This is a genomic window from Flagellimonas sp. 389, assembly GCF_018449435.1.
Classification (GTDB): Bacteria; Bacteroidota; Bacteroidia; order Flavobacteriales; family Flavobacteriaceae; genus Flagellimonas.
In genome coordinates this window covers 1-57,671 of record NZ_JAHCMU010000022.1, presented here as the reverse complement: position 1 = coordinate 57,671, position 57,671 = coordinate 1, and the positions used below count along the sequence as shown (strand labels likewise).

Sequence of the window (57,671 nt, the reverse complement as noted above, 5' to 3'; positions counted from 1 at the left end):
CGAGATTGCCTATACTGAGACTTCTGCTTTTGCACCTACGATTTCTGAAATAAAGACTAAAAGGAATTTTAACCCCAATACACTTGAAGTACTCAAGGGGCCTGAGTTTTCTATATTATCTAAAAATCAATTGGACACTTTGTTCAAAAAAGGCTTCACGATTTCCAAGGAAAATAATAGAATGGCCTATCAATTAAAAGAACTTATAGAAAAACATGGGTATTCCATGTTAACCTCTGGGACATTACCTGGTACCGTTCAGCTCACACCAGCGGGTAGACTCATAATTTTAATGAAAGATGGTCAGACCACTGGTGGATATCCGAGAGTGTTGCAACTTTCAGAAGCTTCTATCTCCATACTTGCCCAAAAAAAATACGGTGATACGATTTCTTTTAAACTGCTATAGCCTTACATCTTTTTGTAAATATCATTAAACGGTACTCTAAATCTAGGCCCATAAACCCCTTTTTCATCCCGTACCCCACAACCTATTACCATATTAATTTCAGCACCGCTTGGCAATCCAAGAATACGCTTTACCATCAAAGTATCGCTACCTTCCATGGGACAAGTATCATAACCAAGGGCGGCCATACTTATCATAAAATTTTGAGCAGCTAACCCGGCACTTTTTTGTGCGACGATGCGCATGTCTGATTGCCGAACTTGACGATAGGTAGGCCTAAAAATCCCGATAATTTGAAATATCAAGTATTTTAACCATCCAAATATTCCCAAAAAGTCAAAATAAACAGAAGGTATCAATTTTTTATAATAGTTCAACGCAAATTTCTCTCTCCCTGAATATTCTTCTTCTGGTTTGTTACCATAGACTGATTTTAAGAAATCCAGATTGGCTTTCGCTCTTTTACGCCATAAATCCTTTCTTGCAACCACAACGACCATTTGTTTTGCAGTTTTTGCCGCATTTTGATCTAAACAGGCTTTGGTCATCTGTTTTAGGTTATCCCTATCAGCTATATGATAAAACTCCCATAATTGTAGATTACTGCTAGTGGGTGCTAAAACTGCATTTTCGATACATTGTTTTACAATAGTGGAATCCAATTCAACATCACTTTTAAAGATGCGTACGGAACGACGATAGTGAATAGCTTCGGTTACTGTTTTTTCCATGTCGTTAAAGATACCGAAACGAACTTTCACAAAATATTTTTGTATCATTGGAATATGAAAACAAAAAATCTGATTAATAGCGTCGTCATTAGCATTCCATATTTGGAGTGATACAGCTACGGCATTAATTTAAAAAAGCCTGTATCAAAAACTGATACAGGCTTTTTTTATACATCCAATAAAATAAGTGGATATAGGATTTTAAATCAAAGTAAATATCTGAAAAACAATAAATTATGTGTTTTTTATTTTAGATGGATTTAGAACACCTTAAACTGTTAAAATTATTGGGTTTTTGAAACATCTATCTTTGATTATAGGAGTAAATTCAATAAAAATCCAGATTTGAAAGAAATACGTTAATGGAATTGAACAAGTACAGTAAAAATGTAACCCAAGACCCAACCCAACCTGCCGCACAAGCGATGCTGTATGCCATTGGATTGACAGAGGATGATTTAAAAAAGCCGCTTATAGGCATTGGTAGTACCGGGTATGAAGGCAATCCCTGTAATATGCACCTAAATGAGCTTTCTACCTATGTAAAAGAAGGTACACAGCAAGGAGATTTAGTAGGATTGATTTTTAATACCATTGGTGTAAGTGATGGAATATCCATGGGTACTTACGGAATGCGTTATTCACTTCCTTCACGCGATATCATCGCAGATTCTATGGAAACTGTAGTTCAGGCAATGAATTATGATGGATTGGCCACGGTAGTGGGTTGCGATAAAAATATGCCTGGGGCCCTAATGGCGATGATACGATTGGATAGACCTTCGATTCTGGTATATGGTGGTACAATAGCTTCTGGGTGTTTAAAAGATAAAAAATTGGATGTGGTTTCCGCCTTTGAGGCTTGGGGCCAAAAAGTTGCAGGTTCCATAGATGAAGCAGAATACAAAAGTGTAATCCAGAATGCTTGCCCTGGAGCGGGAGCATGTGGAGGAATGTATACAGCAAATACAATGGCTTCTGCTATTGAAGCACTTGGAATGGCTTTACCCTATAATTCTTCAAACCCAGCTACGGGAGATAAAAAAAAGCAGGATTGCATTGATTCCGGAAAAGCATTAAAACATTTATTGGAAAATGATATCAAACCGAGCGATATCATTTCAAAAAAATCTTTAGAAAATGCTGTGCGATTGATAACCATTTTAGGCGGCTCCACAAATGCCGTACTTCATTTCTTGGCAATCGCAAAAGCTGCTGAAATTGATTTCAGACTAGAAGATTTTCAACGTATAAGCGATACCACCCCGTTCTTGGCGGACCTAAAGCCAAGTGGAAAATATCTAATGGAAGATTTACACCGGGTTGGTGGTGTTCCAGCTGTAATGAAGTTTATGCTAGAGCACGGTATGTTACATGGAGATTGTCTTACTGTAACAGGTAAAACGATTGCCGAAAATTTGGCAAATGTACCGGACTTGACCGAAGGGCAGCAAGTCATGAAAGATTTGGACAACCCTATCAAAGAAACGGGGCATCTTAGAATTCTTCATGGAAATCTAGCAATAGAAGGAGCAGTTGCCAAGATTACCGGAAAAGAAGGATTACATTTTTCAGGGCCTGCGAAGGTTTTTGAGGGGGAATTTAAAGCTAATGATGGTATCCGGGATGGATTGGTCAAAAAAGGAGATGTTGTCGTAATCCGATATGAAGGACCCAAAGGAGGGCCTGGAATGCCAGAAATGTTGAAACCTACGGCTGCCATTATGGGCGTGGGATTGGGTAAGGATGTAGCATTGATAACTGATGGTAGATTTTCTGGAGGTACTCATGGTTTTGTTGTAGGGCATATAGCTCCAGAAGCGCAAGATGGTGGTGCAATTGCCTTGGTAGAAGATGGGGACATCATTACCATTGATGCGGAAAAGAACAGTATTTCAGTAGATATTCCAGATGAAGTACTGGCCGCTAGAAAGGAAAATTGGATACAACCTCCCCTAAAAGTGAAAAAGGGTAGTTTGTACAAGTACGCAAGAACGGTTTCGTCTGCCTCGAAAGGCTGTGTAACTGATGAAATATAGAATTAATATTAAAATAAATCCGACAAACTCTCCTTTCATTTAGTAGGGAATCGGTGGTGAGGCCTATGGAAACACTAAAAGCACAAAAAAAAGACGTGAAGAATCAGAAACCTATGAGGATTGCAGGGGCAGAGGCTATAATCCATTGTTTATTGGCAGAAGGTGTGGACTTGATCTATGGATATCCTGGTGGAGCGATTATGCCAGTTTATGACGAACTTTACAAGTTTCAAGATAAGCTTACGCATGTTTTGACCAGACACGAGCAAGGAGCTACACATGCCGCACAGGGCTATGCAAGGGTAAGCGGTAAAGTTGGTGTGGCCATGGCTACGTCCGGACCTGGGGCTACAAACTTGGTCACTGGACTGGCCGATGCGCAAATAGACTCCACTCCAATAGTTTGTATCACTGGACAGGTGCCAAGACATTTATTGGGCTCAGACGCTTTTCAGGAAACCGATATTGTCGGAATTTCAACACCTGTTACCAAATGGAATTATCAAATTACCAAAGCAAGTGAGATTCCAGAAATCATGGCAAAGGCCTTTTACCTTGCAAAATCAGGTAGGCCAGGGCCCGTTTTGGTAGATATCACCAAGAATGCCCAGTTTGATGAATTGGACTTTGTTTACGAAAAATGTACTGGTGTACGTAGCTATAAACCATTTCCAAAACCAGATTTAAAATCGGTTGAAGCTGCTGCTGAGCTTATCAATAACGCTAAAAAGCCATATATCGTTTGGGGTCAGGGTGTTATTTTAGGTGAAGCTGAAGAAGAGTTGACAAGATTAATTGAAAAAGCTGGAATTCCCGCTGCATGGACCATTATGGGGGAATCTGCGATACCTACGGACCATCCATTAAATGTGGGCATGGTAGGCATGCACGGAAATTATGGGCCCAATGTATTGACGAATGAGTGTGACGTTCTAATCGCGATTGGAATGCGTTTTGACGATAGAGTCACGGGCAGTTTGGATACGTACGCCAAACAAGCAAAAGTCATTCATTTTGAAATTGACCCAGCGGAAATCAATAAAAACGTAAAAGCAGATGTAGCCGTTTTAGGAAACGCTAAACAGACATTGGGGCTATTACTGCCTTTGGTGAATAAAAATGAACACAAAGATTGGAAAACCGAGTTCGATAAAAAATATCAGATAGAATATGATACTGTTATCAAAAATGATTTAAAGTCTTCAAAAGAGGGGTTGACTATGGGAGAGGTTATTGAACAGATCAATATTGCCTCAGAAAACCAAGCGGTCATCGTTACCGATGTAGGACAGCATCAAATGGTAGCATGTAGGTATGCAAAATTTAAGCAGTCCAAGAGCAATATTACATCTGGAGGATTGGGAACCATGGGATTTGCTTTACCGGCAGCAATTGGAGCTAAAATGGGGGCAATGGAGCGTGAAGTCGTTGCTATAATTGGTGATGGTGGTTATCAAATGACGATTCAGGAGCTTGGCGTGATCTTCCAGCATAATGTACCTGTAAAAATAGTAGTGTTGAACAATGACCATTTAGGTATGGTACGTCAATGGCAAGAACTTTTCTTTGAAAGTAGGTACGCTTCCACGGTGATGGTCAATCCAGACTTTGTGAAAATAGCGGAAGGCTATCATATAAAATCCAAAAGGGTATCGGCCCGTTCAGAATTGAAGAATGCGATAACAGAGATGATAGCATCTAAAGACCCTTATTTTTTAGAAGTGAAAGTGGAGAAAGAGGACAATGTATTCCCGATGATTCCTTCTGGCGCTTCCGTTTCAGACATTAGATTAAAATAAGATGGACCAGACTACGATTTTAGATACACCGCAAGTATATCCTGGTTTACTTGCCAAATCGGAAGAGATAGGATTTACGATGCCTTCGGATATCTATATCGGGACATTGCTAAAAACACTGATAGCTTCAAAACCAAACGGTATTTTTTTGGAACTGGGAACAGGAATAGGGCTGTCTATGGCTTGGATGTTAGAGGGAATGGACAAGAATTCTAAACTTATCAGTATTGATAATGATGGCGAACTTATTCAAATAGCAAATGAATTTTTTGGCGAAGAGGAACAGCTTCAATTGATACATGCTGATGCAGTCGTTTGGTTGTCCGAATATAATGAGAAGGAAAAGTTTGATTTAATCTTTGCCGATGCATGGCCTGGAAAATATAGCTTCTTGAAGGAAACATTGGAATTAATTAAAATCGGAGGATTTTATGTAATTGATGATATGCAGAAACAAGCCAATTGGCCAGAAGGTCATAAGGAAAACGCATATTCACTAATTGAAACGTTGGAAGCAAGAAAAGATTTTTCAATTACAAAAATGGACTGGTCAACGGGTGTAATCGTTGCCGTGAAAATAAAATAAGAATGGAAAAACAGTGGTATACCATTTCGGTTTATTCAGAAAATAACGTCGGACTTTTAAACAGAATATCTGGAATATTTTTAAAGCGACACATTAATATAGAAGGTTTAAATGTTTCAAAATCAGAGATTGAAGGAGTTTCAAAATTTACGATAGTAATTTTTACGACTGAAGATTGGACACGAAAGATAGTCGGCCAAATAGAAAAACAGGTCGAGGTAATCAAAGCCTACTATCACACCGATGAAGAAACAATTTATCAGGAATCCGCCTTATTTAAAATAGCTTCTGATTTACTGTTCGATGAACGACAGATTCAAAATATTATAAAGGAAAGCAATTCTCAAATCGTGACGGTAGCCAGAGATTTCTTTGTAATCGCTAAAACAGGTCGTAGGCACGAAATAGATGAAATGCACGATGCATTGGAGCCTTATGGCATTATGCAATTTGTGCGCTCTGGAAGAATTGCGGTAAGCAAAGCTAAAATGCCCATTACCGATATTTTACTCGAATTTCAAAATCAATAAATAGACTAAATACAGAATTAAAATGGCAAATTATTTCAATACACTTTCATTGCGTGATCAATTAACACAGTTGGGAAAATGTAGATTTATGGACTCGTCCGAGTTTTCAGATGGTGTAACGGCACTAAAAGGAAAGAAAATTGTAATTGTAGGTTGCGGGGCTCAAGGGCTTAATCAGGGTTTGAACATGCGAGATTCCGGATTGGATATTTCATATGCGTTACGGGAAGCAGCTATAAAGGAAGAACGACAATCCTTTAAAAATGCCAAGGAAAATAATTTTACTGCTGGCACTTATGAAGAATTGATTCCAAGTGCAGATTTGGTCATTAACCTAACTCCGGACAAACAGCACACAAATGTAGTAAGTGCGGTGATGCCGCTTATGAAAAAAGGCGCTACATTATCCTACTCCCATGGGTTCAATATCGTTGAAGAAGGAATGCAGGTAAGAGAAGACCTGACCGTAATCATGGTAGCCCCTAAGAGTCCAGGTTCTGAGGTTAGGGAAGAGTACAAAAGAGGCTTTGGTGTCCCTACCTTGATAGCCGTGCATCCAGAAAATGACCCAGAAGGAAAAGGTTTGGCCCAAGCCAAGGCATATGCTGCGGGTACTGGTGGTCATAAAGCAGGTGTACTGGAATCTTCTTTTGTCGCTGAGGTGAAATCTGATTTAATGGGAGAGCAGACCATTCTTTGCGGCTTGTTGCAAACAGGTTCCATACTTTCTTTTGATAAAATGTTGGAAAAAGGAGTTGATGCAGGATATGCCTCTAAATTGATTCAATATGGATGGGAAACCATTACAGAAGGCCTAAAGCAAGGTGGAATTACCAATATGATGGATAGATTGTCTAATCCTGCCAAAATAAAGGCATTTGATTTGGCCGAAGAATTAAAGGAAATTATGAGACCCCTTTTCCAAAAACATATGGACGATATCATGAGTGGCCATTTTTCCAAAACCATGATGGAAGATTGGGCAAACGATGATAAAAATTTATTGACATGGAGGGCAGAGACAGGAGAAACTGCTTTTGAAAAGATACCCGCAGGCGACGACACCATTTCGGAGCAAGAATACTACGATAATGGCGTATTGATGGTTGCCTTTGTGAAATCTGGGGTTGAATTGGCTTTTGAGACAATGACGGAATCTGGAATCATTGATGAATCTGCCTATTATGAGTCTTTGCACGAGACCCCGTTAATAGCTAATACCATTGCCAGAAAGAAGCTTTTTGAGATGAACCGAGTCATATCCGATACCGCTGAATACGGTTGCTATCTGTTCGACCATGCCTGTAAACCTCTTTTGGAAGGCTTTATGAAAGATATTGATACCGATGTTGTTGGCAAGCACTATGGCGAAGGAAAAGATACTGGTGTAGATAATCAGCGGCTTATTGCTGTTAATAAAGCCTTGAGGGAACATCCTGTAGAAATTGTTGGTGCTAGATTAAGAGAATCCATGACTGCCATGAAACCAATTGCATAGGGTTGCCAGAAGTTGAAGGATTAAATGAAGAAAACAGCGACCACATATTTTCCAAAAGTAGCGGATGTACGGAAAGCTGCTGAGACCATAAAGCAAGTGGCAGAAGTGACACCGTTAATGGAAAGCATTCGGTATTCTACAGAATTTGATGCTTCGATTCTTTTAAAAAGGGAAGATTTGCATAGGGTACGCAGTTATAAAATTCGCGGTGCTTTCAATAAAATAAATTCACTTTCCAAAGAACAGTTAGAAAGGGGAGTGGTCTGTGCCAGTGCCGGAAACCATGCTCAAGGGGTGGCTTTTGCCTGTAACCACCTTGGGGTGAAAGGTACCATTTATATGCCTGCGGTTACACCCAAGCAAAAAATCGAACAGACTAAAATGTTCGGTAAAAAATGGATTGAAGTGATTCTGGAAGGTGATACGTTCGACGATGCGTTCAAAATGGCGATGGACAAGTGCGGTGCGGACGGAAAAACGTTTGTGCACCCTTTTGATGACCCTAAAACAATAGAAGGGCAAGCTACCGTTGGATTGGAATTGATTGATCAATCTGAAAGCCAAATCGATTATATTTTTGTGGCAGTTGGCGGTGGTGGATTGGCTTCGGGCCTTTGTGGAATTTTTAAGGCATTGTCACCACAAACAAAAATTGTTGGTGTGGAGCCAGCTGGTGCCCCTTCCATGAAAAAGTCTTTAGAAAAGGGAGCTGTAGTAAAATTGGATACCATCGATAAATTTATTGATGGTGCAGCGGTTCAAAAAGTTGGCCAGGATACCTTCGAAATTTGTAAAAATCATTTGTATAAAATGGTAACCGTACCAGAGGGCAAAGTTTGCCAAACCATTCTGGATTTATATAACAGGGATGCCATTGTGGTAGAGCCTGCAGCTGCATTGACGGTTGCGGCGCTATATGACTTCCGTGAGGAGATAAAAGGTAAAAATGTAGTTTGTGTCATTGGCGGTAGTAACAACGACATCACTCGGACAGCGGAAATAAAAGAGAGGGCATTGTTGTATGGAAACCTCAAACATTATTTTATTATTCGATTTCCACAACGACCGGGAGCACTTAAAGAATTTGTTGCCGATATTTTAGGACCTAATGATGATATTACCCATTTTGAGTATTCTAAGAAGTCGAGCAGGGAAAATGCGCCAGCAGTTGTTGGAATTGAACTGAAGTCTTCAGAAGATTTGAAGCCGTTGATCGAGCGAATGAAAGCAAATAATTTTTTTGGAGACTATTTGAACAATAAACCAGACCTTTTTCAATATCTGGTCTAAGTTTAATAACAAATTTCAGTTAATTTTTGATAAAGTCCAGATTAAAACGTTTTCGTTTTCAGACTATTCTAAATATGGGATTTTTAATGTTAGCTTTATATAGAATAAAATTTCATACACCAGAACACAAACTTAAAGCATAGAGTTATGCAAGCTAAAGCAGTGATACCGTCAGCATTTCAAATAAACGAACAAACCCATCAAAGGCATTACTTGGTCGACGGGGAGTTAAAGGAGTGGGGTGGAAGTACCACCGAGGTAATCTCCACAATTTCCTCTACAGAAGAATATAAACACACTGTCCTGGGCAGTATTCCAGATATGGGTGAAGCGGAAGCAGCAGAAGCCTTGGATGCGGCTTTAAGTGCTTACGGAAAAGGTCAAGGTGTTTGGCCAACGATGAAGGTAAAAGACCGTATTGAGTGTATGGAGACCTTCGTTAAAAAGATGGAGCAAAAACGGGAAGAGGTGGTCAAGCTCTTGATGTGGGAGATTGGAAAATCCAAACCTGATTCCTACAAGGAATTCGATCGTACCGTTGAGTATATTTATGATACTATCGAGGATTATAAGAAACTGGACCGTGATTCGGCCAAGTTTCAAAAACATGATGGTGTTTACGCGCACATACGAAGGGGGCCTTTAGGAGTTGTGTTGTGTTTAGGGCCCTATAACTACCCATTGAACGAGACCTTTGCACTTTTGATTCCCGCTATTATTATGGGCAACACGACTATCTTTAAACCTGCCAAATTTGGGGTTTTATTGATTACACCGCTTTTAGAAGCTTTTCAAAGTAGTTTTCCCAAAGGCGTGGTCAACATTCTTTTTGGTAGAGGTAGGGCAGTAGCGGCACCTATTATGAAAACGGGCAAAATAGATGTCTTGGCACTAATTGGTAACAGCAAATCTGCAAATGCGTTACAGGACCAACACCCAAAAAGTAATAGATTACGGTTGGTATTGGGTCTGGAAGCTAAAAATCCGGCCATTATTCTTCCAGATGCTGATTTAGACCTTACCATTGATGAATGTATTGCCGGAACACTTTCTTTTAATGGCCAACGATGTACGGCATTGAAGGTGATTTATGTCCATGAAGATATAAAAGAGGAATTTTTAAAACGATTTTCATCAAAAGTAGATTCCCTAAAATTTGGCAACCCATGGGACGATGGTGCAAAGTTGACACCATTGCCCGAGCCTGACAAGCCTGCATACATTCAGGAATTGCTGGATGACGCCAAGGCAAAGGGTGCAAAAATCAAAAACAAGAAAGGTGGAAAACAGTCTGAGAATTACATTTGGCCTGCCGTTTTGTATCCCGTCTCAAAGGATATGCGAGTTTATGAAGAGGAACAATTTGGTCCAATCATACCCGTAGTATCGTTCAAAGACATAGAGGAACCCTTGGATGATATGGCAGCATCCAATTATGGACAACAAGTGAGTCTGTTTGGTAAAGATGTTTATACGCTTTCACCCTTGATCGATACATTGGCCAATTTGGTCTGTCGAGTGAACTTGAACAGTTCCTGTCAAAGAGGTCCAGATGTATACCCTTTTACGGGCAGGAAGGATTCAGCACAATCGACCCTTAGTGTTCATGATGCGTTGCGTTCGTTCTCCATACGTACGTTCGTTGCGTTCAAGGATAATGAGCTCAACAATCAAACCATTGAACAGCTCTTGGAAGCCAAGGTGAGTAACTTCTTGAGCACGGATTATATTTTATAGAATCAAATTGTGGCTGATCGATTTAATTTGATATGACTTTTATTTTCATTTCGATAGCGTTCAGAATGTCATTTAGTTTAATCAGAGAGTCTTTTTCAATAAAATCAGTGTAAATTGTAAGTATTTTATCGGAAGTTTTTAAAATACATATGGTATTTCCAATTCTTTTGATTTCTACTATTTCGTTCAGAAGTATACTTTTTGCAAAGAGCGAGTTCTTTTTTATGGTTCTGTTTTTAATTGTTAAGTACTGCATTCTCCGTTGATAGAAGTAAAACATTAAATAGATTACGGATAATGCAATAGACATAAAAAAGAAATATCCCATTTTGTTACTGACCTTATAAATAAAAATACTTAGAACAATCCATGAAATTGCGAAGTATATATTGACCAGCATTCGCTTTTTACTGAATTTTATTTTTACCATATGAAACTCTATGTTTATTGATTTCAATCCATTATCTTTTGGATAAAACTATATTTTTAGGCTTAAGGTTGTATTGGCCAATTGATGTAGAGGGCATTTGAATTGATAAATACGTCCATAAAGAGTTAAATCACAACAAAATCATGCTAGATTGAAGCTTTTGAATAGAGGTACTTATGCCATTTACTGTTCAAAAAATCATCCATCGATAAGTGTACGGTTGTGTTTTTATGTTTACGGCAATAAAATGGCGTAGTAGCTAGTTACTACTATAAGCACTTTCTATTTTGAATAAGAATGCAGAATAAATCAATTAAAACCTGTGGGCAGAATTAAAGTTTTAGGCATTAGTGCGCTGGTAGTTATTATGCTGTTTGTCATTGGCGCGGGAAATAAAGCGGAAGAAACCGTTTACAATGGATATACAAACGATAACGATACACTAGAGCATAGAACAGTTACTGAAAAGGAAAAGCAATTATATTATTTGCAACAGCAAAAACTAAAAATTGCTTTGCAAGATTATTTTAAGAGAGCAATAGCCTCTGGGGATGTTGTGGGAACTGGAATAAGTATCGTACATGGTGATTCTATTTTGTTTTCAGGCGGATTCGGAAAACGAAGTATTGAAGGAAAAGCCAGAATCGATGAAAAAACCATATTCAGGCTTGGTTCCTTATCTAAAGGATTTGCAGGGGTACTGGCTTCCAGTTTACAAGCTGAAGGAAAATTGGATTGGAATGACAAAGTAGTAGATTATATTCCCGAATTCCAGTTTGGTGATAGTAGCAATACCCAAAAAGTAAGACTCTGCCATATTTTGTCGCATACTTCGGGAACTCCCTATCATAGTTACACCAATTTGGTGGAAGCGGGATTGCCTGTTGCAAACATTGCAAAGCGTTTTAATGAAGTAACGCCCATAAGCGAACCTGGAACTATGTACAGCTATCAAAACGCTATGTTTTCACTCAGTCAAGAAATAATGCGAAAGGTGACCGGTAAGGATATTCAAGCGTTGTTGCAAAACCGTTTTTTTAAACCTTTGGGAATGGCTACCATCTCTATGGATCATAATACATTGCTCAGTACCAAAAATGTCGCATTTCCCCATGCAAAAAGAAAGAATGGGTGGAAAAGTTTACCCTTAAAAGACAGGTACTACAATGCCATAGTTGCGGGAGGAATCAATGCCAGTGCTACGGATATGGGCAAATGGATGCATTTTTTGCTTGGCCATAATCCCGAAGTATTAAGTTCAGAATCCATCCAGGCCGCTTTTAGGCCTTTTATAAAAATTGGAAACAATAATAAGTATTACCAGCGTTGGCCAAACCATGCAGCGTCACATTATGGATTTGGTTGGCGTGTGCATACGTTGAACGAAGTTGGTTCTTCAAAGACCAAGACCGTTTGGCACCATGGCGGTAGCGTTAATGACTACAGAAATGAAATTGCATTATACCCTGACAATGATTTAGGCATTTGCGTACTGTTCAATGGTAATTCAAAACTGGCGCGAACGGTAATACCCGACTTGTACAAGATTGTTGAAACCGTTTATGCAGAAACGGAGCATAGCGAACAATCCAGCATGTAACATAGTAAATTTTTGCTATGTTATAAAGCAAAAGCGAGACTTATAAGCATTCGTCATCACAATCTTCTGCACTATCAAAATCTATATCTGTTATTTGAAAAAGAAATCTATCATCACCTATTGAACTGTAATCTGTGTCTCTGAGTGGATTTCTTGCCGCTGGATTAAAAGTTGGACCCGATTGCATAAACTAAATGGTATAGGTTGCTTTTTTTTCATTGTTGAAAACAATTACTACAGAGTCTGTCTCAAATGATGTAGAAGGTAATCTCAAATTATTGCTTTGAGACAAACTTTCCCAAGAACCACCACTTCTTGAAAGAATCGAGCCTTCCAATTGCTGCGACATTGAAAGCGCTGTTGCGTTAAATAGACTGGGTTGTCCATCTCTATAAAATTCTAAAAAAATTGGATGAGAAGAACTGTTTAGGATGATGTATTGCCTTTCAAACATGGGAGCCTCAGGACCACATGCAACAATGAACAACAAAAAGTTTGTTAGAGCTATATTTTTCATGATGTAAGGTTTAATTCTGCCAATTATTGAACAATTCATCAAGATATTTTTCTGTTGGATTGTTGAACCTAGATTTAATATTCCTTATCATGACCCTATCTAAAGTTTGCTCAAATATCTCTATAACTTTTTCACTTTCTAAAACCATTGGTTTCTAGATGAAATTGTATTTGCACAAATTCATGTCCATGACAATTGACTCCTCTCCAGAATGAAGATACATTTTTGATTTCATTGTTTTTTTGGTTTATGAAAATAGGAGTTAGAGAAAAAAGCCCTGAAAAATCCCAGGGCCCGTTTTATGCATGTTCGTGTTTAGTCTTCAACGTGGGGGCTAAGTTCACATAAGTAATGGCCAAAGTAAACGCCATGGTCTGGAATTCTGGAAACGCCCCATAGCTCGATGGTTTTATTATCAGGATCCAATGTACACCATCCGTAAGCATCCTGAGGGTCCACAGTAATATTATGGGTCGCATAGCTTCCATAATCCGCCCTTTCCCAATGGATATCACCCATGTACGGTTCAGACGGATAGTACCCTATAGCGATATCTTCATTCCAAGTTGCTTTTTGGGTACATGGATCTACACTAATGGTAAGGGTGCTTTCGGGATACGCCGGATTCCAAAAACCAATGAGTTTGAGGGAGTTTGGCTGTCCCTCTACGATTTCGATCATACATTCAAAGTTTAGAAAAGAAATGACACCATCTCCATCGTAATACGTTCTTTTAACATCGAAAGTACCAACCCAATCCGCAGCAACAAATAATGGTCCCGCTATTAGGTCATTACAATCGGTGTTGTCCTTTACATACCCCTCTGGTACGGAGGTGCAACCGGCAACAGTCTGTGAAACTTCTGGGTTGCCTAGGCCGTCGTTGTCATTGTCCTGGTATACCATATATTGGGAGCCCGGGTAGTTATCGCCATCGGTGTCATCACAATCGGTGTTGTCCAATACGTTGCCCATGAAATCATCACAGGTCTCTGCAATTATTGGAAAATCCGGGTCTCCATAACCGTCCCCATCGGTATCTGCATAAAGGGTGGCCCCAATAATCGTTTTGCCGGGATCTTCGTCGTTGCAATCTGTATTGTCCCCAACATAGCCCACCGGGATGTCCACTCCAGAGCATTGGGTAATGGAATTGTTCGGGTCCCCATAGCCATCTTCGTCCTGATCCGCATAATAGGTCATTTGTTCGCAATTGGAGGTAATATTCGCATTGGTATCGTCTGGATCACCGCCAACATCAATATAATCATTTGGCTTATCGCAGGAAAGTAGGGTAACCTTATCATTTCCTTCTGAATCTCCGTCCAGATTTTGATACCATTTTTTTTCGGTACAAGTGTCATCCTTGCCACAAGAGTTGAAAGTGAATAGAGATAAAACCAAAAGCAAAAAGAAATAGGTCAATGGACGGATAACTTTGTGAGGGTCGGTAAAAGATTTTGGAACAAGAGTTTTCATGATTATATGTTTTATTCCCCGGATAAGGGTTTGTTATTATCTTTTAAAAGATAGAAAGGGGAGGTTTTTTAGCGGGGAGGCAATTGACGAATGCCTGTTTTGAATTGACGGATAAGCTTTTTGAATTGAGATTTGAAGGATTTAGTGATAGATGTTGGACCTATTCTTGTATTTGAACTTGACCTTAGTTTATTGGGATAAAGGGTGGAAAGTGAAATCAGGAACTCGTCTTGAGTTTTCAAATTCAAGCGAAAATCCAAGATTTTGTGCCCAGATGATGACTTTTTTGAGCTGCATAGCAGGGCTACGGGGCGAAAAAAAGACGAAATATGGGTGCAAAAGATGAATTTACAGCGAATATTGTAAACTCAAGATGAGTTCCAGATGTTAGATATAACAAACTGTTCAATGAAATAGGATTTTGAATTGAGAATAAAAAAGCCCTGGAAAACTCCAAGGCTCGGTATTGATCAGTATAAGGGTAGGTTATACATTGGCGGCCAACCAATCCCCAACTTCACTGGTTTTATACGCTTTTCCACCATCAGCTAAATCTTCTGTAACAATTCCTTCGGACAATGATTTATTGACAACATCGCGAATAGCTTTTGCCTCATCGGTCAAATCAAAATCCTCGAACATCATGGCTGCGGATAGAATTGTTGCCAACGGATTGGCAATATCTTTTCCGGCGGCTTGTGGATAAGAGCCGTGAATCGGTTCATACAACTTTGCCTTTTCACCAACAGAAGCAGATGGCATTAATCCCATAGACCCAGAGATTACCGAAGCTTCATCGGTCAAAATATCCCCAAAAAGATTTTCTGTAATCAATACATCATAAGCATTGGGCCATTGTACGAGTCGCATTGCGACGGCATCAACAAATTCATAGGAGACCGCTACCTCAGGATAATCTTTTTCCATGGCTTGAACGGTTTCACGCCATAATCGCGAAGTTTCTAAAACATTTGCTTTATCTACGCAGCATAACTTTTTAGAGCGTTTCATAGCGAGTTCAAAGCCTTTTTTTGCCAATCGTTTTACTTCGTTTCTATGGTAGGTACACGTGTCGAATGCGGTCTCGTTAGCATTCAATCGGCCTCTTTCCCCAAAATAAATACCACCGGTAAGCTCGCGAAGAAAAATTAAATCCGTTCCCTCGATGCGTTCACGTTTTAAAGGGGACTTGTCGATTAAGGACGGAAATGTAAACGTTGGACGAACATTGGCAAATAATTCCAATTTCTGTCGCATTTTAAGCAACCCTTGTTCTGGTCTTACCTTTGCAGATGGGTCATTATCAAACCTTGGATGTCCTATAGCACCAAACAAGACGGCATCTGCTGCTTCGCAAATCGCATGGGTTTCATCAGGATATGGCTCGCCAACGGCATCAATAGCGGCAGCACCTGTTAATGCTGGTGTCCAGTTGATTTCATGATTGAATTTTGAAGCGATTGCATTAGATACTTTCACGGCTTGTTCAATTACTTCCGGACCTATTCCGTCACCTGCTAAAAGGGCTATGTTTAGTTTCATTATATTTCGTTGTTCGTTGTTCGTTGTTCGTTGTTCGTTGTTTGCTTCGACTTCGCTCAGCACGAGCGTTGTTGGTTTTCAGAAATCAGATGTCTGACTTCTATTTTCTTAAATCAAATTGAGCATTTTCTCGGTGGCCTTTATGGCCGAAACCGTTTGGTCCGAATCCAATCCTCTTGTTATAAATTCATTTTCTTTGGTTTGCCATGTGATGATAGTCTCGCAAAGTGCATCTGATGTACTACCAGGAGGAATCCGCACTGCATAGTCCACAAGCTTTGGCAAAGCCCTTTTTTCTTTTTGATACACTTTTTGGAGTGCATTGATAAAAGCATCGAATTGTCCATCCCCCTGAGCATTTTCCTCATACGATTTCCCATCAATCTCTATGGAAAGGGTAGTGGAGGGCTTTAATCCTTTTGAGTGGGTCAGCACATAGGATTTTACAAATACGCTTTGTTTGTACAATCCGCTATTTAGAACATCGGAAATGATATAGGGAAGGTCATCTTTGGTGACTCGTTCCTTTTTGTCGCCAAGCTCAATAATGCGTTCGGTTACTTTTTTAAGCTCCTCTTCATTTAACGTTAGGCCAAGTTCCTGAAGATTCTTCTGTATGTTCGCTTTTCCGGATGTTTTTCCTAAGGCATACTTACGTTTTCTGCCAAAACGTTCTGGTAATAAATCATTAAAGTAAAGATTCTTTTTACTATCTCCATCCGCATGTATTCCAGCTGTTTGTGTAAAAACATTGTCGCCAACAATTGGTTTGTTGTCGGGTATTCCAAAACCTGTAAACGCGGAAACCAGTTTGCTCACTTTGTACAATGAAGATTCTTTTACCCTAATAGAAACTTCGGGAACAAAATCATTGATTACGGCAATTACGCTGGCGAGCGGCGCATTACCTGCACGTTCTCCCATACCGTTAACGGTCAAGTGTAGTCCATGGCAACCTGCTTTGAGTGCTTCCATGACATTGGCAACACTTAAGTCGTAATCGTTATGGCCATGGAAATCAAAATGGGTATCGGGATATTTAACTATGATCTGTTTTAGAAAATCAGCTGTTTCTTGATAGGTTAGAATGCCTAGAGTATCAGGGAGCAAAATACGTTTTACCGGTTGTGTGGTTAGGAAATCCAAAAATTGAAATACATATTCAGGAGAATTGTGCATTCCATTGCTCCAATCTTCCAAATACACGTTGGTTGTAATACCTAAAGCCTTTGCTTTGGATAGTACTTCTTCAATGTCCTTAAAATGTTGTTCAGGCGTTTTCTTTAGTTGATGGGTAAGATGGTTCAAGGAACCTTTTGTCAACAGATTTTGGACTTTGGCACCCGACTGTACCATCCAATCAAGGGAAACCCCCTTATCCACGAAGGTCAACACTTCAACCTTAGAAAGTAAACCTTCCAATTCTGCCCATTTCGTAATACTTTTTACGGCATTGAACTCCCCTTCAGATACTCTGGCAGAGGCAACTTCTATACGGTCGACTTGTAGTTCTTCCAACAAAAGTTTGGCAAGTGTGAGTTTTTCCGAAGAAGAAAAAGATACTCCAGAGGTCTGTTCACCGTCCCTAAGGGTGGTATCCATTATTTCAACTGTCCGTTTGTGCATTTTTGGATTGAATAGCTAGTTTAGGACACTTTTAAAGTGGTGTATTTGCCGCAAATGCTTCAATATCTTTTTTAATGTTCAACAGATAGTCGATATCATCAAAACCATTGAGCATATTTTCTTTTTTGTATGCGTTGATAACGAAGTTTTCGTTTTCCTCGGTATCTACAATAGTAATTTTCTGAAGCGATAGGTCAACTTCCAATTCTGTATTTGGTTTTTTTTCAATGGCTTTAAATATGCTATCCAAGAATTCTGGACTAACCTGCACTGGAAGGACTCCCACATTCAAACAATTATTTCTGAAGATATCAGCAAAAAAGCTTGATATGACGCATCGAAATCCATAATCGTAAACGGCCCAAGCTGCATGTTCCCTTGAAGAACCTGAACCAAAATTTTTACCACCTACCAAGATTTTGCCTTTGTAAATAGGGTTGTTCAGCACAAATTGCTCTTTTGGTGTATCATCCTGGTTATAGCGCCAATCCCTAAAGAGATTATCCCCAAATCCCTTACGTTCGGTTGCTTTTAAAAACCGTGCGGGTATGATTTGATCTGTGTCCACATTTTCGATAGGAAGTGGTACAGCAGAACTTTTAAGTATATTGAATTTATCGTATGCCATTTGTATAGATTCTAGAAATTAGATTTTAGAAGTTAGACTGCCTCAACTTGCATTAACTCCCTTGGATCGGTAACTTTTCCTGTTATGGCCGCCGCCGCCGCTACTAAAGGACTGGCCAATAGTGTACGAGAGCCTGGTCCTTGCCTTCCCTCAAAATTTCTGTTGGAGGTACTAACGGCGTATTTTCCAGCAGGTATTTTGTCATCGTTCATTGCCAAACAAGCAGAACAACCGGGTTCCCTTAGTTCAAAACCAGCTTCTTGTAGTATATCCAGGATACCTTCTTCTTGAATGGATTCTTCGACACGGTGTGATCCGGGTACGAGCCATGCCGTAACATTATCAGCTTTTTTTCTGCCTTTTACAATTGAGGCAAAAGCCCTAAAATCCTCTATTCTTCCGTTAGTGCAACTTCCTAGGAAAACAAAATCGATAGGTTTCCCGATCATAGCTTCCCCTTCATTAAAAGCCATGTAGGCCAGTGATTTTTTATAGGTCGCGTTTCCACCTTCTACAGTTTCCGCTTGTGGAATACCATTCTTGATTCCGATACCCATTCCTGGATTGGTACCATATGTAATCATTGGTTCTATTTCACTAGCGTTGAAGAAGAGTTCACTATCAAAAATGGCATCTTTATCGGAGTATAGTGTTTTCCAATATGCCATTGCCTTATCCCATTCCGCTCCTTTTGGTGTATATTCTCGTCCTTTTATGTACTCAAAGGTTTTTTCATCTGGTGCTATCATACCGCCCCGTGCTCCCATCTCTATGCTTAGATTACAGACCGTCATCCTACCTTCCATGGACATATCCCTAAATACTTTACCAGAATATTCAACAAAATACCCAGTTGCTCCAGAAGTTGTTAATTTTGAAATGATATATAGAGCAACATCTTTTGGCGTAACACCTATATTCAAGTCCCCATCGATGTTTATTCGCATACTTTTTGCCTTGGGTTGCATAATACATTGCGTTGAAAGTACCATTTCAACTTCACTGGTACCAATACCAAAAGCAATGGCGCCAAATGCTCCATGCGTAGAGGTATGAGAGTCTCCGCATACTATGGTGGCACCTGGGAGTGTAATCCCGTTTTCTGGTCCGATTACATGGACAATTCCATTTTTCTCATGCCCAAGACCCCAATATGGTATATTATGCGCCTTGGAATTTTCTTCCAAAGCTTTTAGCTGATTTGCAGAGAGTTTATCCTTTACCGGTAAATGTTGATTTCTGGTCGGAGTGTTGTGATCGGCTGTGGCAAAGGTGTGTTCTGGATACATTACCTTAATATTCCTATTCTTCAACCCTAAAAACGCTACTGGACTGGTAACCTCATGTACCAAGTGCCTGTCTATAAATAGAACGTCAGGACCCTTTTCAATATGCTTTACCACATGTGAATCCCAGACTTTATCAAATAGTGTTTTACTCATGATAATTTCAATAATTTATAAGCTGTTAAAAATAAATTAAGGAAAAAAAAAGAGGTGCGTTTTGTTTAGAAAATTACGATGTCCAATACGTCTTTTACAAGATTTTGTAAATGGATTTGAATGCTTTCTATCCATGTTAATAGAAGATTTTATTACGGCACCATCTAGTTTTAAGTCCTTTAAAATCATCAAAAACCATTGTATTTTGAATAAGAAAGGAAAGCCCGATAAGGGTTTACTTTCTATTTCACTATCCATTGATCGTTTGTAATCTGATTTAGAATGGATTAATTGTAACTATCTGAATTTTAACAAGTTTCATTTCATTTTAACATTGTTGTAACGTAAAGGAAACCATGAGCTTTATACTTTAGCACAACAACCTAGAAGTTTATTCATCAATAAATCAAAAACAAACACATGAAAAAAAATTACATGGCTTTTTTAGCCACAGTTCTTATTACGGTATTCCTTATTCCCAGTAGTACGTATGCACAACTAGATTTTTTGCCTAGGGGCAGTCAAATGGCCAAAATTTCGCAACGAATTGGGAACACCGATGTTACAATAGTGTATTCGAGACCTAGCGTTAATGATCGGGAAATATGGGGCAGTCTAGTTCCATATGGGATGAACAATTTAGGATTTGGTACGGCAACGGAATCTCCATGGAGAGCGGGAGCAAATGAAAATACTATATTCAAGACTTCCCATGACCTTCTTATTGGCGGTGAAAGTTTACCAGCTGGAAAGTATGGTTTGCACATGATAGTTAATGAAGATGACTCAGCGACCATTATCTTTTCAAAGAATCATAAAGCGTGGGGGAGTTACTTTTATAAACCGGAAGAAGATGTACTTAGGATTGATGTTACGACCAATGAAGTAACACACGTAGAGCAACTCACCTACATGTTTAATGAAGTGGATGCGACATCGGCCATTGTTTCCTTGAATTGGGAGAAAAAGCAAATACCGTTTAAAGTTACTGTCAATGTTACGGATAACGTGTTAACTGAAATACGCCAACAACTGCAAACTTCTCCGGGATTTAGCCGTCAAAGTTGGGAACAAGCTGCAAATTTTGCCCTAAATAATGACGGTAACTTGGACGAGGCGATGGCTTGGGTGGATGCGGCCATCGCTGGACAGTTTTTTAGTCAGAAAACATTCAATAACCTGAATATAAAGTCCCAGATTTTGGCCAAGCAGGGGAAAACAACTGAAGCCAAGTTACTAATGGAAGAGGCAATGCCATTGGGCACGGTCTTTCAGGTTCACGGATATGGTAGGCAGCTCATTGGGCAGGGGCAACTTGACGCTGCTTTGGAGGTGTTCAAATGGAATGAGAAAAACCACAAGGGTACTTGGCCGGTACATTATGGATTGGCAAGAGCTTATTCTGCGATGGGTGACAACAAGGCCACTTTAAAACATCTAAAAATTGCACTAGACAATGCCCCGGCACAGGCAAATAAAGACCGTGTGACAGCAAATATTGTAAAAGCTGAAAATGGTGAAACAATCAATTAAACTTTTTGTTAGTAAGTTTAATTAGCGAAGATGCCCAGTTTTTTACTGGGCATTTTAACTTATGTAGTTCCAAATTGACGATTGCTTCGTCATTTTGGTATATGCTTTTAAAATCATTTGATTTTCTTCTTTTTTCAGATTTGGATCGTCTTTTAAAAGCTGAATGGCATGATATCGGGCAGCCTTTAAGATTTGGTTGTCCTTAACAATGTCCGCAATTTTTAAGTTCAGAAGACCACTTTGTTGCGTACCCATCAAATCACCAGGGCCGCGCAGTTTTAAATCAACTTCGGCAATATCAAAACCATCATTGGTGCGCACCATGGTCTGTAATCGTGTTTTGGAATCTTCCGAAAGCTTGTTGCCCGTCATTAAAATACAAAAACTTTGCTCGGCGCCTCGACCCACACGTCCACGTAACTGATGTAATTGTGATAATCCAAAACGTTCCGCACTTTCAATAATCATTACAGATGCATTGGGAACGTTAACGCCAACTTCGATGACCGTTGTTGCTACCATAATTTGGGTTTCACCTTTTACAAAGCGTTCCATTTCGTAATCTTTATCCTTTGACTTCATTTTGCCATGAACTATGGATATCTGATACTCAGTAGGGGGGAAGTCTCTCTCAATACTTTCATAACCGTCCATCAAATCCTTATAATCCAATGCTTCGGATTCTTGAATCAAGGGATATACGATATAGATTTGCCTTCCTTTTTTAATTTCATCTTTTATAAATTGAAAGACCTTAAGCCTGTTATTATCGAACCTATGCACTGTTTTGATAGGTTTACGTCCCGGTGGAAGTTCATCGATAATTGAAATATCCAGATCCCCGTACAGACTCATTGCCAATGTTCTCGGTATTGGGGTAGCGGTCATGACCAGAATGTGCGGTGGGATTTCATTTTTATGCCATAACTTGGAACGTTGTGCCACGCCAAATCGATGTTGTTCATCGATAACGGCCAACCCAAGGTTATGAAATTGGACCTTATCCTCTAAAACGGCATGGGTACCTACCAAAATATGCAGTTCTCCATTTTCCAATTGCTCATGGATTACAGTGCGCTCGGATTTTTTGGTGGAACCGGTCAATAGAGAAATATTCACATTCATTCCCCCTAATAAGTCTTTTAGACCATTGTAATGTTGGTTTGCTAAAATTTCGGTTGGAGCCATCAAGCAGGACTGGAAACCATTATCTATGGCCAATAACATACACATTAGCGCAACGATGGTCTTACCTGATCCTACATCACCTTGTAATAAACGATTCATCTGGGCATTACTGCCCATGTCGCTTCTAATCTCTTTAATGACTCTTTTTTGCGCATTGGTAAGCTCAAATGGGAGGTGTTCTGTGAAAAAAGTATTGAAATGCTCTCCAACAGTTTCAAAAGGTAATCCCTTTATTTTATGTTTTCTGATGAGTTTTTTGGAAATAAGTTGCAGTTGTACATAAAAAAGCTCTTCAAACTTTAATCGAAACTGTGCTTTTGCCAACAACTCTTGACTTTTTGGGAAATGAATATTAAAGAGTGCCTGACTTTTTGAAACTAATTTTAATTCGTCACGTATTTCCGATGAAAGTGACTCTGGAAACTTTCCCCCAGATTCCAGGAATAACTGCTGCATCATTTTACCAATTACACGGTTCGTGATACCTTTTGCGCTTAACTTTTCGGTTGAGGGATAAATGGGTTGCATGGCAACTTTTAGATTTTTCTCATGCTCGGATAATAGCTCCATTTCTGGATGTGGCATAGAAAAGGTACTTCCATATTTTGTGGTTCGCCCAAAAACTACATAGGGTTCATTAAGTTTCAGATTCTCCCTGATCCATTTATGCCCACGAAACCAAACGAGCTCCATTTGTCCGGTTTCATCAATAAAACTGGCGACTAAACGTTTTCCACGTTTTTGTTCTACAGTTTTTATATGAACGATTTTACCAATTAACTGCACATCGGCTCCACTGGATTGTAACTGATTTATTTTATAGTAGCTCGTTTTATCCAAATACCTATTCGGAAACAGATGCAGAAGGTCCAAATAGGTATGTATGTCCAATTCTGACCCAAGTGTATCTGCCCTGTTTGGGCCAACACCTTTTAAATAAGGAATAGGAGTTTGTAGAAAATTGGGATTCATAAAACTAAAATATGTAATTTGGATTGACTTTTGCTATTTACAAAACATGAAGCTCGGCCCCGCAGCAGTTTTTTTCTTCTTTGTACAGATTCTAAGTTCTCAAACTCAGGATGGTGTAGATTTTTTAAGTGCTAAGGTTTTTGTTGAACCCATTCCACAACAAAAACAGATAAAAGGGCAAGTGACCTATAAGTTTGAAGTTTTAAAAAATATTGATTCAATTTTTCTGGATGCTATCAATATTGATTTTTCTTCCGTTTTACTTGATTCGGAAAGAGTGAATTACACTAACAATCAAAAATCAATCACGTTAAAAAAGAAGTTTAGAAAAGGAGCTATTCATTCAATTTCATTAACATATCTGGCAAACCCTAAGCAGACTGTTTATTTTTTGGGATGGGACGATAATAATCCAGATAACAATCAGGTTTGGACACAGGGACAGGGAAAGTACACGAGTCATTGGTTGCCCAGTTTTGATGATATGAACGAAAAGGTCGAGTTTGACCTCAATTTAATCACAGATCCAGGCTATGCTGTTATTTCAAATGGTAAGCTTATTGGAAAAGAAGAGATTTTAAATGCTAAAGCCCTTTCTTGGCAATTTGATATGGAGCAACCTATGAGTAGTTATCTTGTAGGGTTTGTTATTGGAAAGTTTGATAAGAAAACGATTCGATCTGGATCTGGAATACCGATAGAATTATACTATGAACCCAAGGATAGTTTGAAGGTTGAACCTACCTATCGTTATACTCAATTTATATTTGATTTTTTAGAAAAGGAAATCAATGTACCCTATCCTTGGCAGAACTATAAACAAATACCGGTTCAGGATTTTTTATATGCCGGGATGGAAAATACAGGCGCAACCATTTTCTCCAATACGTTTATGATTGATTCTACAGCCTTTTCTGACAAGAACTATGTAAATGTTAATGCTCACGAGCTGGCACACCAATGGTTTGGTAATCTGGTTACTGAGCAAAGCGGCGAACACCACTGGTTGCATGAAGGTTTTGCGACCTATTATGCATATTTAGCCGAAAAGGAAATTTTTGGTGAAGATTATTTTTATTGGCGATTGTTGGATACTGCCAAGTCGCTTATCAATTTTTCAGGTGACGGAAATGGAGAAGCATTGACAAACTCCAGTGCGGGTAGTCTTACGTTTTACGAGAAAGGAGCTTGGGCCTTGATTATACTGAGGCAAAGGGTAGGGGACTTAAATTTTCGTCAGGGAATACAGAACTATCTAACAAAATATGCCTATCAAAATGTCACGATTTCAGATTTTATGTGGGAAATGGAAAAGGCATCTGGGATGAAACTTGCCGATTTTAAAAGTGTATGGCTACAAGAGTCGGAATTCCCATTTGAAATTGCTAAATCTTTTTTGATCGCTCAAAACAGCTCCATCAAAAAATACTTTGAAATCAAAAATACTATTGGAAACAATTTTGATAAAGCCGAAACTATTCTCTCTAGCGAATGGAATTCATTAAAGTCGGATGATGTCAAATATCGTTTGGTGTCAGATTACGCTACAAACCTATCAGCAAAATTTTTGGGAAGTATTCTTAGAAATGAAAGCTCTAAAGTAAGACAAGCAGTAGCTTTTTCTGTAGAAAAGCTGCCTGCACAAGTTCGTCTGGATTTTGAAAGTTTGTTGATGGATGGAAGCTATAAAACTATAGAATCCGCTCTTTATAGATTATGGACCGACTTTCCAGATGACCAAATTGCTTATTTGGAGAAAACGAAAGATATCATTGGATTGCCAAACAAGAATGTTCGCCTGCTTTGGCTGACCTTGGCATTGGTAAGTCCAATCTATCATACTGATTTAAAACCAGATTTTTTTAAAGAACTAAATAGTTATACAAGTTCTGAACATCATTTTGAAGTACGGTTGCTAGCTTTTCAATATTTGAAAAGTATAGGGACATTCGATGATGATACTTTGAAAAATTTAGTGGATGCTTGTAGCCATCATGTCTGGTATTTTAAAAAATCTTCACGAAAAATATTAAAAGAGTTCTTGAAAGGAGATGGCAATATAGCTCGACTTAGGGCCATATACCCATCCTTAAATCAAGAGCAGCAGCATTATTTGGATAAAACTTTGGGTAAATGAGGGCATTGGTCATATCTGGTGGCGGTAGTAAGGGAGCGTTTGCAGGTGGAGTTGCACAATTTTTAATACAAGAAGCAAGCCATAAGTACGATTTGTTTGTTGGAACCTCAACTGGAAGTTTGCTTATTTCCCACTTGGCATTGAACAAATTGGATAAAATAAAGGATATCTACTCTTCAGTAAATCAAAAAAGCATATTCAATAATTGTCCTTTTGTAGTAAAGAAAAAACACGGTATTGATATTATCGCCATCAATCATTGGAATGTAGTCAAAAACTTTATGCGCGGTAAAAAGACTTTTGGTGAGAGCGAGAACCTTCGGCATCTTATTCGTGAATCTATAACTCCCGAGGAATTTGAGGAATTAAAGCAAAGTACCACAGATGTAGTGGTGACGGTATCCAATCTATCTTTAAATCAAGTGGAGTATAAGTCCATTAACGATTGTACCTACGATGAATTTTGTGATTGGATATGGATATCATCCAATTATGCACCGTTCATGAGCTTGGTAAAACGGAATGGTTGTGAATATGCAGATGGTGGTTTGGGAAGTTTGGTTCCCATAGAAGAAGCGTTGAAACGGGGCGCGACCGAAGTTGATGTTGTTGTGCTTCACACAGAGGTAAATTATCTCAACCGCTTGCCCGTTAAGAATCCTTTTGAGTTAATGACCACTATTTTTGCTTTTATGTTGGATAGAATCGAGAATCAAAACATCCGAATAGGAAAATTTGTGGCCAATCAAAAAGATGCGATTATCAATTTTTATTACACGCCTACGGTTTTAACCACGAACTCGTTAATTTTTGATAAAGAACGTATGACCTTGTGGTGGAAAAAAGGATATTTATATGCTAAAAACAAGAATGAAGAAACAAGTCCTATAGACCCTGAACATCAGGAATGACAATTACCATAGTTCCCCCACTTCTTTCTTTACAAAGCTAAGTGCCGTTGAAGAAGGGGATTGTTTTTCCATGGTTTGATTTAGGATATCTTCCCTTAATTTATCTGGAGAATCCGTAGCGCTCATACCTGCAGAACGTATAATTTGAATTGTAGCGTTTTTTGCAGCTTTGATAATGTTCCAACATTCTTCGGACATGTATATTTGTTGGGAAAGATTATGTTCAAATTCGGTTTCTACTTGTTTTATGAGTAGGTTCTCATAGGCACCTTTATCTTTTCCATTTGGCCCTACGCGAACTACCAAACTATTTATGGCAATTCTTTCTAAAAAGAGAACCATACGTTCATAGGCCTGCAAGCGTATGGGCAACGTATCTTTCTGGGAATCCTTATGCAATAGAAAACGTCTTCGGCCTTCTTCATTTTTAGTATGTAGCCTAAAAAAATAAAAGGCAATCGCTCCGGTTACTACCGCTGGTAATAGGTATGCAAAAAGTTGAAAGATATCGTCTCCGCTCATGGATTAGTTGGTTTTTGGTTTTATAAAAACTAGAACGAACTAAAGCCACAAAAAGTATGGCCCGGAGCAATGAAAATATTACTTGTTCTTTGCGTTCTGTTTTACACTATCGTAAAAGCTTTTATAGTCGGGTTGTAGCTTTATGTTTATTCCTTCTTTAAAGTTGCCATCTTTGACCGATATGTTTACACGCTCACTTGAAACTTCAAAAGTTTCGACCAATTCTTTTGAAATTGTGGTAGCCTGATCAAAGGTGGCACCAAATTCTCCAGTGATGTTCAAACCTTCAACTTCAATCTTTTGTGTGGGGTTGGTCTTGATTACTTTGGAAACTTTTTCCAGCCACGCTTTGCCTTCTTCGGTTATTTCTGAAGCGTTATCAGCTCCAAATAAGGTATTCAGACTGTTTGATATTACGATTTCACCTTCCACAAAGTTAGCTTTTGCATCGCTTCCCATGGATTGTTTTATTTTGGATAACAATACAATGGCAACGGAATCATTGGAAGCGATCATTGAGGTCATATTGCTAAGCTGTTTTTCTTTTCGTCCAAGTGCAGCCAGTGTAGTGTTCACGTTTTGACTGTTCTTTTTAGAAAGTTCGGAGAAACTGCTCAAATTTTGCAATAGTGTTTGGTTGGCATCACGTAGCGCTACATTTTCATTTGCCAGGGTTTCTGCCTTTGCTTCACTTGATGAAATTTTTCTTTTGGTACTGGCAAGTTCCTGTTGAACAGTGCTGATCTCCGTCTTTAATTCATCTATTTGTGCTATCAATTCGCTCTTTTTTTGAGAGAATCCTAACGTTGAAAGTAAAAGGCATGGTAGGATAAGTAACTGTTTTTTCATGGGTAACTCTATTTAATGCATCATATTTTATGAAAGCTAAATTAGAATGTTTTCGGAGAATGCACAAAAAACCGTCGCTTTACTACATAAATCGAAATATAACCAAAGTGCTGATCCAAGCCAAATATTCTATTACCGCATAGTAACGGTTGCTATAAACTTGTATTAGGATGCTTCAATTGCCATTTTTCCACCAAGATATTCGCAATCAATAAGTTTTTGCATGCTGTCAAACGGTACCTTCGATTTTTTATAACCATATACTTTTTCCAAATCGGCACTTAAATAATCGTCATCCACATTAACCTGAATATCGGACATTTTAAACTGACAAGGATGCTCATAGCCTGATGCATGCGTAATCTCTAGAAATTCTTTTCTAAAAGTTTTAAAGTACTGTGCCAGTCTATCAGACTTTAAGGGAACATCAATTCCATTTTGAAGCCATTTGCTTTGTGTCGCTACTCCAGCTGGACATCTATTGGTATGACAAACCTGCGCTTGAATACATCCGATACTCATCATAGCTTCGCGTGCTACATTGATGCAATCCACTCCCATTGCAAATGCCATGGCCGCTTTTGCTGGAAAACCAAGTTTACCACTACCTATGAAAACGATTCTTTCCGTAAGGTTTCTATCCTTGAATAGTTTGTAAATAGAGGCAAATCCATATACCCAAGGTAAAGATACGTGGTCGGCAAAGCTTGGTGGGGCAGCACCCGTGCCACCTTCACCACCATCAATCGTAATGAAATCTGGTCCTTTGCCCGTCGTCTTCATTAAATCTGCCAAATCTTCCCATTGATTTAGTTTTCCTATTGCGGCTTTGATTCCCACAGGCAATCCGGTCTGTTCTGCTATGTCTTCTATGAGGTTCAAAAGTTCAGGAATAGAACTAAATGCTTTGTGAGTAGCAGGGGAGAGCACGTCTTTTCCAACTTCCACACCACGAATTTCAGCTATTTCCGGTGTAATTTTAGCACCCGGCAGCACACCACCTTTTCCTGGTTTGGCACCTTGTGATAATTTTATTTCAATAGCTTTTATACAAGGATTTTCATCTACCAAGATTTTCATTTTTTCCATGGAAAAATTCCCGTTTTTGGAACGAACGCCAAAATATCCGGTTCCAAAATGAAAGACAACATCACCTCCTTGTTTATGATATGGTGATAATCCACCTTCGCCAGTATTATGATATGCATGACATTTTTCTACCCCTTTGTTCATGGCTTCTACGGCAGCTGCTGACAAAGAGCCAAAGCTCATCGCAGAAATATTGATGACCGAACTTGGCCGATAGGGTTTTCTTCTTTTATTATAAGCCCCTATGACCTTGGCACAAGGTAAAAAATATGGATTCTCTTTATTGGGATGATTTTCTGCAATCTGATACCCCATTAGGGCATTTTTTATGAAAATATGCTGATGGGAATAAATATCCCTATCTGTCCCAAAACCTTCGTAGTTGTTCTCTTTTTTCGCAGAGGCATAAATCCAACCACGTTCTATTCTATTAAAAGGTAGCTCTTCTCGGTTATTTGCCACGAAATATTGCCGCATTTCAGGACCAATACTTTCAAGCCAATACCGCAGGTGACCAACAACAGGATAATTATGACTTATAGTATGTGATTTCTGAAAAAAGATATCACGTAGTGCCACCAAAAAAAGGAATATCAATACCCATAGCCACCATTGAATACCTGCTAAAAAATCAAGAATAACCTCCATTTATAAATTTAGGTAGTCCAATGCTAACTGTGTCATTGTCTTTACGCCCAAAAGCAATCCGCTATCATCAATCTTAAAATCTGGAGTATGGTGCGGATAGGATTCCGTGGTTCCAGGTGTCATACCTCCAAGGAAAAAATAAAACCCCGGAACTTTTTCCTGAAAATAACTAAAATCTTCAGCCCCTGTAATCGCTTTATGAATAGAAACGTTTGCCTTGCCAGCAATTTTTTCAAGGGTAGGGGCCATTTTGGCCGTCAAATCCAAATCATTATAAGTAATAGCAGTTGAAGTTTGAATATCGATTGTTGCTTCGCCACCATAAACTTTCGCGATGGCAGGAACCATTTCTTCCATGCGTTTATTGATGAACTTTTGCATATCGTAATCCAATGTTCGTATAGTTCCGATCATTTCGGCACTTTCAGGAATGATATTGGAACGCACACCACTAGTAATTTTGCCCACAGAAATAACCGCGGCCTCATTGATTAATTCCGTTTCTCTACTGATGATGGTCTGTAACCCATCAATGATTTTAGCACTGATCAAGATTGGGTCAACTCCACCCCATGGTTGCGAGCCGTGAGTCTGTTTTCCTTTTACATTGATTACAAAGCGTTGGGCGGATGCCATGCTTCCCCCTGGTTTGTATTTTACGGTACCAACTGGGGTTTGGGAGTTGATATGAAGTCCAAAAATTGCATCAACATTGGGATTTGTAAGTACGCCTTCTTTCACCATCAACAGTGCCCCGCCTTCTTCTCCTGGTGGCGGACCTTCTTCTGCGGGTTGAAAGATGAGCTTTACCGTACCTTTTATTTTGTCCTTGTTTTTGGAGAGTATTTCGGCAACACCCATTAAAATGGCAACATGTGTATCATGCCCACAGGCATGCATAACTCCAACACTTTTTCCCAAAAATTCGGATTTTACGGTTGATTTGTAGGGCAAGTCGTTTCGCTCGGTAACCGGTAATGCATCAATATCTGCTCTTAATGCAACGACTTTTCCATCTTGGTCGCCTTTTAACAACCCAACCACTCCGGTCTTTGCAACACCTGTTTGGACCTCAATTCCCAATGACTTTAAATGTTTTGCAATCTTTTCTGCTGTTTTAAACTCGCGATTGCTCAATTCGGGGTTTTGATGTATGTCCCGTCTCCATTCGATGACCTTGTCTTCAATGGCGGCATAGTCCTTTTCAAGATTTGGGCCTTGTGCCCAAATTGAGATGCTGGTAAGCAGCAATACGAGAGTGAAAATTTTGTTCATGTATAGTCAATTTAAAATTTTATAAGTTGATATCCATTGTTTTGCAATTGAATTAGTGCTGTCATGGCAGATAGTGCGATTTTAACATCGGGTATCAGTTCTTCTTTGGGAAAGTTACGGGATTTTGAAGACTGCCCGCAATAGATTATCTCCACTCCTGCATCCATCAAACTTTTGACCATGTTATAATTTGGATTGTCGACTCCATATTTTGCGTTATAGGCTTCATTGTGGGTAATGTCCTTAGATGCCTTATTGTGAACCACCAAGGCTACTTTTAATTGTTCTACGTGTACTCCTCCTTGGGCGTGCATGTTCAGAAACCGAGCTGCAGTTTCAATGGTCCTATTAATTTCTGAATGGGATTCAGGACTGTTCATGATATCAAAAACGACCTTAAATTCCTGATTGACATCGGTCTTAAAATCAGGATTTTTGATTTCCCAGACCTTCCCATAATTCTCAATCACAGGACCTGCCTTTTTTTCTTGTGAAATTGCATATGTGGAAATTATAATAAAGAGCATGGCGGGTATCAATTTTAAATTCATGGATGTGAGGTGTTTTAGTTCTTAAATATATTCAAATTCGATTTAAAAAAATATTTTCGTGTTTATAAGTATTGAAAGTATGTTTTTAGGATAAAACCATTATTGGCTAATTTCACAGTTACTTTTAAAATTTTGCTGTTTGAGTACTTTTTTGGATGAATTGAACGATGCGCAACGCGCCCCTGTATTGCACAAGGATGGTCCTTTAATGGTCATTGCAGGTGCAGGCTCGGGAAAAACTCGGGTCTTAACCTACAGGATTGCCCATTTGATGGAGCAAGGTGTAGATTCCTTCAATATTCTGGCCTTGACCTTTACGAACAAGGCCGCCAAAGAAATGAAAAAACGGATTGCCACTATTGTTGGAAACTCCGAAGCAAAAAACCTTTGGATGGGAACTTTCCATTCTGTTTTTGCAAAACTGCTCCGTTTTGATGGCGATAAACTTGGCTTTCCCAGCAATTTTACCATCTACGACACCCAAGATTCACAGCGATTGATTGCCTCCATCATCAAGGAAATGGGGCTGGATAAGGATATTTACAAATACAAACAGATACAGAACAGAATATCGTCGTACAAGAATAGCTTGATTACGGTAAAAGCTTATTTTCAGAATCCAGAATTGGTAGAAGCGGATGCTATGGCCAAAAGACCCAGGCTAGGGGAGATTTATCAAAACTATGTAGAACGTTGTTTTAAGGCCGGCGCCATGGATTTTGATGATTTATTATTGCGTACCAACGAATTACTGACCCGTTTTCCGGAGGTATTGATGAAATACCAAGACCGGTTCAGGTATATTTTAGTTGATGAGTACCAAGATACCAACCATTCCCAGTACTTAATAGTTAAAGCACTTTCTGATCGTTATCAAAACATATGTGTGGTTGGGGACGATGCGCAGAGTATTTACTCGTTTAGGGGAGCCAACATCAGTAACATCCTTAATTTTCAAAGGGATTATGATGATGTTGCCGTCTACAGGTTGGAACAAAACTATAGATCTACGAAGAACATTGTAAATGCTGCAAATTCCATTATTGCCAAGAACAAGAATCAATTGGAAAAGGTGGTCTGGACCTCTAATGATGAGGGCAACCAGATAAAGATTCATCGAAGTCCTACAGATGCTGAAGAGGGTAGGTATGTTGCTGCTTCTATTTTTGAAAGCAAGATGCAGCAACAGATGCAAAATGGGGAATTTGCGGTTTTGTACAGAACCAACTCACAGTCCAGGGCCATTGAAGATGCCCTCCGTAAACGAGACATTCCCTATAGAATTTACGGCGGACTTTCTTTTTATCAACGCAAAGAGATTAAGGATGTTCTTGCCTATTTACGTATCATAATCAATCCCAAGGATGAGGAAGCGCTAAAGCGTATCATCAACTTTCCTGCAAGGGGTATTGGTCAAACGACTATTGATAAACTTCAGGTCGCCGCAAATCATTATGGGCGTTCTATTTTTGAAGTAATGGAACATTTGGAAAAACTCAATTTAAACATCAATAGTGGAACCAAACGAAAACTAGGTGACTTTGTAACCATGGTCAAAAGTTTTCAGATTATGAACGAGGGAGCTGATGCGTTTACCCTTGCGGAACATGTCGCCAAGAAAACCGGATTGCTATTAGAGTTTAAAAAAGACGGTACTCCCGAAGGTATTGCCAAAATGGAGAACATTGAAGAGCTTTTAAACGGGATCAAAGATTTTGTTGAAGGTCAAAAAGAATTGGTAGATGCCACAGGTGGTTTGTCCGAGTTTTTAGAGGATGTTGCCCTTGCTACCGATATGGACAAGGATGTTGGTGATGATGACCGTGTTGCCCTTATGACCATTCACTTAGCGAAAGGATTGGAGTTCCCCTACGTGTACATTGTTGGAATGGAAGAGGATTTGTTTCCATCTGCAATGAGCATGAATACCAGGAGTGAACTTGAGGAGGAACGGCGTTTATTTTATGTGGCTTTGACACGGGCCGAAAAACAAGCTTTTCTTACATATACGCAAAACAGATACCGTTGGGGAAAGCTCATTGATGCGGAACCGAGCCGTTTTTTGGAAGAGATAGATGAGCAATATGTGGAAAACCTAGTACCAGTGAACGATGGATATCGCTACAGATCAATGATCGATTCCAATATATTTGGTGAAGTGGACAAAAGCAAGCTTCGGCAACTAAAGCCTAAGAATGGAACACCGCCAAGTGTCCAAAAACCGAATGAAAACCAATTACGAAAGCTTAGGAAACTAAAACCAGAGCTGTCATCGCCAGCAAATAACACCAATAGTATAGATGTTAACCTAGCAGAGGGTTCTATGGTAAACCATACGCGTTTTGGTAGGGGAAAAGTCCTAAAGATTGAAGGTGTTGGAAATGATAGAAAAGCGGAAATTAAGTTTGAGAAGGGGGACGTTAAAAAACTTTTGCTCAGGTTTGCCAAGCTTGAAATAATCAAATAACACTAAAAAGCTAAGACACCCTAAGGATACTTTCTCTTGTGAGTTTTGTTGGTACTGTAAACGAAAACATACTTCCAGAATTGATTTTGGATTTTATTTGTACGGTTCCGTTGTTTCTTTTTATAAAATCCTTACAGATAGCAAAGCCAAGTCCCGTACCTTCTTCATTGTCAGTTCCTTTGGTAGTCGAGTTTTCTTTGGTAGAATTAAGTAAGGCTTCTTTTTGTTCTTCCGTCATGCCAATGCCAGTATCATTAACCTGAATTTCCAAATGATCTCCATGCTCTAATGCAGCTATTGTTATGGTGTCCCCACTTTTAGTAAACTTTAATGCATTGGAGAGGAGATTTCTTATAACGAAGTCTATCATGTTTTTATCGGCATACACGTTGGACAGCTCTGTTGCCGTGTAATCAATTCTAATATTTTTTCTATGGGCGTTCTCTTTGAACAAGGTCACGTTCTTTTCGATAACAGGATTGATATCGAACATCCTTTTAGAGATTTGGTGATCGTTCATCTGTGTTTTTGCCCAATTCAATAAGTTGTCCAATAAAAGTTGAAGGTTCTGGGAAGCATCAGATAAATATTTTACGAACATTTCTTTTTCTTGGTCGTTCATTTCACCTTTATCTTCATTAAGAATATTGGCTAGGGAAAGCACGTTTCCGGTATGTCCCCTTAAATCGTGAGAAATGATGGAGAAAAATTTATCTTTTATTCTTGACGCTTCTTTGAGTTCGTTTTCAGATTCTACCAATTTAACGTTCAAACTACTTAAGGATTTGTTTTTTTCGCTTAGGCTCAGAATTTGTTGGCGTATTTTGTTTACGAGGCCATTATAGGTACCTGTTAGTTTATCGATTTCATCGATTTTAATGCTCCTGTTTTTGTGTATTTGCCCCTCAAAATTGTTTTGGACAATGGAGTCCATATCCGATATGAGGTTTTTTATAGGATTGGCAATATGACCTGAGAAAATAAATGCTGAGAGAATAGCAAACAACACTGTAATTGAAAAGAACAGTACCAGATATGATTTGATAGTGTCTATCATGACTTCTGAGTCTGAGTCAACGATACTGTACAAAGTACTCACCTTGTCATTGAGTTGGGAATGAATTGTTTGAATTTCTTTTATAAGTCCTGTATTGATATCACCTATCTCTTTTTCAAAAGCGACTACTTGGTTAAAGTTTTTTTGGTAGCCTTTTAATGAAGTAATGGTTTCCAAATCTGCTTTAGCATTGGATTCTAAACGATTCAAAATTGTATTGATAAATGAATTAAGCTCTTTGGCGTATACATAGTCCTTTCTTAAGAAAAAATCTTTTTCTCTTCTACGCATTTGAAGGATTTCCGCTAAAGTAATTCCTTTTGTACCTGTTTCCAGTTTATGGATATGCTGGCGCATTTTCCCAATAACACCAAAGTTTTTGAATCCTCTTTTTTTGATCAGTGTTATTGCCTCAATAATCTTAGAATCTAGGTTATCGATATCTTCCGAGATTCGACCCAATCTTTTATCGACTATGATATTTGAATTGCTTTTGGCTATCTGGATATCGTTCAGGGCTTTTTTAGCGTTGGTTATGTAATGATGGTACTGTTCTGTAGATTGTGTGGATTTTTCAATGTAGAACGAATCCTGTTTTGCATCAAAATCTAGAATATGAAAAAATTCATTATCTGCTTTGAGCCGATTGCCATCAAAAAGTGCAATACTTTCCCTGAAAGATTTTGCATTGTCAATTTTCTTTAGACTGTTGAATGCAAAAAGCAGAAAAGGACCTATGAGGATGAAAAGCATAAAAAATGCTATTAGTACTCTGCCTCTAATGGTGTTCATTGTCAATTTTTAGAAAAACATCCTATGAACTCTTAAACGAAGATTTTAATGGGATAGTATTTGAAAAGCGCTACTATGACATTCAATCAACCGTTGATAATCCGTAACATGTTGAGGTATGTTATTGTTCATATCCGCATAATATCAAGTCCATGGATTCCACTACTGGATTTAGGTTAGTATATTGAAATCCATACACTCTATATAACATAGCATATTCCCCATATTCCTTAACGCAGTCGACAGTTTCATTGTGATTTTTTATTCTATTCGGCACCAATTCTTTGAAAATCAGTTTATTTTCTTTGATAATCGCTGCTGATATATACTTGGTAAGTATTGTTCTTTCACTCAAATCATAAATATGTATGGGCCAGTTTTCAACTACCCCGGCACCTTCAAAAAATAGATAGTTTCCTTTTTTTCCAATAAGCGATATTGCTGGATCATTGATAGTGATGCGAATAGTGTCTGCTTCGTACATACTCACGCTAATACCTGAAAAAGTGTTATTTATAACCTGTTCGATTGAAACTTTAAGTTCATTTTCAAAAGTAAAGGTTGTAGTATGTCCTACCTTGTCATTTACCAGTGGAAACTCTGACCCATTGATAAAATTAAAGGTATTGGAACGTTCAAAACTGTCGTTGGTGTAGGTGACATTTGCTTTATTGCCTAAATGTTTTCGCTCAAAATCAGTATCGTTGAATTCCAAAGGATGGTACACCACTTTTTCTCCCCAGATTTCTGGTTGTAAGATTAGGGAACCATCTTTTTCTATGCTGAAGTCCATTTGTGCTTCAAAATCTAAATTTTCAAGCTGATAATGAGAAGTTAAGGAACTCTTGTTATCTGGAAATAAAGATTCTGGTTGAAAAATACCTTCTTCATTCGAAAAGGCATCAATCTGATAGTAGTACTCGTAATCTGATGATTTTCCCCAACCATGAAAAAGATATACGGGCTTCTGCTGATTAATTTTTATGTTATAGATTTCATTGTAGGTAATTGAGTTTTCATTAAGATAAGTATGTACGACACTATCATTTTTTATATGTAGCACTATACTCTTAAAATCACCCATAGAATCTCCCAATCTCGTATTCCATGAGAAGACCCCTATTTTCTTATCATCGGACAATGCAAAGACATAACTATGTTTTTTTAGATAGTTGAATCTATTGATTTCTTCAAGAAAGGATTGTGTTGTGATTTTTTTAATCGTAGTACTAATATCCTTATTGATAGAAGCAGCCAAATCATTAAAGTCCGAGGCTTTTTGATCAATATTCCATAAGTCTTCAAACTGTTGATCAAGAATATAGATGATATCTTTTCCTCGCTCAGGAACGGAAGTTAGACTATAAAGCTTGTCAGACTTGCCATATTCTTTACAATTGGTCAAAACCAGTAATAAGAGGAGAGGTATTATTTTGGTGAATTTATTAAATGCCATAATTGATGTCCATTATCTTAGAAATTGTAGTAAAAATGAAACTTTTGGAGAAAGTGTCTTAGGCAAAATGGACCGATGCCCTATATCATTTGATAGATGAGCGGATTGAAGGCATAAGATTCGTTTACAACCAACATTTGAAGGTTTACTGTACTTTTTGATTTTAATCTTGTTACTTTGTATAACACGGCTTAAAATTTCTTTTTAAAAAATGGCAGAGCTTATTAAACTTTTTGAAGAGAACCCCAACCCGAGACAGGTTTCGAAAATCGGAAGCGTGTTGCGAAAGGGAGGACTTATCATATATCCCACGGATACGGTTTATGGGTTAGGGTGCGACATTACAAATTCAAAGGCCTTAGAAAAGGTCGCCAGAATAAAGGGTGTAAAACTGGCAAAGGCCAACTGGTCGTTTGTTTGTGCGGATTTAAGCAATCTTTCGGACTATGTTCGCCAAATAGATACCTCCACTTTTAAAATATTGAAAAGGGCATTACCAGGCCCGTATACCTTTATTCTTCCGGGAAACAACAATCTCCCAAAAGATTTTAAAAAGAAGAAAACTGTAGGGATTCGTGTTCCGGATAATGCTATTGTAAATGCTTTGGTAACAGAATTGGGTAATCCTATTGTATCTACCTCTATCCATGATGAAGATGATATTCTTGAATATACTACAGACCCTGAGTTAATCTATGAAAAATGGAAGAACCTTGTGGACATTGTTGTAGATGGAGGATATGGTGGAAACATTGCATCCACTGTGATAGATCTGGCTACAGGGTATCCGGAAGTGGTAAGGGAGGGAAAAGGAAGTTTGGATATTTTATAATCAGGATTATTATTAAAAACAAAAAGCGGCCATTGGCCGCTTTTATATTTTTATACTTATAACTTTTTTAGTTTCCAGATCCACCAATCGCAGGATCTTTCATTCCTTCTTCGATCATGCTATAGAACTGATCGATTTTTGGAAGTACAACAATTCGTGTTCTTCTGTTTTTAGCTCTATCGGCAGAACTGTCATTAGATACCAAAGGAACGTAGTAACTTCTGCCAGCAGCGGTCATACGCTTAGGATCAACATTAAACTCGTTCTGTAGAATACGTACTATGGATGTAGCTCGTTTTGCACTCAAATCCCAGTTGTCCTGTAAAACACCTTTTGAAAAAGGTACGTTATCGGTGTGTCCTTCAACCAAGAATTCAAAATCTGGCTTGTTGTTTACGACTTTAGCTACTTTGCCCAATACTGCTTTTGCTGCTGAAGTTACATTGTAGCTTCCGCTTCTGAATAATAATTTATCGGAGATTGAAACGAAGACAACACCTTTTTCAACACTTACTTCGATGTCCTCGTCATCCAAATTGCCCAAAACTCCTTTTAGACTTTGTACAAGGGAAAGATTTACGGAATCCCTTCTTGTTACGGCGTCTTGTAACTTTCTGATGGTCAAATCTTTCTCCTGTAAACTTTCCAAGGACTTTTCAAGGTTTTCTGCACCTTTAGTAGTAAGCGTTGTTAAGTTACCCATATTGTTGATCAACTCTTGATTGTTCGCTTTTAAGAAAGCGTTTTGATCTTCGAGGGTTTTTAGTTTTGATGATGCTGTGGCTTTTTCCTCCAAGCAATCGTTTAATTTTACTGTTGCTGAATTCAATAAATCTTGAGTTTCCTGTTGTTGGGCCTCTAGTTCAGCATATTTTTTCTGTGATACACATGAAGACAATACTATTGCCATCGCGAATGTTCCTAAAAAGACTTTTTTCATAATACTGTTTGTATATATTAGGGATTATTAGTTATTAATGTTCAAAACATCAGCAAAATTATATAAAAAGGAAATTTTAAAAATTTCGCTATCGTTAATCTTTTACTAAAATGTTAAAATTCTTTATGTGATGTACGAAGTGAGACCATACTATGGATGTAGTCGAATGATATTTTAATATAAAATTAGCTTTTTCCCTTTTTTTGTACATCTTCCTAAAGTTACTGTAAAAACTTAAATGCGCCTTTAGAATTGCAAAACAATGCTCCCACTTTAACTGAAGAACAAAGCGTAGCGCAGCTATTCCGTCCAAGACTAATCGTATAAAAATTAGCAGCAATGCTTTTCTGCGAGGGAGGTTTTTGGTAATAGAATATAAAGAGTTCCTAAAATTTAAAAAAGTTTTTTTTGGATTCATGTTGGCTAAAGTGGAACCGCCCAAATGGTATACATGGCTTTTTCCAACATAAAATACCTTATGTCCCGAGTTTTTGGCTCTCCAGCAAAGATCAATTTCTTCTTGATGTGCAAAGTAATCCTCATCAAACCCACTGAGCGAATTAAAAACGTCGCTTCTTATGAACATACATGCCCCTGTTGCCCAAAAGACCTCTTTAATGTCATTATATTGTCCTTTATCCTTTTCAAGCGCCTGAAATATCCTCCCACGACAGAATGGATATCCTAGCCTATCTATAAAGCCACCTGCCGCACCGGCATACTCAAAATAATCTTTACGATTCAGGTCCAGGATTTTAGGTTGTACAATAGCGGCTTCAGGAGTGGTATGAAACATTTCTAAGATAGGTTCCAACCAATTAGGGGTCACTTCAACATCAGAATTAAGAAGACAAAAAATATCGGCCTCTATATGTTTTAGCCCATCATTATACCCTTTTGCAAACCCGCCATTTGCTGTATTCTCGACTATGCCAACGTTAGGAAAATTGGTTTTAAGAAAAGTAACGGAACTGTCAGAACTGGCATTGTCAACTACATAAATACTTGCCCCATTTGAGTGGGCAATAACAGAGGGCAAGAATTTTTTGAGCAAAGACTCTCCGTTCCAATTTAGTATGACAACTGCAATCTTCAAAACGGCAGCAAATTAACGGCTAAAATCAGGAATTTCCTTTAAAAACCTATATTTTTCATTTATCAAGTCCATTTCGCAGTAATAATGATCAATTCCGTTACTGAGCATCAAGTAATTAGCTTCCAATAAATAATTGTACTGCGCAATTTGGTTGAATGTGGTTTGATTTAGCATAACTGTTGGTGCCTTACATTCCACTAATAAAAAGATTTCTCCGTTAGGTTTAAAAACTACAATATCATAGCGTTTTTTTAAATTGTTAACTATCAACTGCTTCTCTACATTGATAAGGCTCTTTGGATACTTTTTAGTATTCGATAAAAAATGGATTACATGTTGTCTTACCCATTCTTCTGGCTGCAAAAGCACAAACTTTTTACGTATCACATCAAAAATATAGAGGCTATTTTCGCTACTTTTGATTCTAAATGGATACTTGGGAAAGTTCAATGCTTGCATTGGACAAATTTGATGATTTTTTCTGAATGGACAGGGTTAAACAAATTGTTGCGGATATAAAAAATGGAATTCCAAAACCCGTTTATTTTTTAATGGGGGATGAGCCATACTATATAGATAAGATTTCTCAGTACGTCGCAGACCATGTCCTAACCGAGGATGAGAAGGGGTTTAACCAAATGGTGCTTTATGGACGCGATACAAGTGTGGACGAGGTAGTTGCCAATGCCAAACGTTTTCCCATGATGTCTCAATACCAAGTGGTAATAGTAAAGGAAGCGCAACATCTTTCTAGAACCATCGAAAATTTTATTACCTATGTTGATAACCCGCAGCCCACAACCATACTGGTAATTTGTTACAAATACAAAAAGCTGGATAAACGAAAAAAGCTCTACAAGGCCATTCAAAAAAGTGGAGAACTTTTTGAAAGCAAAAAGCTGTATGAAAATCAGGTTTCTGAATGGATACGGAGAACTTTGAGCGGAAAAAAGTATAAGATTGCTCCGAAAGCAGCTATGTTACTTGTTGAGTTTTTAGGAGCAGATCTTAGTAAAATAGCTAATGAACTCGACAAATTAGCAATAGTGGTACCTCCAGAAAAAGAGATAACCCCAGATTTGATAGAGAAACACATAGGTATAAGTAAGGACTTCAATAATTTTGAGCTTAAAAAAGCTATTGGGGAGCGTAATGTAGGTAAGGCAACACGTATTATCAATTACTTTTCCCAGAATCCAAAGGATAATCCATTTGTAGTGACCATAACCTTGCTCAATACCTTTTTTACACAGTTGCTACAGTACCATGGACTTAAAGACCATTCACCTGGTAATGTTGCCAAAGTACTTGGTGTTAACCCTTATTTTGTAAATGAGTTTACTGTAGCGGCAAAAAACTATCCAATGAAGCGGGTAAGTGCTGTTATCTCTAGTTTACGGCAGTTAGATCTAAAAGGTAAAGGCGTTGGTGCGAGCAACGTACAACAAGCCAGTCTTCTTAAAGAGCTACTAATTGAAATTATCTAAGATTTACTTTTTATCTATACTGTATTTACCTGGTCCCAACAGAAAAATTACGATAAAAATAGTAGCGTACAGAAGTGCCAACTCTTTTTTGCCAAACGGGTCTGCTCCATGTACAACTAAAGCTGCGACCAACATTGTTATTGCTGCGGGGATTGTTGCCCAACGTGTCTTAAATCCAATGATAATAAGTATAGGACAGAGAAATTCACCGATTACGGTCAAAAATAAAGAGGGAGTCTGACCGATACCGATTGGGTCTGGGAATTCAGTATTGCCAGAAATAAGATTTTGAAATTTTGGTAAGCCGTGCGTAAGCATAAATGCAGACGGGACTACTCTTAAAAGTGCTAGTCCCAAATGTATCAGAATGTTGTTTTTCATTGATGTGGGGAAATAAAATTTTCGTGAAAGTATAAATTATGTCTTAATAGAAACCTAATTATTTATTAAAATATGCTGTCCGAAAAAAATAATGATATTGAAAATGACTTATTTTAAATTAACTTAGGAAAGGAAATTGGGTCAGTTTCGTTCATGATGGCATAGACTTTCTCAAAAATATCTTCTGCATTTGGTTTGGAGAAATAGTCTCCATCGGAAGCATATGCAGGGCGGTGCGCCTTAGCAGTAAGTGTTTGTGGTGCACTGTCCAAAAAGTTGTAACCTCCTTGTTTTTCCAAGATTTCCTGTAAGAGGTATGCTGAACACCCTCCAGGTACATCCTCGTCTATAATCAATAACCTGTTGGTCTTTTTTAAGCTTTTTACAACGTCATGCGAAACATCAAAGGGGAGTAATGACTGCGCATCGATAACCTCTGCATCAATACCGACTTCCAACAATTCTTTCGCGACTTTTTCCACTATCCTTAAGGTTGATCCGTATGAAAGCAATGTAATATCGGTACCTTCTTTTAAAGTTTCGACTTTTCCAACGGGCACACGGAATTCTCCGAGGTTAGAAGGTTTCTTTTCTTTTAGACGATACCCGTTTAGACTTTCAATGACCAAGGCAGGCTCATCACTTTTCATTAAGGTATTGTAAAATCCTGCAGCTTGGGTCATGTTTCTTGGGACCAAAATGTACATACCCCTAAGCAAGTGTACCAGTCCTCCCATTTGTGAACCTGAATGCCAGATACCTTCAAGTCTGTGACCTCGTGTTCTAACGATTAATGGCGCCTTTTGCTTACCAACCGTACGATACATTAGTGTTGCTAAATCATCACTCAATGTTTGCAATGCGTACATGATATAATCCAGATATTGTATCTCAGCAATTGGCCTTAGACCTCTAAGGGCCAGTCCAATACCTTGGCCGATGATTGTGGTTTCCCGGATTCCGGTGTCAGCCACTCTATACGGACCATATTTTTTCTGTAATCCTTCCAGTCCTTGGTTTACATCCCCAATATTCCCAGTATCTTCACCAAATACTAAAGCTTTAGGGTATTTTTCAAATAATTTGTCAAAATTGTCCCTTAGAATGATTCTACCATCTACTTGTTCGGAATCTTCTGTATATTCAGGAGGATTTGCTTCAACACCAAGTACGTTAGTATTTTGTTCGCTATACAGGTGTGAACTATATTTTGGTTGTGCGGAATCTAAAAAATTCTCAACCCATTGCTGTAATTGTAGTTTTTCTGGGGTAGTCTCTCCCAAAAGATAGCGCAGTGCCTTCCTGGACTTGGAAGCTAAATCCTTTTTCAAAGGTTCTTCTATAGCGATAAGGTCATTCTTTATTTTCGCTATAAAGTTTTGATTAGCACTTTTCTCTGCAGCGTTCTCCAATAGTTGCACAAGCTGATTTTTTTCGTTTAGATGAGGCTTAAGAAATTCAATCCAAGCTTCTTTTTTTGCTGCTCTAACGGTCTGCTTGATTTCCCTTTCCAGACTTTTTAAATCTTGCTCTGTGCAAATGTTGTTCTCGAGAATCCAAGCCCTAAATTTTTTATTACAATCGTTTTCACGTTCCCATATCAATCGTTCTTCAGATTTGTAACGTTCGTGAGAACCAGAAGTAGAATGACCTTGAGGCTGCGTAAGCTCGGTAACATGAATCAGTACCGGTACATGGCTTTCCCTAGCAATTTCCGATGCATTTTCGAAAGCGTGAATAAGAGCTGTGTAATCCCAACCTTTTACCTTAAGAATTTCATAGCCTTCGTTCTTATCATCACGTTGTAAACCCTTAAGTATTTCTGAAATATCTCCTTTTGTAGTATGGAACTCGGCAGGGACAGAAATCCCATATGCATCGTCCCATATACACATTATCAAGGGTACCTGTAATACGCCTGCAGCATTTATGGTCTCAAAAAAATGACCTTCACTAGTACTTGCATTACCTATGGTCCCCCAAGCAACTTCATTTCCATTATTGGAAAAGTTGGTTTGATCAATATCCTTTACATTGCGATAGATTTTGGAAGCTTGTGCCAACCCCAATAATCTGGGCATTTGACCAGCAGTACAGGAGATATCAGCACTACTGTTTTTCTGTTTTGTCAGGTCTTTCCATTCACCGTTTTCATCTAGACTATGGGTGGTAAAATGCCCTCCCATTTGTCGCCCGGCACTCATGGGTTCTTTTTGTATATCGGTTGTTGCATAAAGGCCATGGAAAAACTCTTTCGGGCTTAAATAACCTAACGCCATCATAAACGTTTGGTCACGGTAGTAGCCACTTCTAAAATCTCCATCTTCAAAAGCCCGGGCCATAGCTAGTTGTGGTAACTCCTTACCATCACCAAAAATCCCGAACTTTGCTTTTCCAGAAAGTACTTCGCGTCTTCCCAACAAACTACATTCCCTGCTTGTCACAGCAATTTGATAATCCTTTATAATTTGAGATTGAAAGTCATCGAAAGAAATATCGCTGCTTGTTGAGGATTCTGGTTTCATATAGGATTGAAGATTTTGTGCAAAATTACTAAAATTCAAGGAAATTAGCAACGAGGAGAGCTGTTAATAAAATGCTATTTTGATACTTAAATGTTATTATATTTAAATATATTCTAATAACGAGATTCTTAAAAAGCCTTTTTTTAGGAATTTATCAATTTAAAACCATTTTCTGGTAAATAGTCCAGTTAGGGTTCTTGGGCTTAGTGTGACTATAAATCGTATTCGTTCCCCGTAGTTCTGTTCAGCAATTTCCCACCCTCTATTAGAATACACGGGGAAGTATAATTCGAAAAAATCGGTTACAAGGTTTAACCGTACGCCAGAGTCATATACAAATCGTGGATCTTGTCCTTTATTCCTTATGAACCCTAAATCACCATAGACTTCTATCCATCTCCATATACTTGTGCTTGCATTTGTGGTTGCAATCCAATCATTGGCAAATGGATTCTCCAATTGGGATTTAAACCCACCTTCCGCTATGATTATCTGTTGGCTATAGATACCTGAATCTTCTGATCTGCCCAAATAAGCTAGATCAAATAAATAATCTGTAGGCCTATCCAGAGCAAAACTAAAAAAATCTGAATCTGTTCTGTTCCTCAAAAATTTACCCGCATAAAATCGAACATTAAACTGCCTATTGTTCTCATATAGTTTTCTATATTCCATTTCAAACGATAATTTGGTGAAGTCGCTTGAATGTTGGCCATCTAAATACCAAGAACTAAAGTTTAAAATATCATTGTCCGTGTCTCTAAATCGAACATTGAATACACTGTAGTCTGGCTCTGTATCAATTTGATCTACTATCGCCTCATCTATGTTTCGGAATACACTTCTGTATCGAAAAAGCAACGATTGCCTTCGATTTGAAATAAGGTTTTCGGGTCTCCATCCAAAACTGATGGCCGGAGTTAGCGTGGTAAACCGAGAATTAACCTGAAAGTGGGAAGTGGACCCTGAAAAAGAATAATTGGATACAAACAGGCCACTTTTTCCATGATATTTACGGTATCTAAGACTGGCTTTCCCTACTACAGTTTTCTCCAAAAAGGAGTAGGTAGGAGCAAAATCATATTGAAATGGTCGTTCTAAAAAGGTTTTGTTATAAATCCTCATTCCAGGTGTAATACCATCATAAACATTAAAATTTGCGATAGGAACATAAAAAACTTGATTAAAGTAGGGGTCTTCGGTATCCTTGAAAAATTGAAACTTCAACTTTTTATTACTGGAAAAAAAGCCACTCAATGTTTTCCAATTATCCCGTTGATTGAACTCTGGTATTTTCTGATCATAATTAAGAACAAGCTTATCTTCCCCCTTTCTGGGTATGGTAAAGGTCCTTGATGTATCAATATCCGAAAACCAATATTTGGACACCACAGAGTCTTTTTGGAGACCGAACAATGAAATGGGGACTTTTGTTCCTCTTTTATTTTTTATGATAAAAGTGATAGAATCTTCCGTTTTATCTATTTTTTTTATTTTAAAATCTATCTTCTTTCTTGTGGCAACATATTCGTCAAAAAACCAATCAATTTTCTTATCCGAAAATTTCTCTATTTCATTTCTAAAATCTGTTGCTTTTACCTTGGGCCGCAAATTATGTGTTTTATAGAAAGATATAATACTACTGTCCACTTTTTTGTTTCCCAAATAATCTGAAAGATAGTACATGCCCAATCCGGCCTTGTAACTATTGGCTATTTTTGCATTGAATTTGATCAAGGAATCATTGGGTGTGCTAAGAGCTTGGTCAATGTTTTTACGTGCAGCGAACATGCTCAAAAGGGCATATTGCTCATTAAAGTCCATTTTTGCTAAATGAAAACTTCTAAAGCCCCATAATTTGGAAAGTTTTCCGGCCAACTTTTGGTCTGGATAATTATCTTCAACATACTTTATCATCAGATAGTTGGCGATGGCATCATTTACCCAGCGTTCCGCTCTCGGGTCCAAGAACAAAGTCTCATCCAAAAAACTATTTATGGCCGTTTTTAAAAACTTCATTTCAAATTGAAACTGTTCTTTGTATGGCCTTATAAAAGAGGGTAGCTGGTTTATACCGTATAAAGGAGTTTTATTATAATTAATTTGACTTACCAATAGATTACCATGTGGATATCTACCAAGATTTGCATCCAGAAATTTAGCTATTTTATCAATGGATATGCCTTGGGATATATCATCATATTTATTGGTGCTTAAATCTGTAGTAACAGTTAAAAATCGGGTTACATGCTTGGTAAAACGTTTTTGTCTGCTAAGAATTATTTCACAGTTTTTCCTATTGGTTCCTCGCAGAATGATATGTTGGGCACCCAAATACGTGTTGGGACTGAACTCATCAAAATTAGAAGCCAAAGACAGTTCTTCTGGGTAGCTGAAGTCTATACTGGTGTTTGCTACATCAGTATAAGTATCATCAAGGTTCATGTTGTCGTATAACTTCCATTCCTCGTCATAAACCGATGGCACTAAATACCAATCCTTTAAATAGTATTCCCCGTTGTCATTATAACCATACTGCGTAAACTTTTTGTGTGGCAGCTTTATAGTATAGGTGAAAAAAAGTTCAGCAGATTCACCAGGCTCCAGCACTTTCTCAAGCTTGATTCTAATAATATCCTTGTTTTTGACCCTATTCCAATCCAATCCTATGTAATCACTGTCTACAATACTAACAATGTGGGTATCTCCTTTTTCAGAATCTTTCCCCAGGTGAAGACTACGCTTAAATTCTTCTCCAAAACGTTTGGCCAAGGCAGTGTTTCTGTTGGCATAGGCATGGTTCCAGTCATTAAAATAGAGGATGGATAGTCCATCCTCAGAGTCGTTCACATAAGTGAATTTTTGCTGTATTTCAATTTGTTTGGTAGAGTCGTTCAAAGTAGCATTGATTTCATTCTTGTGCTGAGCCAAAAGGGAAAAGCTCAGAAAAAGAATGAAAAATGATAACAGCTTATGAATTGAACCGTAGTTTACCAAGGATGTATTGCGTTAGAAATTAGGACTTAGGGTTCTGCCTTTATAAAAAGCATCGATTATTTCGACAACTTCATCTTCGGTCTCCACAACTTTTATAAGGTCTAAATCCGTAGGACTGATATTCCCGGCTTTAATCATGGTATCCTTGATCCAATCTGTAAGGCCACACCAAAAATCACATCCTACCAAAATAATCGGGAATTTTTGGATTTTGTTGGTCTGTATCAAAGTAATAGCTTCAAAAAGTTCATCTAAAGTGCCAAAACCACCTGGCATAACCACAAAACCTTGAGAGTATTTTACAAACATTACCTTGCGGACAAAAAAGTAGTCGAAATCCAAACTTTTATCGCTATCAATAAATGGATTATCATGTTGCTCAAAAGGTAAATCGATGTTTAAGCCTACAGATGTGCCTCCTGCTAAGTTTGCTCCTTTGTTTCCTGCTTCCATAATACCTGGCCCACCTCCAGTAATAACACCATATCCTGCTGCAGCAATACTTTTTGCGATTTTTACGGTAAGCTCATAATAATCTTCGCCTGGCTTTGTACGTGCTGACCCAAAAATGGACACGCAAGGACCTATTTCACTCATTTTTTCAAAACCATTGACGAATTCGCCCATGATTTTAAAAATTGCCCAAGAGTCGTTGGTCTTTATCTCGTTCCAACCTTTATGATGTTGTTCTTTTCGCATATACTTTCATTGATCTTTAAACGGCTGATGCCACGTTTCGTTTGGCATTATCCAATTCTTTCCTCAAAAACTTTGCCGTATAACTTTTTTCGTCTTTGGCGACCTCTTCCGGTGTGCCTTTGGCAACGATCATTCCGCCACCACGTCCTCCTTCATATCCAATATCTATGATGTAATCCATCATTTTTATAACATCCATATTGTGCTCTATGACCAAGATGGTGTTTCCTTTGTCTACCAATTTGTTCAAAACTTCCATCAGCACTCTAATATCTTCAAAATGAAGGCCCGTTGTGGGCTCATCCAAGATATAGAATGTGTTTCCCGTATCGCGTTTAGAAAGTTCAGTGGCCAGTTTGACCCTTTGTGCCTCACCTCCTGAAAGTGTTGTGGATTGTTGACCAAGGGAAATATACCCTAGACCAACGTCTTTGATGGTTTTTAGTTTTCTATGGATTTTGGGTATGTTTTCAAAAAAATCCACGGCTTCGTTAATGGTCATTTCCAACACATCCGCTATGGATTTTCCCTTATATCTGATTTCTAAGGTTTCTCTATTGAAACGTTTCCCATTACATGTTTCACATTCTACATAGACATCTGGCAGAAAATTCATTTCAATGACCTTGAGACCACCGCCTTGACAGGTCTCGCAGCGTCCGCCGGCAACATTAAAACTAAATCTTCCTGGTTTGTAACCCCTTATGGTGGCTTCTGTGGTTTTTGCAAAGAGCGCCCTAATCTCACTAAATGTTCCGGTGTATGTAGCAGGATTGGAACGCGGAGTCCTTCCAATAGGAGATTGATTAATATCGATTACTTTATCTACATGCTCCAGTCCCTTAATTCTTTTATAGGGCATCGGTTTTTTGACGCCATTAAAATAATGTGCGTTCATGATGGGGTAGAGGGTCTCGTTGATTAAAGTGGATTTCCCACTACCAGACACCCCTGTAACGCCTACAAGTTTTCCTAAAGGAAACTCTGCGGTCACATTTTTTAAGTTGTTTCCCGTACAGCCCGATAGCACAATTTTCTTTCCTGTTCCTTTTCTTCTATTCTGGGGAACCGGAATTTCCCGAACTCCTGTAATGTATTCTGCTGTGAGAGTTTGATGGAGTTTTAAATCTTCGGGCTTACCTTCAGAAATAATCTCACCACCATGTTTACCGGCTTTTGGACCTATATCGATAACGTGGTCAGCATGTTCGATCATATCTTTATCGTGTTCCACCACAATAACGGAGTTTCCAATATCCCGAAGTGAGACCAAGGAATTTATCAAACGTTCATTGTCACGTTGATGCAAACCTATACTGGGCTCGTCCAAAATATAGAGTACGCCAACCAATTGTGAACCAATCTGCGTAGCTAACCGAATACGTTGCGCTTCACCACCAGATAAAGATTTTGAACTTCTATTTAGGGATAGGTAATCGAGACCGACATCCAACAAAAACTGAATTCTGGTTTTAATCTCCTTTATAATTTCCTCTGCTATTTTTTTCTGATTTCCTTTCAGGTTATCGTCAAGTGCTTCAAAAAAGGACGCCAACTCAGCAATGTCTAAATGTGCAAGTTCAGCTATGTTTTTTTTCCCAACCTTGAAGTACAAAGATTCCTTTCGCAATCTGGCGCCTTCACAATTGGGACATTGAACTTTGTCCATATATTCTTTGGCCCAACGTTTTATGGAAGTGGAGTTTGCCTCATCGAATTGGTTTTTGATAAAGTTAGAAATCCCTTCATAATCGATTTTATATTGCCGCTTTACGCCCAACGTTTTTGAATCAACTTCAAAACTATCATTTCCTCCATTCAAGATGATATCCATGGCCTCCTCTGGTATCTTCTCTAATGGATCGGTCAACTCAAACGAGTACCGTTGCGCTATGGTTTCCAGTTGCTTGAATGCCCAAGAGTTTTTGTATTCTCCAAGTGGCGCAATACCTCCTGCTTTGATCGATATCTTTTTATTTGGAAAAATCTTTTGCTCGTTTACCTCGTGCACATGACCAAGACCATTACATTTTGGACACATGCCCTTTGGTGAATTGAACGAGAATGTATTTGGTTCTGGGGTGGGATAGGAGATGCCTGTGGAAGGGCACATTAAATCCCGACTGAAATAACGTGGTGTTTTTTCGCCTTCTTCCAAGACCATGAGCACGTTGTCCCCACTGTACATGGCCGTATTGATAGTTTCCGTGAGCCTTTTGTGAAAATCCTCGTTTTCTACAACTTTAAGTCGGTCGATAACTATCTCTATATCGTGGGTTTTGTAGCGGTCTACTTTCATCCCCTTCGTAATATCCACTATGGCCCCATTAACTCGTACTTTTACAAAACCTTGCTTTGCAATTTGCTCAAAGAGTTCCCGATAATGTCCTTTTCTGGATTTGATTACGGGTGCAAGAACATTGATTTTCTTTTCTCTATATAAATCGATAACCAGCCCTTTGATTTGTTCATCGCTATAGCTGACCATTTTTTCTCCGGTATTGTAACTGTAGGCATCGCCGGCTCTTGCAAAGAGTAGTCTCAGGAAATCATAGATTTCCGTAATAGTCCCTACGGTTGAACGTGGGGATTTTGAGGTGGTCTTTTGCTCAATGGCAATAACAGGGGATAGTCCATCTATCTTATCCACATCTGGACGCTCCAGTCCGCCCAAAAATTGTCGCGCATATGCAGAAAAAGTCTCGATGTACCTACGCTGTCCTTCTGCATAGATAGTATCAAAGGCCAAAGAAGATTTGCCGCTTCCGGAAAGCCCGGTAATGACAACCAATTTTTCTCTTGGTATGGTAACATCGATATTTTTTAAGTTGTGGACCCTTGCCCCACGAACTTCAATATTTTCTTCGTAATTAATCATAGCACAAGATGCTAAAATAAGGTTTTGAATCTTAAAATGGAAGCAGCTTCCTGTTTCGTTTTTGTTAATTGATGTCTTATTTTTGAATTGTTTAATTGATGCTTCGTTTTGAAGGCGGTTTTTAAATCGTAAATACGATAGTCCATCGCTTAGTTGTGAAAAATAATTAAGCTCATAAATTTAAATTGTAACGTATGAAATTATTGGGAATAGGTTCTCGCATTGAACATCCGGAATATGGAAAAGGAGTGGTTACCAACGTTTCTTCTAAACACTATTGGGTCACTTTTTTAGAGAATGGACTGGAAACTATCGATATAGATTCAGAATTTGAAGTAATCGAAAGTGTAGAGGACGAAGTTGACACGGTTAGTTTTTTTGATGTGGAACGTTCCTTGGTGACTATTTTGCAAAAATGGAGCGATGTTGGAGAGAAAGTAGCCATTGCAGACAAGTGGCGTGGTGGAAAACTCATCCTGGAACCTGGTGATGCTATGGCAAATAAAGAAATGCCCATTGACACGTTCTTTCATAAAATAGTAATGGTACGTGACCGTATTCGTGTTATGGAACAGAAAATAAACAGCAGTAAAAATCTGGATGACCAAGAAAAGGTAGATTTACAACAATACATTACCCGTATTTATGGTAGTTTGACCACTTTTAATGTGCTTTTTAAAAACAAGAGCGACCAATTTGTGGGGGAACGGAGTAAATAATTTTTTTGCTTAGGACTTAGGACTTAGGACTTAGGACTTAGGACTTAGGACTTAGGACTTAGGACTTAGGACTTAGGACTTAGGGCTTAGGACTTGGATAAAGGTAAAATATTGAAGGATAGAGTTTTAAGGTTTATTTATTCTTTTGATTTTCGTTTTCTACTTTCCGACCTCCGACCTCCGACCTCTGACCTCTGACCTCTGACCTCTGACATCCGTCTACTTCCTGTTCTTTTTCAACCACCAATCCAATCTGGTTTCAGGTTTGTAGTTTGTAAGCTTGGGTTTGCCTTCCGCTCTTTCAATCTTTAGTTCGTTCAGGTTTGCCACAACCGACCATATTGTCCCGAATTTTTCCTTCTTTAAATCCAGACACACACATTTATCCGAAAGTATCTCCTTTGCTTTCGCCAAATCCATTTCTACTGTATGCTTAAGTGCATTTTGCAGTCCTTCATATCTTTCCGAACTCATGCTCCATACAACTCCGCCTTTGTCAAAAACTTTCATAATTGGAGAAGTGAATTGATTGGTAACAAACATAAAATTCTCGTCTTTTTTTGGTCGTAGAATATTACTTTGCTGTGGTGCAGATTCCACTACTGCAATATCACCAGAGCTATCCGCTACAAGAAAATTATTTGCAGAAGATACCTTGGTCTTTTGTATGAGCGCTATGGCTTCTTTGGTGGTACTGCAATTTTCAAGCACTTTTCTAACTACAAAATGAAAACTTATGCCGGGCTGAACCTTAGTGCCATTTACAAAAGACATTGCAATAGACAGACCTTTTTCATTAATTCCATCCGAGCGGCCTATAAACACATCGGATTGGCTGATGTATGAGTATTTGTTTGTTGGTGCAATTAAACTGCTCTCCGTAAATTTTTTGAATGCAAAGAGCATATCATAATTTCTGCCAATAATAGTTGAATCACTGTTTTTGAATGCGAATACGCTGCATTGGCCTGTAGTATCAAAAATTCCAAGGCTTAATAGAAACGCCCCTAGTTTTTCTGGGCTATCTTTTATTCCTTGTGCAAAGCCTTCTATTTCTTCCACCACTTCAGGATAAAAAAACTTTAGTTCATCATATGATTGTAATCCAAATTCCATTTTCTCTTTACTAATGGCAGGGATGGAAAAGTTTGCTTTGTCATAGAGCAGCTTCCCATATTTAAAACCCATATCGTAGAAATCTCCGTATAATCTTGGATGATACATTGGCTGTATTTATTTGTATTATGTGATTAAAAATTTACTCCTAAAACCAGTTCAAAACCAAAATCGGTTCTAAATACCTTTGAAGTTTCGAACTGTTGAAAGAAATCGACTCCAAGAACAAGTCCATTTTTTTTCCAAGGGATAATTCTGATTCCTTGACTTGCACCGGCACCGATTATAAAGTTAAAGGAATTGTCACCATCTAAGTCTTCCAGTGTTTCATAACCAATAGGGATGTTCGCACTAGCGGATGCATACACCCCGGTAACAATCTTTTTATAAAAAAAATACAGTTCAGGGCGTAGCACAAAGGAGTTTACCTCCCTGTACCCATTGTCTTCCGCTACGCCGGGTCGTGTCCAAGTAACCTCGAAAGAGGTTTCATAGGGCTTTATCAAACCTCTTTTACTGTCCACAAAACCTGTATAGCTAATGCCGTACCCTTCAAAATAAGTACTTCGCATTCCTTTTGCTGTGATTAGATTGAACCACTGGCCAAGTCTTTCTTCTACTTTGTAACCCTTAGTAGGAGGCTTAAAATGATTTGCAAGTGGTTTGGATGCTGTTTTATTGTAGTTATTTAAAAAAGCTTGCATACAATATTCGAGTGCCGCTCGTATTCTTTTTTCATGGGTATCTCGCAGTCGCTGTTTTTTGGACAGACCAAAAACTTCATCTTCGTTATGTTGTATGCTAAAAACCTTGGTCAGTGCGTTTCCGTTCTTTTCAAAGAACCATAATTCTACATGAGCCCTAGCCACTTTGACGATACCTTTGTTCATGCGCCTGTGCGACTCCTGTACGTTCAATGCCTTTATTTTAATGTGGATTGGCTTACCAATAGGCAATAAAGAAGTATCATAAAAATCTTTGACAGCTTCGGCAGCACCTTTGTTTAAATGAAGTGTTACCGTATCTCCGTTCAAATTTTTGTGCTCCCCTAACGTTTGTTCTTCACGTTCATCAAAGACTTCTTCTACATAAATTGAGCTACTTCCCAATTCAAAAGGAACGGTTTTTAGATGAATGATTTCCTGCGCCTGTGATTTAAAAAGTACTATGAAAGATATGAGTAGTACAACTATTGATTTCATATGAAGTATTTAGTTGCATGAAACATAGTGTGCTTCCCAAATCCTATATTCATCGGTATCATAACCAAAAACCAAGGATTTTTTTGAAAGAAAGTACAGATGTAGTTTCTCGGTATCCCCAGCTTTTTCTTTTAGTTCAATATAATTGCCGTTGGTATTGAACATCCAAGTTCCCGAACTCAGTTCGTCTTCAGATTTTATACTATAGGTCATATCTTTATTGAAGGTAAAGTAATCCCCAATTTCCTTTTTTGAAGGTTTATAGTATGCTTCCGCATCTGAATATTTGTCCAAGTACCAAGTACGGTAGAGGTTTTCCTTCTCAAATTTCTGTGCATGAATACCACTTACGATACACAGCAGTAGTAACAAACAAAGTTTTTTCATTCTACTTTTTTAACTATAGTTTTCTAAAATCTCTTGTACACATTGCTGGGCCGACTCTATTGCATTATGGACATTTCCCCAGTCGTTTCCATTGGTATAGCAATCTCCCGCAAAAAATAGTTTTTCATCAACGGATTCCTGTACTATAGCAACGGTTTTGGGGTCTGCATGGTCGTTTATATACGCTCCTCTTGCATAAGGTTCCTTGGACCAATCTTGTTTGATATGTTTAATATAATTTGATGTGGCCTGACCATCAAAAATCTTGTCCAGCTCGGCCAATATGTAGTTTTTTAATTCTAAATCGGTTAGTTGATTGTATTTCTTGGCAGGTTTCCCAACAGAAAACAAACCAAGGATATTTTTGTTTGTTTTTTGTCCATAGGATGCATCGTAGTAAGATAACTGTCCATCTGTTTTTGGATGAATTAGGAAGTCCACGAAAGCCGGGTAAAACTTTTCCTTAAACTCTATAAAGGCTTTAAAGCCATCCCAAACCACCAAGTTATTGATAGCGTTTAGCTTCTTTTTTGGCAATTGGGGCTTGAATTGTATTTTCTTGTTTTGCAATAGCGATACTGGGGCGGTAACGACAACACGATTTGCTTTAAACTCAGAAATTGCGGTTTTTAAAAGAATCGTTTCATCCGAATAATGTATTGATTCAATTGGTGTTTCATAACGGATGTCTTCTGTGATGGCAGGAACAATGTGCTCTTCAAAAACAGTGAGCCAAGAGCTTTTTAGAAATTTTCTGTAGTTGAGTGTGCCCAAGTCACCAAAAATCAGTTTGTTATTGTACCAAACGCCATAGGCTTGGTTTTGGTTGTACCCAACAGTACTGATTTTTGAAGAAACCGTTTTGTTGCCGACCAATTGGTCCATATATCCTGTATTTGCTACTGTCCATTCAGCACCGAGCGGAATGGGGAAATCTGCAAAACTATTGTCCGTTTTCATTCTTCCGCCATGAACTGGGCTGGCTTCAAGAATGGTGAAATCAATTCCTTGTTTTTTCAACAAATATCCTGCAGATAAACCGGCAGCTCCCGCTCCTACGATAACTACATTTCCCGAAAAACTGGTTTTTTTTTGATTGTTTTGGAATGCTAAAGTTTCAAGAAGTGGAGTGCCAAGCCCCAACATTCCAAAGATTTTTATAAATCCTTCTCTCGTCATTTTCTCTTTGTTCTATGCTTGTCAACTGCCAGTATGTATAGGCTTTTGAAAAAAGAACATTAAAGGTAATTTGTAGCGGGATAGGATATTTGTCAAAAAGTCTTTTTTTTTAGTTTTTGACGATAAGTTTTGTAATAGGGGTTGTTAATTATTTAGTATTTTATTGGTTGATCATTTTTTTAATCAATATAACTTGTCCTAAATGATAGTAACCGTGCTCTATCATTCTATAAATATTTTGCGAATAACTTCCGTATTTTTCATCAACGAAATTCTGATGAGTTGCTCATATGTCAGTTTTCCAATCCAAGCTCCGGTTAAAAATAACTTTCTAAGTAATCTTGCCAATTGTTCACCTTTAGTCATTTTAGCGATTTTCTAGTCCACATTCAACAAGAACGGTCTTGCATTCAATGAAACATGTTATTTTGGCTTTGCTATATATGCTTTAGTCCATTCTTAAAACACTTCCCGGTTTTTTATGCTAAAAGTAAGTTTTGTCCAATACTTCCAAAGAACTCCATCATCGGCAAACAGTTGGTTTGAACAAGGCACGTTTTAACATGCTTTATTCATTGTTGACGACTGTTTTAGACCAAGGTTTTTTTGATACAGTTTATAGAACTCCTATTTAGGAATAGTTCCTCCATAACTTTTCCAGTTCCCTGCGTTTGACCCGTAATCTAACATAAAATAAACTTGTCCCGTATCCCCGTCCATGGCATAAAAAGCAGAGCCCTCGTCGCGAGTAGCTGCCTGAAAGCGCACATGGCCTTTACCTGAACTTGGCAATGTACCTCCATAACTTTCCCAATTACCTGCATTTGATCCATAGTCCAGCATATAATATACTTGTCCCGTACTACCATCCATGCCGAAAAAAGCTGTTCCCTCACTTCTCTTGAGCGTATAAAAGGTTAAGTTTTTCGCTGATGGGTTTCTCTTAATGGTGCCGCCATAATTTTTCCAATTACCTGCTTGGGAACCGTGATCGAGCATAAATGAGATTTGACCTGTAGTTTTGTCAATTGCGAAAAAAGCGGTTCCGTCCCTTCTTTCTACAGATTCAAACTCCAACCGCTGTGCTGAAAGGTTGGAAACTGAGAAAATAAAGAATAAACAAAGGATGAGTTTTAATTTTTTAATTTGATTCATAGTACTTGTTTTTTAGTTATAGAAGTGTAAACCACTTCACGGCATAATATAGCCAAGTCCAATTTTTAAAAGGAGGTAAAATTGACGGATAGGGCATATGAATTGACGGATGAAGAAACTTTGACATTACATCTCTAAAAGAGAAAAGGACATCTTTTTTGCGATGCCCTCTCCTCTCTAATGCAAAATAAGCTTTTTGAATGCTAAAAATTGGTATGGTATCACTCCTCGACCAACTCTTTTACAAAAACATTTGCCTCACCGGAAATTTCAATGGGATTACTGGAACTATTGTTCTCTTCGTCAACCATAAAATTATACGAAAAGGTTAGGTTGTAGGTTTCGGGATCAAAGACAAAATTGGAAAACTCCGACTCTGGAACTTCGGCAAAATTAAATACATCATTCATAATAAAGTACTTGTTATCGTCGCCGATCACGGCATAATTATTTATTACAAACTCAATAAAACCAAATTCCTCCTCAGGCTCGCCCAGATTATCGATTTGGATGAAAAAATACAAATGTGCATCTTGATATACATCATCGGGCGCACTCAAAAAACGCGTTAACTCAAACCCGTACCGTAAGCCATTACCGATTTCAGTTATCGTCAATGTACTGTATGAACCATCTTCATTTTGGAGGGTAACGGGCGTAAACTTAAAGTTCGCGCTGTCCTCAAAGGGAACACCGTCCGGTCTTGTGCCTTTGAGGGCCATGGTCACGTTGCCGTATTGTGTCAACT

47 protein-coding genes (1 of these 47 running past the window's edge) are annotated in these 57,671 nt (G+C 38.4%); 16 read left to right on the top strand and 31 right to left on the bottom strand.

Annotated features, from left to right (window positions below):
* Window positions 1-409, top strand: the end of a protein-coding gene (locus KIM67_RS17130; RefSeq protein WP_213832779.1) for a biotin-dependent carboxyltransferase family protein. The gene continues 431 nt to the left of window position 1, outside the view; 409 of the gene's 840 nt are visible here — the last part of the coding sequence; its start codon lies beyond the left edge, outside the window; the stop codon is at window positions 407-409.
* A gap of 2 nt (window positions 410-411) precedes the next feature.
* On the opposite strand, the gene KIM67_RS17125 is transcribed toward KIM67_RS17130, so the two are convergent.
* Window positions 412-1,170, bottom strand: coding sequence for a nitroreductase family protein (locus tag KIM67_RS17125; RefSeq protein WP_313788449.1), 759 nt, complete (start codon window positions 1,168-1,170; stop codon window positions 412-414).
* Between the two features lie 332 nt (window positions 1,171-1,502).
* Here KIM67_RS17125 and ilvD point away from each other — a divergent pair, with 332 nt between their 5' ends.
* From ilvD to KIM67_RS17090, 7 genes are all read left to right on the top strand, one after another.
* Window positions 1,503-3,179, top strand: coding sequence for a dihydroxy-acid dehydratase (ilvD, locus tag KIM67_RS17120; RefSeq protein WP_213832778.1), 1,677 nt, complete (start codon window positions 1,503-1,505; stop codon window positions 3,177-3,179).
* 65 nt (window positions 3,180-3,244) lie between these two features.
* Window positions 3,245-4,978: a biosynthetic-type acetolactate synthase large subunit gene (ilvB, locus tag KIM67_RS17115; RefSeq protein ID WP_213832777.1), complete on the top strand. Its 1,734-nt coding sequence runs from the start codon at window positions 3,245-3,247 to the stop codon at window positions 4,976-4,978.
* 1 nt (window position 4,979) lies between these two features.
* The gene (locus KIM67_RS17110) at window positions 4,980-5,564 is read left to right on the top strand and encodes an O-methyltransferase (protein WP_213832776.1); all 585 of its coding nucleotides are present in this window, start codon (window positions 4,980-4,982) and stop codon (window positions 5,562-5,564) included.
* Window positions 5,565-5,566: 2 nt separating this feature from the next.
* Complete coding sequence (ilvN, locus tag KIM67_RS17105; protein WP_213832775.1) at window positions 5,567-6,094, top strand: acetolactate synthase small subunit; 528 nt, start codon at window positions 5,567-5,569, stop codon at window positions 6,092-6,094.
* 22 nt (window positions 6,095-6,116) lie between these two features.
* Complete coding sequence (gene ilvC, locus KIM67_RS17100; protein ID WP_213832774.1) at window positions 6,117-7,592, top strand: ketol-acid reductoisomerase; 1,476 nt, start codon at window positions 6,117-6,119, stop codon at window positions 7,590-7,592.
* Between the two features lie 24 nt (window positions 7,593-7,616).
* Entirely contained in the window at window positions 7,617-8,882 is a 1,266-nt protein-coding gene (gene ilvA / locus KIM67_RS17095; protein WP_213832773.1) for a threonine ammonia-lyase, read from the top strand.
* 147 nt (window positions 8,883-9,029) lie between these two features.
* Entirely contained in the window at window positions 9,030-10,619 is a 1,590-nt protein-coding gene (locus tag KIM67_RS17090; protein ID WP_213832772.1) for an NADP-dependent glyceraldehyde-3-phosphate dehydrogenase, read from the top strand.
* Window positions 10,620-10,641: 22 nt separating this feature from the next.
* Here the strand turns inward: KIM67_RS17090 and KIM67_RS17085 are convergent, their stop codons facing one another.
* A complete protein-coding gene (locus KIM67_RS17085; RefSeq protein ID WP_213832771.1) occupies window positions 10,642-11,076 on the bottom strand; it encodes a hypothetical protein in 435 nt (144 codons plus the stop codon).
* Window positions 11,077-11,371: 295 nt separating this feature from the next.
* Between KIM67_RS17085 and KIM67_RS17080 the strand changes: the two genes are divergently transcribed.
* Window positions 11,372-12,649: a serine hydrolase domain-containing protein gene (locus KIM67_RS17080; RefSeq protein ID WP_213832770.1), complete on the top strand. Its 1,278-nt coding sequence runs from the start codon at window positions 11,372-11,374 to the stop codon at window positions 12,647-12,649.
* Window positions 12,650-12,689: 40 nt separating this feature from the next.
* On the opposite strand, the gene KIM67_RS17075 is transcribed toward KIM67_RS17080, so the two are convergent.
* The 7 genes from KIM67_RS17075 to leuC all read right to left on the bottom strand — a co-directional run bounded on the left by KIM67_RS17075 (window position 12,690) and on the right by leuC (window position 19,883).
* Window positions 12,690-12,836: a hypothetical protein gene (locus KIM67_RS17075; protein ID WP_213832769.1), complete on the bottom strand. Its 147-nt coding sequence runs from the start codon at window positions 12,834-12,836 to the stop codon at window positions 12,690-12,692.
* A 3-nt stretch (window positions 12,837-12,839) separates the two neighbouring features.
* On the bottom strand, window positions 12,840-13,166 hold the full coding sequence (locus KIM67_RS17070; RefSeq protein ID WP_213832768.1) for a hypothetical protein: 327 nt from the start codon (window positions 13,164-13,166) through the stop codon (window positions 12,840-12,842).
* Between the two features lie 315 nt (window positions 13,167-13,481).
* A complete protein-coding gene (locus KIM67_RS17065) occupies window positions 13,482-14,645 on the bottom strand; it encodes a hypothetical protein (protein WP_213832767.1) in 1,164 nt (387 codons plus the stop codon).
* A 486-nt stretch (window positions 14,646-15,131) separates the two neighbouring features.
* Window positions 15,132-16,187: a 3-isopropylmalate dehydrogenase gene (gene leuB, locus KIM67_RS17060; RefSeq protein WP_213832791.1), complete on the bottom strand. Its 1,056-nt coding sequence runs from the start codon at window positions 16,185-16,187 to the stop codon at window positions 15,132-15,134.
* Window positions 16,188-16,295: 108 nt separating this feature from the next.
* Window positions 16,296-17,813 carry an alpha-isopropylmalate synthase regulatory domain-containing protein gene (locus KIM67_RS17055; protein ID WP_213832766.1) on the bottom strand — a complete coding sequence of 506 codons (1,518 nt, stop codon included), beginning with the start codon at window positions 17,811-17,813 and terminating at the stop codon, window positions 16,296-16,298.
* Window positions 17,814-17,844: 31 nt separating this feature from the next.
* Entirely contained in the window at window positions 17,845-18,441 is a 597-nt protein-coding gene (gene leuD / locus KIM67_RS17050) for a 3-isopropylmalate dehydratase small subunit (protein WP_213832765.1), read from the bottom strand.
* Window positions 18,442-18,473: 32 nt separating this feature from the next.
* A complete protein-coding gene (gene leuC, locus KIM67_RS17045; RefSeq protein WP_213832764.1) occupies window positions 18,474-19,883 on the bottom strand; it encodes a 3-isopropylmalate dehydratase large subunit in 1,410 nt (469 codons plus the stop codon).
* A gap of 420 nt (window positions 19,884-20,303) precedes the next feature.
* Here leuC and KIM67_RS17040 point away from each other — a divergent pair, with 420 nt between their 5' ends.
* A complete protein-coding gene (locus KIM67_RS17040) occupies window positions 20,304-21,416 on the top strand; it encodes a DUF2911 domain-containing protein (protein WP_213832763.1) in 1,113 nt (370 codons plus the stop codon).
* 54 nt (window positions 21,417-21,470) lie between these two features.
* Here KIM67_RS17040 and recG read toward each other — a convergent pair whose 3' ends face one another.
* Window positions 21,471-23,576, bottom strand: coding sequence for an ATP-dependent DNA helicase RecG (gene recG, locus KIM67_RS17035; RefSeq protein ID WP_213832762.1), 2,106 nt, complete (start codon window positions 23,574-23,576; stop codon window positions 21,471-21,473).
* A 46-nt stretch (window positions 23,577-23,622) separates the two neighbouring features.
* Between recG and KIM67_RS17030 the strand changes: the two genes are divergently transcribed.
* Together KIM67_RS17030 and KIM67_RS17025 are read left to right on the top strand one after the other, a co-directional pair.
* Window positions 23,623-25,713, top strand: coding sequence for a M1 family metallopeptidase (locus KIM67_RS17030; protein ID WP_213832761.1), 2,091 nt, complete (start codon window positions 23,623-23,625; stop codon window positions 25,711-25,713).
* Entirely contained in the window at window positions 25,710-26,624 is a 915-nt protein-coding gene (locus KIM67_RS17025) for a patatin family protein (protein ID WP_213832760.1), read from the top strand. The genes KIM67_RS17030 and KIM67_RS17025 overlap by 4 nt, the downstream gene beginning before the upstream one ends.
* Window positions 26,625-26,627: 3 nt before the next feature.
* Here the strand turns inward: KIM67_RS17025 and KIM67_RS17020 are convergent, their stop codons facing one another.
* The 5 genes from KIM67_RS17020 to KIM67_RS17000 all read right to left on the bottom strand — a co-directional run bounded on the left by KIM67_RS17020 (window position 26,628) and on the right by KIM67_RS17000 (window position 31,558).
* Window positions 26,628-27,146: a hypothetical protein gene (locus tag KIM67_RS17020; RefSeq protein ID WP_213832759.1), complete on the bottom strand. Its 519-nt coding sequence runs from the start codon at window positions 27,144-27,146 to the stop codon at window positions 26,628-26,630.
* Between the two features lie 78 nt (window positions 27,147-27,224).
* Window positions 27,225-27,995 (bottom strand): hypothetical protein, encoded by a 771-nt coding sequence (locus KIM67_RS17015; protein ID WP_213832758.1) that lies wholly within the window; start codon window positions 27,993-27,995, stop codon window positions 27,225-27,227.
* A 165-nt stretch (window positions 27,996-28,160) separates the two neighbouring features.
* Window positions 28,161-29,732 carry an FMN-binding glutamate synthase family protein gene (locus KIM67_RS17010; protein WP_213832757.1) on the bottom strand — a complete coding sequence of 524 codons (1,572 nt, stop codon included), beginning with the start codon at window positions 29,730-29,732 and terminating at the stop codon, window positions 28,161-28,163.
* On the bottom strand, window positions 29,733-31,007 hold the full coding sequence (locus tag KIM67_RS17005; RefSeq protein ID WP_213832756.1) for an amidohydrolase: 1,275 nt from the start codon (window positions 31,005-31,007) through the stop codon (window positions 29,733-29,735).
* A gap of 11 nt (window positions 31,008-31,018) precedes the next feature.
* Entirely contained in the window at window positions 31,019-31,558 is a 540-nt protein-coding gene (locus KIM67_RS17000; RefSeq protein WP_213832755.1) for a DsrE family protein, read from the bottom strand.
* A 139-nt stretch (window positions 31,559-31,697) separates the two neighbouring features.
* On the opposite strand from KIM67_RS17000, the gene KIM67_RS16995 reads away from it, so the two are divergent.
* Entirely contained in the window at window positions 31,698-34,025 is a 2,328-nt protein-coding gene (locus KIM67_RS16995) for an ATP-dependent helicase (protein WP_213832754.1), read from the top strand.
* Window positions 34,026-34,035: 10 nt separating this feature from the next.
* Here the strand turns inward: KIM67_RS16995 and KIM67_RS16990 are convergent, their stop codons facing one another.
* Window positions 34,036-35,874 (bottom strand): HAMP domain-containing sensor histidine kinase, encoded by a 1,839-nt coding sequence (locus KIM67_RS16990; RefSeq protein ID WP_213832753.1) that lies wholly within the window; start codon window positions 35,872-35,874, stop codon window positions 34,036-34,038.
* Window positions 35,875-35,995: 121 nt separating this feature from the next.
* A complete protein-coding gene (locus KIM67_RS16985) occupies window positions 35,996-37,330 on the bottom strand; it encodes a peptidoglycan amidohydrolase family protein (RefSeq protein ID WP_213832752.1) in 1,335 nt (444 codons plus the stop codon).
* Between the two features lie 211 nt (window positions 37,331-37,541).
* Between KIM67_RS16985 and KIM67_RS16980 the strand changes: the two genes are divergently transcribed.
* Window positions 37,542-38,162 (top strand): L-threonylcarbamoyladenylate synthase, encoded by a 621-nt coding sequence (locus KIM67_RS16980; protein ID WP_213832751.1) that lies wholly within the window; start codon window positions 37,542-37,544, stop codon window positions 38,160-38,162.
* Window positions 38,163-38,229: 67 nt separating this feature from the next.
* On the opposite strand, the gene KIM67_RS16975 is transcribed toward KIM67_RS16980, so the two are convergent.
* The 3 genes from KIM67_RS16975 to KIM67_RS16965 all read right to left on the bottom strand — a co-directional run bounded on the left by KIM67_RS16975 (window position 38,230) and on the right by KIM67_RS16965 (window position 40,657).
* Window positions 38,230-39,102, bottom strand: coding sequence for an OmpA family protein (locus KIM67_RS16975; RefSeq protein WP_213832750.1), 873 nt, complete (start codon window positions 39,100-39,102; stop codon window positions 38,230-38,232).
* Window positions 39,103-39,196: 94 nt separating this feature from the next.
* Window positions 39,197-40,198, bottom strand: a complete 1,002-nt coding sequence (locus KIM67_RS16970) for a glycosyltransferase family 2 protein (RefSeq protein ID WP_213832749.1) — start codon at window positions 40,196-40,198, stop codon at window positions 39,197-39,199.
* Between the two features lie 12 nt (window positions 40,199-40,210).
* On the bottom strand, window positions 40,211-40,657 hold the full coding sequence (locus KIM67_RS16965; protein WP_213832748.1) for a type I restriction enzyme HsdR N-terminal domain-containing protein: 447 nt from the start codon (window positions 40,655-40,657) through the stop codon (window positions 40,211-40,213).
* Window positions 40,658-40,683: 26 nt separating this feature from the next.
* Here KIM67_RS16965 and holA point away from each other — a divergent pair, with 26 nt between their 5' ends.
* Window positions 40,684-41,685, top strand: a complete 1,002-nt coding sequence (gene holA, locus KIM67_RS16960) for a DNA polymerase III subunit delta (RefSeq protein WP_213832747.1) — start codon at window positions 40,684-40,686, stop codon at window positions 41,683-41,685.
* Between the two features lie 3 nt (window positions 41,686-41,688).
* Here the strand turns inward: holA and KIM67_RS16955 are convergent, their stop codons facing one another.
* The 5 genes from KIM67_RS16955 to uvrA all read right to left on the bottom strand — a co-directional run bounded on the left by KIM67_RS16955 (window position 41,689) and on the right by uvrA (window position 51,165).
* Window positions 41,689-42,066: a DoxX family protein gene (locus KIM67_RS16955; protein WP_213832746.1), complete on the bottom strand. Its 378-nt coding sequence runs from the start codon at window positions 42,064-42,066 to the stop codon at window positions 41,689-41,691.
* Window positions 42,067-42,179: 113 nt separating this feature from the next.
* Window positions 42,180-44,591 (bottom strand): thiamine pyrophosphate-dependent enzyme, encoded by a 2,412-nt coding sequence (locus tag KIM67_RS16950; RefSeq protein ID WP_213832745.1) that lies wholly within the window; start codon window positions 44,589-44,591, stop codon window positions 42,180-42,182.
* Window positions 44,592-44,750: 159 nt separating this feature from the next.
* Window positions 44,751-47,522 (bottom strand): metalloprotease, encoded by a 2,772-nt coding sequence (locus KIM67_RS16945; protein ID WP_250149303.1) that lies wholly within the window; start codon window positions 47,520-47,522, stop codon window positions 44,751-44,753.
* A 78-nt stretch (window positions 47,523-47,600) separates the two neighbouring features.
* On the bottom strand, window positions 47,601-48,287 hold the full coding sequence (locus tag KIM67_RS16940) for a TIGR00730 family Rossman fold protein (RefSeq protein ID WP_213832744.1): 687 nt from the start codon (window positions 48,285-48,287) through the stop codon (window positions 47,601-47,603).
* Window positions 48,288-48,303: 16 nt separating this feature from the next.
* On the bottom strand, window positions 48,304-51,165 hold the full coding sequence (gene uvrA / locus KIM67_RS16935) for an excinuclease ABC subunit UvrA (protein ID WP_213832743.1): 2,862 nt from the start codon (window positions 51,163-51,165) through the stop codon (window positions 48,304-48,306).
* A 194-nt stretch (window positions 51,166-51,359) separates the two neighbouring features.
* Between uvrA and KIM67_RS16930 the strand changes: the two genes are divergently transcribed.
* Window positions 51,360-51,884: a hypothetical protein gene (locus KIM67_RS16930; RefSeq protein WP_213832742.1), complete on the top strand. Its 525-nt coding sequence runs from the start codon at window positions 51,360-51,362 to the stop codon at window positions 51,882-51,884.
* A gap of 219 nt (window positions 51,885-52,103) precedes the next feature.
* Here KIM67_RS16930 and KIM67_RS16925 read toward each other — a convergent pair whose 3' ends face one another.
* From KIM67_RS16925 to KIM67_RS16900, 6 genes are all read right to left on the bottom strand, one after another.
* The gene (locus tag KIM67_RS16925) at window positions 52,104-53,108 is read right to left on the bottom strand and encodes a C45 family autoproteolytic acyltransferase/hydolase (RefSeq protein WP_213832741.1); all 1,005 of its coding nucleotides are present in this window, start codon (window positions 53,106-53,108) and stop codon (window positions 52,104-52,106) included.
* A 26-nt stretch (window positions 53,109-53,134) separates the two neighbouring features.
* Complete coding sequence (locus KIM67_RS16920; protein WP_213832740.1) at window positions 53,135-54,202, bottom strand: hypothetical protein; 1,068 nt, start codon at window positions 54,200-54,202, stop codon at window positions 53,135-53,137.
* A 9-nt stretch (window positions 54,203-54,211) separates the two neighbouring features.
* Window positions 54,212-54,589 carry a hypothetical protein gene (locus tag KIM67_RS16915; RefSeq protein ID WP_213832739.1) on the bottom strand — a complete coding sequence of 126 codons (378 nt, stop codon included), beginning with the start codon at window positions 54,587-54,589 and terminating at the stop codon, window positions 54,212-54,214.
* Between the two features lie 9 nt (window positions 54,590-54,598).
* Window positions 54,599-55,768, bottom strand: coding sequence for an NAD(P)/FAD-dependent oxidoreductase (locus KIM67_RS16910; RefSeq protein WP_213832738.1), 1,170 nt, complete (start codon window positions 55,766-55,768; stop codon window positions 54,599-54,601).
* A 627-nt stretch (window positions 55,769-56,395) separates the two neighbouring features.
* On the bottom strand, window positions 56,396-56,923 hold the full coding sequence (locus KIM67_RS16905; RefSeq protein WP_213832737.1) for a hypothetical protein: 528 nt from the start codon (window positions 56,921-56,923) through the stop codon (window positions 56,396-56,398).
* Window positions 56,924-57,144: 221 nt separating this feature from the next.
* The coding region (locus tag KIM67_RS16900) for a hypothetical protein (RefSeq protein WP_213832736.1) at window positions 57,145-57,671 on the bottom strand (527 nt) is incomplete at its 5' end.

Excerpts from the sequence above, each read along its gene's own strand:
- KIM67_RS16905 (WP_213832737.1), bottom strand. The coding sequence starts at position 56,923 with ATGAATCAAATTAAAAAATTAAAACTCATCCTTTGTTTATTCTTTATT.
- KIM67_RS17010 (WP_213832757.1), bottom strand. The coding sequence starts at position 29,732 with ATGGAGGTTATTCTTGATTTTTTAGCAGGTATTCAATGGTGGCTATGG.
- KIM67_RS17020 (WP_213832759.1), bottom strand. The coding sequence starts at position 27,146 with ATGAGCGGAGACGATATCTTTCAACTTTTTGCATACCTATTACCAGCG.
- KIM67_RS17055 (WP_213832766.1), bottom strand. The coding sequence starts at position 17,813 with ATGCACAAACGGACAGTTGAAATAATGGATACCACCCTTAGGGACGGT.
- KIM67_RS17075 (WP_213832769.1), bottom strand. The coding sequence starts at position 12,836 with ATGCAATCGGGTCCAACTTTTAATCCAGCGGCAAGAAATCCACTCAGA.
- KIM67_RS16940 (WP_213832744.1), bottom strand. The coding sequence starts at position 48,287 with ATGCGAAAAGAACAACATCATAAAGGTTGGAACGAGATAAAGACCAAC.
- ilvN (WP_213832775.1), top strand. The coding sequence starts at position 5,567 with ATGGAAAAACAGTGGTATACCATTTCGGTTTATTCAGAAAATAACGTC.
- KIM67_RS17040 (WP_213832763.1), top strand. The coding sequence starts at position 20,304 with ATGAAAAAAAATTACATGGCTTTTTTAGCCACAGTTCTTATTACGGTA.
- KIM67_RS16920 (WP_213832740.1), bottom strand. The coding sequence starts at position 54,202 with ATGAAATCAATAGTTGTACTACTCATATCTTTCATAGTACTTTTTAAA.
- KIM67_RS16955 (WP_213832746.1), bottom strand. The coding sequence starts at position 42,066 with ATGAAAAACAACATTCTGATACATTTGGGACTAGCACTTTTAAGAGTA.
- uvrA (WP_213832743.1), bottom strand. The coding sequence starts at position 51,165 with ATGATTAATTACGAAGAAAATATTGAAGTTCGTGGGGCAAGGGTCCAC.
- KIM67_RS17065 (WP_213832767.1), bottom strand. The coding sequence starts at position 14,645 with ATGAAAACTCTTGTTCCAAAATCTTTTACCGACCCTCACAAAGTTATC.
- KIM67_RS16980 (WP_213832751.1), top strand. The coding sequence starts at position 37,542 with ATGGCAGAGCTTATTAAACTTTTTGAAGAGAACCCCAACCCGAGACAG.
- leuB (WP_213832791.1), bottom strand. The coding sequence starts at position 16,187 with ATGAAACTAAACATAGCCCTTTTAGCAGGTGACGGAATAGGTCCGGAA.
- ilvB (WP_213832777.1), top strand. The coding sequence starts at position 3,245 with ATGGAAACACTAAAAGCACAAAAAAAAGACGTGAAGAATCAGAAACCT.
- ilvD (WP_213832778.1), top strand. The coding sequence starts at position 1,503 with ATGGAATTGAACAAGTACAGTAAAAATGTAACCCAAGACCCAACCCAA.
- KIM67_RS17110 (WP_213832776.1), top strand. The coding sequence starts at position 4,980 with ATGGACCAGACTACGATTTTAGATACACCGCAAGTATATCCTGGTTTA.
- leuC (WP_213832764.1), bottom strand. The coding sequence starts at position 19,883 with ATGAGTAAAACACTATTTGATAAAGTCTGGGATTCACATGTGGTAAAG.
- KIM67_RS17025 (WP_213832760.1), top strand. The coding sequence starts at position 25,710 with ATGAGGGCATTGGTCATATCTGGTGGCGGTAGTAAGGGAGCGTTTGCA.
- KIM67_RS17030 (WP_213832761.1), top strand. The coding sequence starts at position 23,623 with ATGAAGCTCGGCCCCGCAGCAGTTTTTTTCTTCTTTGTACAGATTCTA.
- KIM67_RS17090 (WP_213832772.1), top strand. The coding sequence starts at position 9,030 with ATGCAAGCTAAAGCAGTGATACCGTCAGCATTTCAAATAAACGAACAA.
- ilvC (WP_213832774.1), top strand. The coding sequence starts at position 6,117 with ATGGCAAATTATTTCAATACACTTTCATTGCGTGATCAATTAACACAG.
- KIM67_RS16915 (WP_213832739.1), bottom strand. The coding sequence starts at position 54,589 with ATGAAAAAACTTTGTTTGTTACTACTGCTGTGTATCGTAAGTGGTATT.
- ilvA (WP_213832773.1), top strand. The coding sequence starts at position 7,617 with ATGAAGAAAACAGCGACCACATATTTTCCAAAAGTAGCGGATGTACGG.
- KIM67_RS17005 (WP_213832756.1), bottom strand. The coding sequence starts at position 31,007 with ATGAACAAAATTTTCACTCTCGTATTGCTGCTTACCAGCATCTCAATT.
- leuD (WP_213832765.1), bottom strand. The coding sequence starts at position 18,441 with ATGGCATACGATAAATTCAATATACTTAAAAGTTCTGCTGTACCACTT.
- KIM67_RS16950 (WP_213832745.1), bottom strand. The coding sequence starts at position 44,591 with ATGAAACCAGAATCCTCAACAAGCAGCGATATTTCTTTCGATGACTTT.
- KIM67_RS16930 (WP_213832742.1), top strand. The coding sequence starts at position 51,360 with ATGAAATTATTGGGAATAGGTTCTCGCATTGAACATCCGGAATATGGA.
- KIM67_RS16965 (WP_213832748.1), bottom strand. The coding sequence starts at position 40,657 with ATGCAAGCATTGAACTTTCCCAAGTATCCATTTAGAATCAAAAGTAGC.
- KIM67_RS16910 (WP_213832738.1), bottom strand. The coding sequence starts at position 55,768 with ATGACGAGAGAAGGATTTATAAAAATCTTTGGAATGTTGGGGCTTGGC.
- KIM67_RS17015 (WP_213832758.1), bottom strand. The coding sequence starts at position 27,995 with ATGAAAAAACAGTTACTTATCCTACCATGCCTTTTACTTTCAACGTTA.
- recG (WP_213832762.1), bottom strand. The coding sequence starts at position 23,576 with ATGAATCCCAATTTTCTACAAACTCCTATTCCTTATTTAAAAGGTGTT.
- KIM67_RS17070 (WP_213832768.1), bottom strand. The coding sequence starts at position 13,166 with ATGAAAAATATAGCTCTAACAAACTTTTTGTTGTTCATTGTTGCATGT.
- KIM67_RS16975 (WP_213832750.1), bottom strand. The coding sequence starts at position 39,102 with ATGAAAAAAGTCTTTTTAGGAACATTCGCGATGGCAATAGTATTGTCT.
- KIM67_RS16990 (WP_213832753.1), bottom strand. The coding sequence starts at position 35,874 with ATGAACACCATTAGAGGCAGAGTACTAATAGCATTTTTTATGCTTTTC.
- KIM67_RS17000 (WP_213832755.1), bottom strand. The coding sequence starts at position 31,558 with ATGAATTTAAAATTGATACCCGCCATGCTCTTTATTATAATTTCCACA.
- KIM67_RS16925 (WP_213832741.1), bottom strand. The coding sequence starts at position 53,108 with ATGTATCATCCAAGATTATACGGAGATTTCTACGATATGGGTTTTAAA.
- holA (WP_213832747.1), top strand. The coding sequence starts at position 40,684 with ATGGACAGGGTTAAACAAATTGTTGCGGATATAAAAAATGGAATTCCA.
- KIM67_RS16985 (WP_213832752.1), bottom strand. The coding sequence starts at position 37,330 with ATGGCATTTAATAAATTCACCAAAATAATACCTCTCCTCTTATTACTG.